Raw genomic sequence first — 57,671 nt, 5'->3', positions numbered from 1 at the left:
CACCAGGCTGGTGGTGACGTTGACGACATGTCCGCTGCCTTGGCGCTCCATTGCGGCGATCACGGCCTGGGTAACGAAGAAGAAACCGGTCAGGTTGGTCGCGACGAGACGGGTGTAGTTCTCCGCCGAGTAATTCGTGAAACGGCTGGCAAGGAAGACGCCGGCGTTGTTTATCAGCGTATCGATCCGTCCGAAGCGCTGGAGTGTTTGCTCAACCACCTTCGGCCCCGTAGCGGGGTCGCCGATATCACCTGATCGCGAGCACGTCCGATCTATCGGAAGGCTTCATAGAGCGCGAGGTGGCAACGACGCGGTAGTTCCGGCCGAGATAGGCCTCAACCAGAGCTGCGCCAATGCCCTGCGACGCGCCGGTGATGACGACCACTTTCTGTTCAGTTTCCATGATAACCTCGATGGTGTCCGGGCACCGACCCGGCTACGCTACACCTGCCCCCGTTTACACATGCGGACAATCGAGGCCTCGAACCATTGGCCAATGGTGTCGCGCACACTTTGGTATCGATGGCTATACCGGGACCCGTCGCACAATATCGATGATCAGCGGAGCCTCCAAAGCGCAGGTCAATAGTTGACGGAGATTGTTGATCATTTGGCGGTACGGGCTCGCCTGCCGATGCTTAAAGCGCAAATGCGCGCGGCGCACCTCGGTCTTAAGTACCGCCGACACCTTGGTGCAATCGAAGGTTTCGCCGGGGTCTGCTGTTGTCTTCTGGCAACGTCGAGAGGGCAAGTCTCGCGGCGGGCGGTTTACCGGAGGATTTGGCCATGCCGACTGGATTTGCGAATCCATCACTCGCATCGTGCCAGCCGGTGGCATTGCATCTGGCTGAAGAGATCAGTCACCGGGTGATCGAGGAATATACTGAAGCGATAGCGATCCTGTCGTCTGCCGCGTCACCAACGGATGTGACGGCCGAGCCGGCGTTGAGGCGCGCGGTGGACCGTCTGCAGGCGATGGCTGAGGCGCATCGATCGCTTCTCGTACCGATCACTGAGGAATACATCGACCTCGGTCATCATGTTGGGAAGCTGTGTTCCAGCCTGTGCGCGCGTCCCTGAGCGAGCAAGGCATTCAACTGACCGTTGCTACGGATGAAATCCAGCTCGACGCCGCGCGATGCTGGCGCGTCGGTCTGATCGTCTCCGAACTGGTCCGGAACGCGGCACGTCATAGTCTAAAGCATCGCCGAGGTTCTATCCGCGTCACACTGAACAGGAGTGGCAGCAGCGTCTCGTGTGTCGTCTGCGACGACGGATGCCCGGCCTCTGATCTGTCCGAGGGTCGTGGGCGGCGGTTGATACGCGGGCTGACCGCAGAACTCGGCGGCACCGTGCAATGGAAATTTACCCAGTGCGGATCGTTTGCGGGTGTGCGCTTCCCGGTGATCACACCTTAGCTCCTGCATCCGGAGTCGCGACTTGCCTCGCCCGACATTTCTTGGACCTATCTGTCGTGTTGGGCTCACGGGCTGGGTAAGAGGCGGCGGCTCTCCTCATCCGGTTTCAGCATCGCATCTGAACGCAAGGACTTCTGGCATGGCTGATCAACTGAACAATCAGGCCGCCGTTCAGCTGCTGGCTGTCGAAGCCAGTAGCCTGCGCGATCAGATGGCCACGATCAAGCAGGCGCTGGCGGGGTCTCCGGTTCGCAAATGGTTGCTGTGCACGTGGGTCGGCATCACGGCCGTCATTATCGCGACATCGATCGGTCAGGTCCTGCTGAACCGCTGGAACCAGCCTTTCTATGACGCGCTGGCGCGCCGCGACATGGCGGGTTTTCTGCATCAGCTCCTCGTCTTTGCGATGATCGCCGGTGGGCTGGTGGTGCTCAACATCGGCCAGACCTGGCTCAAGCAGATGATCCGGCTGAAGCTGCGCGAGGCGCTGACGCTCGACCTTATCGACCAGTGGATGCGGCCGGCGCGTGCCTTCCGGCTGGCCAATGCCGGCGCCATCGGCGTCAATCCCGACCAGCGCATGCAGCAGGATGCGGCGCACCTCTCGGACCTATCGACCGACCTTGGTGTCGGGCTGCTGCAGTCGCTCATACTGCTCGTATCCTTCGTGGTGTGCTCTGGGAACTGTCTTCGGGCTTCGTCTTCCACGTCAACGGCTGGTCGCTGGCCATACCGGGCTACATGGTCTGGGCAGCGTTCCTCTATGCCGGAACCGCCTCCTGGCTGAGCTGGCTGGTCGGGCGGCCGCTGATCAGCCTGAACAGCGACCGCTACACACGGGAAGCGGAGCTGCGCTCCTCGATGGTGCGCGTCAACGAGAACGTCGATGCCATCGCGCTGTACCATGGCGAAGCCGACGCTAGGCGACGGCTCGAACTTGACCTCGGCACGGTGCTAGGCGCCATGCGGCGCATTTTTACTGCCCAGATCAACCTCTCCTGGGTGACCGATACTTATGGCTGGATCACTGTCGTGGCGCCGATCCTGGTCGCCTCGCCAGTCTATTTCTCGGGCGATATCAGCTTTGGCGGGCTGATGATGGCGGTCGGCGCCTTCAACCAGGTTCATTCTTCGTTGCGCTGGTTCATCAACAACATCGGCAGCATCGCCGATTGGCGCGCTACGTTGATGCGTGTCGCCGACTTCCGCATCGCGCTCAATGAAACCGATGTGCTGCACAACACCGAAAAGCGCATCACCTTCGATCAAAACGCCAATGGCAACCTGACGTTCGAGAAGCTTCAAGTGGCCTCGCCGGAGGGCTGCACCAAACTCTCCGATCAGCATGTCGAAATCCACCTCGGCGAACGCGTCATGATCACCGACGAACCGGGTGCCGGCAAGACGCTGTTCTTCCGCGCCATCGCCGGGCTGTGGCCGTGGGGCGGCGGCAAGATCGGCCTGCCTGCCGGAGAAACCCTCATTTTCGTGCCGCGGGTGCCGTATTTGCCGGCCGGCACGCTGCGCGATGTGCTCAATCACGCGAACGGGCATGCGCCGGCGAGTGATGCCGAGATTTCGGCTGTATTGGCCGAGGTTGGTCTTGAACGGCTATCGTCGTCGCTCGAGCGCGTCGGGCGCTGGGACCATGAGCTGGGCGATGACGAACAGCGCTTGCTGGGCGTGGCCAGGCTCGCCTTGCGGCAGCCGAAATGGGTGATCATCGACAAAGCAATGGACGCGTTCGACGGACCCTCTTTGCGGCGCGTGCTGTCGATGCTGGAAAAGCATCTGAAGGGATCCGCGATCATTAACATCGGGCGTGACCAGCACGACGATCAGTTCTTTTCGCGCGGTTTGACGATCGTCAAGGATTCCGGCGCCCCGGCGCTGAAGCCGGTCCGTGTCAGGGCCGGCGCGATCGAGCCGTCGCCGCACGCCGCAAGAGATCGGCCTTATTCAAAACAGGTCCTATTTTTTCCGTGATCGCGGTGAATGGGTCCCCCCCCAAGTGCTCTTCATGGTGCGGCATGCCCGCAAGGGCACCACGCCAGAGCATCTCGAACAAATGTTCGCCCGCCTTCTACGGCAGTAGCCTGACCGCGTGGGCTGGCCTTGCAGTCAGCCGCTCGATCGTCGAGACTCACGGCGGCCGCCTTATGTCAGCGGGAACCAAGGTCCAGGCCTGACCTTCTCTGGCAAGCCTATGTCGGGACAACGCGGTCAGTCGGTTCGGGGGCGGCAGGGAGATCGGGACCGCCCCACAGCACAAGCTGCTGCGCTGCAATCACATCGGGACGAGTTTATGCATCGACTCTGCCGATGCCGGCCGCTGACGGTCCGTTAGCCTGCCCATCTCCAACTCACTTCCGGAAGGTGCCGAAGATGCGGCCGATGACGAGAATTCTGTGCGCGAGTCGTTTCAGGACTGGTTGACATCGTGCCACTTCGAAGTTTTGCCGTTCATCCGCCGAAGTTTTCCTAGGACTCATAATCTCTGAGAAAGCCGGGATGAAGACGATGGCGATCCGCCGGCCCTCAGCTGTGACTCGGTGCCTGTGTGAGCACCTTTGAGCAGGGTTCCATCGGAGCCGCGCGGGCTCATACCGGGGAAGTTCTTTTACAGCAAACGTTCGCAGCGCGAATAGAGGCGGCGCGGCCGCTGCTTGGAGTCCGAAGTCGGTCGGCCAATCGTCGAGCGGTCGGCCCTACCTTGCCAGGCCGACACCATGGTCTTGGCAATACGTTCGTCTAATCGCGGGCAAGAAGCCCGTGCATCATTCTCTGAGGACCGTGCATTCAAACACCGAAGGAGGGTCCAGTGGACGCCAAGACAATCAACTCGCAGATTCGCCTGACACGCCGGACGCCTGCCTATTGGCGAGTGACGTTCGACAACCCGCCGCTCAACGTCATGGGCCCGCAAATGGTTCAAGAATTCACGCATCTGATCGACGCTATCGAGGCCGACGATGACGTTCGGGTCGTGGTGTTCGACAGCAGCGTGGACGGCTACTTCCTTAACCACTCCGATTTCAAGGCGCGGATCGACGACATGCTCGCGCTGCCGCCGGGCCGGACCGGGCTGCCGCCCTGGCCGGATTTCCTCGTGCGGCTGACGCGCGCGTCGGTCGCCTCGATCGCGCTCATCCGCGGTCGTGCTACGGGCAATGGCAGCGAGATCACCCTTTCCTGCGACATGGCTTTCGCAAGCAGGGAAAAGGCCATTATCTCCCAGTGGGAAGTTGGCGTGGGCATGGTCGCCGGCGGTGGACCGATGGCCCGCCTGCCCCACCTCATCGGCCGCAATCGCGCGATGGAGGTGCTATTGAGCTCTGAGGACATCCGCGGCGAACTGGCCGAGGCTTATGGCTACGTGAACAAGGCCCTGCCCGACGCTGAGCTCGACGCCTATGTCGATGCGCTTGCTACGCGTATCTCCAGGTTTGACAAGTGGGCGATCGCGCAGACTAAGCGCCTGGTTAACACCAGCCTGACTCCGGATGTCGAGTTCGGTGCCGGCTGGGAAGCCTGCATAGCATCGCTGGGTCGACCCGCGGCCCAGGAGGGGATCAAAGCGCTGACCGCCAAGGGTTTCCAGGCGCCTGGAGATGTCGAGGACCGGCTGGGCTTTCACCTGGGCGAATTGCCGCCGCGATAGACCGCCGTCGATGGTGACGGCGTCCCTCCAAGAGAAGGAAGAACCCCTATGGATCTGCTCATGAAAGCGAAGGCGCTAGCCGAACGTGTGGAGGCAGAAGCGACAAAGGCCGAGGTTCCCGTCGCAGTATGCATCATCGACGTCCACGGCAATCTGGTGCTCCAGCACCGGATGAACGGCGCGCCTGTCTTCGCGCTCGAGATTTCCGAGCGAAAGGCGTACACCTCGGCCCTCGTGCGCCTGCGCACGGCTGACATCCTGCCGCTCGTGCAGCCGGGGCAATCGCTGTATGCGCTGCCCACGGTGGGCGGCGGACGCTTCTGCCCCATGGGTGGCGGCATCCCCCTGGTCGACGACGACGGCACAGTTTACGCGGGCGTCGGCGTCAGCGGCGGCACGGCCGAAGAGGATGTTGCCATCGTTGAAGCCGCTGTTCGCTGATTGCGCCGCCGGCGAATTCGTCACGTGCCTCCGGTCCCCCCGGGATCGATGGTGTAGTCGTGAAACGGTGCCCGAGGTGCAATCGGCGATGGAATAATGCATCTGCCAACTCGTCCGCCGGGGGCGCACGGTCGAGAATTCATCCGTCGAGATCGAGACGCAATCCGTCACATCGCCGCCGGAGTCGCCGGATTGTTCACCGACGTGTTCATCTCTGCATGACAGCGACGGCCCAGCGCGGACTCAATGACGGCAGCGTAATTGACCCGAACTGCGCAAGCGGTCAGCGACGCCGATTATGTTCAGCTCAACTTTCTGGTGACGGAAGCTTCCTGGCCGTGAACTCTGGTGCGCCCTTAGACCCTGACGAATTGCATATCCGGTGGTCGGAAGAGACCGTTTTTGCGGACGGCGGACGGCTGGCGGGCCGCGTCACGGTCGTAGCGATCTTGGAGACAAAGGTATTGGCGACACCTTGGTCTAGTGGATTTGGGTTCGCAGCACGGCTCTACTTCCTCCGGATATTTTTGGAGAATCCATTATGAAAACTTTTATGAAGACCATTGCGATCGCTGCGGCGTTGAACCTTACGGCGGCGGCTCTGGCCGGGGAGCGAAGGCCGACCATCGTCCTTGTTCACGGCGCCTTCGCAGAGTCCGCTAGTTGGAATGGAGTAGTCGCGGAGCTGACCCGCGACGGGTTCGCGGTCATTGCGGCGGCTAATCCGTTGCGCAGTCTAGGTGGTGATGCGGCCCAGGTGGCAAGTGTGGTTGCTTCCGTAGAAGGGCCGGTGGTCCTCGTCGGCCATTCCTATGGAGGGGCGGTGATCTCCGCAGTGGCGGACGAGCAGAGCAAAGTGAAGGCGCTCGTCTATGTGGCAGGGTTCGCGCCCGATATCGGCGAGAGTAGCCTCGGACTGACCGGCAAGTTTCCGGGAAGCACGCTCGGGCCGACGCTGGCGCCCCCGATCAACCTACCAACTGGCGAGCAGGACCTATATATCCAGCAGGACAAGTTCCCGGAGCAATTTGCAGCCGACGTTCCGACGGCCGACGCACGATTAATGGCTGCGGCGCAGCGACCGGTGACGCAGGCCGCCTTGGCCGATCGGGCGGTTCGCGCGGCCTGGAAGACAATCCCATCTTGGTGGATCTACGGTGCCGCAGACCGCAACATCCCGCCCGCCGCGATGGCGTTCATGGCTGAGCGCGCCCATGCCCGGAAGGTCGTGGTCATCGCGGGAGCCTCACACGTGGTGATGGTCTCCCGTCCCCATGAGGTTGCCGCGCTAATCGAGGATGCGGCGGCCGACGCAAAATAGTGGTGTCCCGCGGGCTGCTTCACTGGCGGGATGAACTCGCATCGGAGCGTCGTCGACTTTGTGTCCTGCATCACCTTGAAGGCGACCCCGATGGAGTATGCCGGGAGCTATGCAAAGAAGTTTACGGATAGCACCAGACGATTTTCGCGGCGCCATCGAGAGCCTGTCAGTGCGGGAATCCCTTCCCCGCCGCATCCGAGTCGCGGCTGGTGGACTATCGGATACACTGGAATTTGCAATGACCGATCCAGACTTCCCTACCATCAAAGCCCACACAATCGTCGGCCGGATCACCAGTCGGTTTGGCGCGCAGTCGACGGCAGCTGACGTGATCCAAGGTATTGACCTCCGGGGCAAGCGCGCAGTTGTGACCGGGGCCTCGTCCGGGATCGGGGTCGAGAGCGCCCGCGCGCTCGCGGGCGCCGGCGCGGAGGTAGCGCTCGCGGTCAGGGATATCGACGCAGGCCAACGGGTCGCGGAAGATATCACGGCGACCACGGGCAACCGCGACGTGCCAGTGGTCGGACTGGATCTCGCCGACCAGATCTCCGTGGCTGCCTTCGTGTCAGGGTGGCGCGGCCCCCTCGACATCTTGGTCAACAACGCCGGCATCATGGCCTCACCCGAGCGGCGGACGCGAGAAGGCTGGGAATTGCAGTTTGCCACCAACCACCTCGGCCACTTCGCCCTAACGACCGGTCTCCACGATTTCTTGCGGAGCACCTCCTGCGCACGTGTGGTGGTGGTTAGTTCGGTGGGCCACATCAACGCCGAGGTAGACTTCGACGACATCAACTTCGAACGGCGCCCCTACGACTCCTGGGCGGCCTACAGCCAATCGAAGACCGCCAACATTCTCTTCGCGGTAGAGGCGGCGCGACGCTGGGCGGCCGACGGCATCACAGTGAACGCCCTCAATCCGGGCCGCATCCTTGGCACCCGCTTGACCCGCTTTATGGACACGCCTACCGCCGGGCCAGTGAGCTTCGAACCGGCTAGCACCGTCGTCTCCTGGAAGAACGTCGAACAGGGCGCCGCCACATCGGTCTTCCTGGCAACCTCGCCGCTCGTCAATGGCGTCTCGGGGCGCTATTTTGAGGACTGCAACGAAGCCGGTCCACACCAGCCGGGGGTTCGCCGTGGTGTCGCCGACTACGCGCTCGATCCGCAGAAGGCGGCTCGCCTCTGGCAGGTTTCGCTCGACATGCTGGCCAGCCGACGTCTGCCCTGATGCAAACGAGCGCTGCCACATGGGCACGGCCCATCGCCTCGCTGGGGATTGTGGCCGGACCTGTCTTGCTGGGTAGGAGAACCGGCTTCATGTGATGCAAACCCGCCGGAAGAGGTGTCTGGTCGTCGCGGCGCGCGCTCGAGCCCTCGCGGGCCCTGTGTCAGCCGCGTGATAGCATCTCGGATCGAGGCTGTTGCCAGGAATACCCGCGATGCGGCTCGTCCCGCCGGCTGGTGGTACGCGAACGCCTGACGGCGGATCGGCTCTTGCCAGTTCGTCACCGGTGAATCCGCCGAGCTACCTGCTGCAGCACCATCTACCGCCGAACGCCGCCAACACGTACGTTCAATAGACCAGTCGCCAAACCTGGCGTTTCCTCGTGCTGCATCGGTGTGGCCTCGGTGGGGTTGCGGACTGCGAGGAGGGTCAAGGTGTCATTGAGAAGCCCAATCAAAGTGGCCGTGCTGGTCGGAAGCCTCCGCAAGGAGGCCTACAGCCGCAAGATCGCCCGAGCGCTGACAGAAGTCGATCACCTTGAATTAAGAGGAGACCGTCACTGAATGGTGTTTGGTGCGCGCCGCTCTTAAAGCGGTTTTTCCCCAATTGGCAGCATCACGGAAAACACGGCGCCATGAGGTTTGTTCGGCGTTGCCCAGAGCCTGCCACCATGCGCGTCCACGATCGAGCGACAGATCGGCAATCCCATCCCCAAACCGTTGGACTTGGTCGTGTAAAACGCTTCAAAGATGCTCTCCGGGTTAGCCTGAGACAGACCCGGGCCCGTATCACTTACCGAGAGAAGGACGCCGCCTGACTCAGCCTTGCTGGTCCTGATCGTCAATTCGCGCAATCCCTGCTCAATCTCGCTCATGGCTTCGATGGCGTTCATGATTAAGTTCAGAATCACCTGTTGCAACTGGACTCTGTCCCCGAAAATATGCGGCAGCCCGTCTGCCAGTTGCATCTTCGCCAAGACGCCTCTCTCTAACATTGGGATACGGGCTAGTGCCGCAATTTCCAAAATTGTCTCGTTGATTTCCAAGTTTTCCTTCCGAGCCGGCGCATTTTTGGAGAAGTGACGAATCCGGCTCACAATATCAGCGGTCCGCTTACCGTCGCTGATAATACGGCCGATCGCGTTCTTGACCCCTTCCAAATTTGGCGGCTGGCGGGCGAGCAAGCGCATCGCGGTTCCGGCATTCATCAGCGTGGCCGCGATAGGTTGATTGACTTCGTGGACAATGGACGCGGCGAGCTGGCCCATCGTTGCTACGCGGTTGGCATGCACCACCTCTGCCTCGGCGCGTTTTCGCTCGGTCAGGTCCACGACGAAGGCCACGCCCTGATGTCGGAGTTCGTCGAAGATCGCCCCACCCACAAGCACGGGCACGAGCTTGTTGTCACTCCGAAGAAGGTCCTTTTCATAAGGCCTGTAAGTGCCAGTAGAAGCCATATCCGCCAAGGCTCGCTCGTCTGCCCCTCTCCATTCGGCAGGCGTCAAGGAGGTCCAGCGGAGGAGGCCCGAAGTAACATCTTCGCGGGTATATCCCACGATATTGAGAAAGGCCTCGTTGGCCTCCATGATGCGACCGCCAAGATCGGAGATACATATCCCGATGATATTGGAGTCGACGAGACGTCGAACCTTCGCCTCCCGTTCTTGGAGATCGCTATAGAGACGTGTGTTCTCGAGCGAGATCGCTGCTTGCGCCGCCAGGAGTTCCAAGACAGTGATTCGAGCCGGTGTGAACGCGTGTGAAGTCAGCGCATTTTCGAGGAGGAGAATTCCGGTCAACTCTCCTTGTTTGATCAGCGGAACGCAGAGGATCGACTTCAATTGTCGGTGGCGCAAATAGTCATCAACAGAGAACAGGTTAGGTTTGGAAGCATCATCGAGAATCACGCTTTCCCGTGTACGGATGACGTAGCGGACGAGGGATTCTGGACATGTGATCGGGGTGATCGGCTCTTGACGCATCGTGACTTCGATCTGATCTCCGGTCGCTCGCGCCTCCGCCTGAATCAGATATTCATTCCCTGTCGGCAGAATCAAAAGGCCGCGATCCGCGCCTGCGTTCTCGATCAAGGTCCTCATCAGTCGCTCGATCAATTTGGGCAATTCGATCTCGCTGGACAGAGCCTGTGAGGCTAGTATGACACTCGCTGCGTCCAGATGTTGAATCGGGGGGCCAACGATTGCGGCACCACGTTCTCCTTCCGGAGCGGCCAAGTGCGGATAAAGCCGATCGAGCTGCCGCGCCTTGCCGTGGGCGCCCCAGCGGAGATAACAGCCCCGGGCCTTGCGCAGGTGGGCATTGGCCGATGTCTCGGAGCCGCGCGCGTTGTAAAACCTGGCGGCCAACTCACAGGCCAGGCCCTCGTTCTGCACGAAACTTTGGTCGCGAGCCAAACCAATTGCCTGCTCGTAAAGCCGCATGGCGTCGGCGTCCCGTCCTTCGATACGGGCGATCTCAGCAGCCAGCAGTGCATGCTTGTCACCGAAGGTGGGTGGGTAGTTTTCCGCCCATTCTCTCAATTGTTCCAGGTGCAGCGCCAGAAGATCATGCCATGCTCGCTTCTCGCCGGCCGAAGCGTTCTCATAGAGTGTGGCCATGGTCAGCGCGGCGTAATAGAAGTAGTCGAGCTGCTGGAAATGAACGGGTGCGGCCCAAAGCATTTCTTTCGCCGTCTCGGCTGACGCTAGAGCCTCGACGTAGTCGCCCGACAGGAAACGGGCTTGTAACTTGAGTATCCAGTATAGGCAGGCCGCCGTCGCCGTCCCGTCAGTCGTGATTTGCGCTTCGAAGTCTGCTTCGTCAAACGTCGCATCACTGAAAGTGGAGAAGGTTAACGTACGATCCTGCATGGTCGCAATGAAGCGTTGCTGGGCCATGATAACGGTGGCCACGTCATCGAACCGAGCTTTGCGGACAAAGTTCAGGCCCATTTCCGATTCGCGCCACACCGCGTCGAGCGGATCGTTCCGCATCAGAAACTCGGTGATGGACTTGTCTATGCAGTAGCAGGCGACGGTCAGATCACCGGTGTCAGTTGCTATGCGAAAGGCCGTTTGCAGAAAATTTATCGAGCTTGCAATCGGTTGCGTCCAGACAGCCACTACTCCTTTCGCGTGGTAGGCCTTCCCACGGTACGCGACGAAGCTGTGCTTATCGACAATGTCGCAAGCGAGCTCGGCGAATCGATAACCGTCGCTATAGCGGCGAAAAACTGGTCCGAGGATTTGGCCGAGATCGGCATACCCATGGGCGGATGCGCCGCTTGTTCCGTGCTGCATGGCCATCTTGCCTATCCGGCACGCGAGCAGGCACCATAAATTGAAGTCAGTATGGTGAGCCGGCGAGAGGAGCACTGACAGCACGTCCATCGCGGCCAGCATTTCCGGATCCTTCATCATGGGCAGATCGATCAAGCTTTCGATCGGGCGTCCGCTGAGGACCTGCCAGACCGTCTCGTATTCGGCCTGGACCTGCGCCCAGCTTGGGTGCGCCGGCATTTCAATGCCGAATAGCCCCAGGCACGAGAGTGCGCTGTCGACGGCTTGGGCGTTTTCCGATTTCAGAGTATGGAGCAGGACCTTCAGACGGTAGGTGGCCGCCAGATCGACTTTCGACGCGGCGCATTGCAGCAAATCCATTATTAATTGCTCGGCTTCTTCGAAATTGCCGGTTAAAAAGTCGCACTCCGCACGTTCGGACCAGAGGCCGAACGTTAACTCGTACTGACTGTCCCAGCTTCTTTCGTCGAGCATGGCCATTCCGGCCGCTAGATACACGCATGCAGACACATAGGCAGCCGACGCTTTGGCCTTTCTGCCGGCGCGCAGGTTGAGCGCCGCCAGCTGGGCTTTCTCCGGCAGTTCAGTCAGCAGCCCAGCGCCCCCATTGAGCTGGCCGACGACATTGAACAGATGCTCGGCGAGCTGGTCACCTGTCATGTTCGCCAGCAGCTTGCGGCCGATGAGGAGGTGGGTGTCAATTCGGTGCTCGTCGGGAATGAGCGAATAGACCGCCTGTTGAATTCGATCATGTAGAAACCTGTATGCGCCATCCAGCTGATCGATGAGACCAGCGTAGACGGCCTCCCGCAGCGTCGCGTGCATTGCTTCCTCTGTTTCATCGTGTACCAGAGTCAGTGTGGCGATTCCGGCGACGTGGCCAAGACAGGCGAGCTGTTTCAGCACTTCCAGGGTGGGCGGAGAAAGCCGCTTCAGCTTTTCCACCATGAGATCCACCACATTGTCGGTATAACCCTTCGCGTGGATGCGATCGATTTCCCATTGCCAAGCATGCCCGACGTGGTCGAACACCAGCAATCCCTCGTCGGCCAACTCCGTCAAGAATTGGATTGCAAAGAATGGATTTCCGCCGGTCTTCTCGTGAACCAGCTGCGCCAAAGGCCGCGCGCGCTCGATGTCACACTGCATGGCACTTGCGGTAAGCTGACTGACATCGTCGAGCCCAAGGGGAGCCAACATTATCTCCCCCACCCTTGCATCCGCGTTTTTGATTGTATCCAGCATTCGCAAAAGCAGGTGAGCCGGACCGACCTCGTCGTTCCGATAGGCGCCTACCAGCAGAAGGTGGCGCACTTCCGAGTGCGTGATTAAATGTTCGATGACGTCGAGCGTGGCTGCGTCCAGCCATTGCAGATCATCGAGGAACAGGGCGAGGGGATGATCCGGCCTCGCGAACGCTGCAAGGAAGCGGCAGAACACCACCTTAAATCGGTTTTGCGCTTCTTGAGGTGGCAGATCGGAAACGGCCGGTTGCTTCCCGATGATGAACCCCACTTCGGGAACGAGGTTGACGATCAGCTGTCCGTGCAAGCCGACCGCCTCTGCCAACACATCCCGCCATTGCTCCACTTCCGCTTCGCTCTTGACGAGAATCTGACGGACCAGAATCTGGAAAGCCTGAGCCAGGGTTGAGTATGGGATGTCGCGCTTGTACTGGTCGAACTTGCCTGCAGCGAAAAGTCCGCGTGACGGGACCAGGACCTTATGCAATTCGCTCACCAACGAGGATTTGCCGACGCCGGAATAGCCGGATATCAGTACGAGTTCTGAGGTGCCTTCGGCCACGACCCGGTCAAAGGACGCGTGCAGGGAGTCGATCTCGCGTTCGCGCCCATAGAGCTGCTCTGGGATCAGCAGTTGGTCCGATGTGTCGTGCGCGGCCAGCGGGAATGGCTCGAGGCGACCATGCAGCTGCCATTCCACCAGACATCGACGCAGGTCTGCCTCGACACCCCCGGCAGTCTGATAGCGTTCCTCCGCCGTCTTCAGCAGAAGCTTCATCACGATTGACGACAGCACCTGAGGAATTTCCCTTACCCGCTCAGTGGGCGAGTCAGCGCGCCTCGCAATGTGGCAGTGAATCCACTCCATCGGATCAGAAGCGGTGAACGGGAGACTGCTGGTCAAGACTTCGTACAGCGTGACACCCAGAGAATAGAGATCACTCCGAGAATCGATAGAACGGTTCATCCGCCCGGTCTGTTCGGGAGCCATGTACGGGAGTGACCCGGCGATAAATTCGGGCGCCTCAGGCGACTGACGCTGGCGGGGAAGGCGGGACGCGACCCCAAAGCCGGTAAGCCAAACGTGACCGAAGTCGTCGACAAGTGTGTTCGCCGGCTTAATGTCCTTATGGATGAGGCCTCGCCGGTGGACTTGACCCAGCGCCGCTGCCAAACCAATGGCTGTACGCAAAAAGCGGAGCAGATCGATCGGGTGTCCCTTGTTCTGCTCAACTGCCCGATCCAAGGGTTCACCACCTGGATCCTCAAGAATGAGGAACATTCGCCCTTGCTGACGAGTCATCGCGATGGGCCGAGCCGCCCACGCTGCATCAAGTTCGCTCGCCAACGAGTATTCGTGTTCGAGCCGCCGCAGACTCTGAAGTGACGGCTGCTCAGCAGCGACCGCCACCGCTAAGATCGGTATCTGATTGCCGTGCTCTCTGCCGCGGTAGAGCGTGAACTCCGCCCCTTCGCGAAGAGGCTCCAATGCGTACTCGGAATCCTCAGCCATCAAGATTCTTGCTGGTAGGAGAATGAGCCCGTGCTCGGAGAGAGAAATTGACCCGCGAAAATCCGCAAATCAAGTGCAGCCCACCGTCAATCTAATCGGCGCCAACCTTGAGTGGCTTCCTACAGAGACGAGCTTCCACCCGGCCTTGGCCGTTTCAGGAGACAATGACCGCCTTTGAAGTGGGCTTTCCCTTCATCAAGAGCCTCATATCTGCGATCCACGCTGAGTTAGCGTGTCAACAGTGACGATAATCTAGTCACGCAGATGTGAACAGCTGTCCGAAGGTATTGGAGACACCTAGGTGCAATCGGTCGACCGTGCGGCCTCGAAATTGGCGTCGCATGCCCGGAGACATGCGGCGTTCACCAGATAGGAAAACCGCAGTGGCGAAACGTGTCCAAATTGATGGCGCGGTAACCATGCCACGATCTGCCAAGAAAGCCGGCTAGGCGGGTCGTCGTTCGGATTACAAGAGCACCTGGTAGGGTTTCGAAGCTGCGGCCCACCCGGGAAGGTTATGCCAACGACGCGGTCCGCGCCGCTGCCATCCCCGCCCGACAAAACGAGTTTGAGTCGGTGCCGGGCTGAACAGTCGATGCGGATCGATGCCCCCTGACCGTCGGTCAGCGGGCTGTCCCACGCGAGCCCTTGCCGCTCATTTAGAGGAGTTACGCGATCCCCGAAGGCGGGACCTGCCGGTGCTGCGTGCGGACACTCGTCGGCCCTGCCCCGCTTTTCCGCTCAGACGCGGCAAATTTCATAGAGAAACCAGCTGCGCCGTTCGCTTTCGTCGATCCACACTTCGACCAGGCTCGCAGTGGCAATGTCCGAATAGCTATCGCACAGCTCATGGATGCGACGCAGTTCAGCCACCAATTGCTTGTTGTCGCCGTGAAGCTCGGCGAGCATATCCTGCGGGGCGACATAGTCGGCATTGTTGTCAAGGATGCGTTGGCGTCCCGCAATATCGGAGATTGAACGGATCGTGGTTCCGCCGATCTTGCGCGCGCGCTCGGCGATCGCGTCGGTCATAGCAAAGATCTGGTCCGCATGCTCGTCGAGCAAAAGGTGATAATCCCGGAAACTTGGACCGCTCATGTGCCAGTGGAAGTTCTTGGTCTTGAGATACAGGGCGAACACATCAGCAAGAAGACCGGCGAGGCCAGCGGCGATGTCGCGGGTCGCGTCGGAGCCCAGATCTGTCGGAGTGCGAAGGAAGCGATCCGGACGGGTTGTCTTGCTCAATTGTTGCGTCATGGTCTCGGTCCCTCTACATGCCGCACGGGCGTTTTCTCAGCGTTTTAATTTACGAAATGCCGCGTTATGATCCAATCAGACGAAGGTATAGATGCGCTGGCGGAGCCTCGATGATTGCATCCAATCAGGCCCCACGAGCGAGCAGCAGTCACCCGGTCTTAACGGCGATTAGACCCCAAACATCCTTTGGCAACCTGCCCAGGTCGCCGTCGTATTTTTGAGAATTTCATCCTCTGGCGCCCCATCGTGCGCATCGCTGTCTGCATCGAAGATGCGGGCTCCATGATCTCGATTTCAGGCAGCCTGCCGGCAGCAGGGAGCCGGTCATGGGCAGAATGATTGTCTAACGGCTTCGCTCCGGACCGAGCCAGCTGCCGCGAAGCTGTTGACACTGGATCCAAAGCTGATAGTGATACGTATCAGTAATACGTATCACCGGATAACCGATGGCAAGCGGCAGAGCGACGCAGAAGGATGTGGCCAGGGCGGCGGGGGTCTCGCAGGCCGCCGTTTCCATGGTGCTGGGGGGCGGCAGCGCTCCTTCGATCCCGGCGGAGACCTGGGCACGCATCACCAAGACTGCCAAGGAACTGGGCTACGTTCCCAACCGCTTTGCGCAGGCGTTGAAGACCAGCCGTTCGATGACCATCGCCTGTATCGTACCGGACATCACCAATCCTTTTTATCCATCGCTGATCCGCGGCATCCAATCGGTGACGGACGGCCTGAGTTACGACGTTATCGCAGTCAACACCGATGGCACACCGGAACGCGAGCGGCACTTCCTCGATTGGGCCCGTCAGGGTCGCGTCGATGGTGTGATCGGTGTCTTCTTCACTTTGCGTGCCAGCGATTTCAGCCCCTTGGTCGAAGCAGGGGTTCCGGTGGTCCGCATCGAGTCTTCCAAGAAGCGCGGCGGCGAGATCGTCGTCGACGACATCTATGTCGACAGCTGGGCCGCGGCGCTTGCGGTCACGGAGCATCTGATCGGCCAGGGCCACAAGCGTATCGCCATGGTAGCCGGCCGCGGTGGACCCCAAGCCACTCGCATCGATGGCTATCGCTCGGCCCTCGCCAGGGCAGGATATCCGGACCATGTGATCATTGACGAGGAATTCTCGGAGATCGGCGGCACACGCGCCGCTGAAGCGATACTTGCGAGCACGTTTCAGCCCACCGCGATATTCGCCGCCAATGACCTTATGGCCGTCGGCGTCATGCAGGCGCTGCGCGAGCGCGCCATCGAGATACCCAGAGAGATCGCCGTCGTCGGCTTCGATGATATTCCTGCAGCGAAGCTGGTCACGCCGCCGCTGACCACCGTTGCACAGTTTCAATGGCAAATGGGCGCGCGCGCGGCACAGACGCTAATGGAGCGGCTTCGCGGCACGAAGACCGGTGCGGGGACTGCGCTGGAAATGCCCTTCGAACTTATCCAACGAGGCTCGACACGAGCTATCTAGACACTGGCCGTCTGACAAACTGGGAGGAAAACCATGCAACGCCGTACAATTCTGAAAGCCGGACTTGGTCTGGCAAGCCTGCCGCTCCTGCCGCGCGTCGCCTATTCGGCCGACCAAAATCCCGTGACGTTCTGGTATGAATCGGCATCGCCGGAAAATCAGGACAATCTCAAGACTCTGCTTGTGGACCCATTCAACGCGGCCCATCCGGAAGAGCTCCTGAGCATCGACTTCCGCGGCTCCGATCTCGACAAGCAGCTTCGTGTCGCCATGCTCTCGGGCACCGGACCCGACGTCGTCTTCACCGCGGGCCCAAGTTATGTCGCCGCCATGGCGCAGGCTGGACAACTCCTGTCACTCGACGACTATGCCAAGAAATACGGCTGGAACGAACGGCTGCTGCCTCTGTTCCTCGATCTCGGCCGCTACGAGGGCAAGCTCTACGCGCTCGCCAAGACCTACGAGACGCTGGGGCTGTTCTACAACAAAACGCTGTTCGCGAAGAACAACTGGAAAGCACCTACGACGATTGCAGAACTTGAAGCCCTCGCCGATGAAATGAAGGGCAAGGGCCTCGTGCCGTTCGGCGCCGGCAATGCCGATTGGCGTCCGGCGAACGAATGGCATGTATCGATTGCCATCAACTCGATCGCTGGGCCGGAAACCGTCCACAAGGCATTGACCGGAGCCATTCAATGGACGGATCCGGCCTTCGTCGCGGCAATCGACAAGCTGGCCGAGTGGTGGGACAAGGGCTATTATGGCGATAACTACTTCTCGCTGACCTCCGAACAGGCCTTTGCGCAGATTGCCACCGGCCAGGCAGGCATGGCGCCTACGGGCACCTGGAGCTTCACCAACGTCAAGCCCTATTTCCCTGACAACAATGCCGAACCGGGTTTTGTCGGCTTTCCCAGCGCGTCCGGCGATCCCATCTTTCCGCTCGGCATCGGCTCGACGCTTTCGATCAATGCCAAGTCGGAAAATCCGGACGGTGCGGCCGCTGTACTCGACTACATGTTCCAGGACGACTTCTACATCAAGATGAACTCGGTCTGGCAAGGCGAATGGAACCTGCCGCTTGCGGATCTCTCCAAGGTGAAGCTGTCAGACAAGGTGCTGCCGCTCTATACGGAAGCCATGAAGAAGCTGTCCGCCGCCGTCGGTGCGGGCAAATATGGCTATACGACGTGGACTTTCCTGCCGCCCGCGACCGACACCTATCTGGTCAGCGGCATGGAAGAGGTTTGGCTCAAGAAAGCCTCATCCGCCGATTTTCTCAAGAAACTCGACGATACGTTCAAGCAGGAAAAGGACGCGGGCAAGGTGCCTGCAATTCCGGCCCGCGCCTGACACACCGCTGAGGGCGGCGCGGCATGCGTCGCCCTCCCCCGGAGGAATTCCATGCATCGGCTCTACATTGTCCCGACGATGATCATCAATGTCGTGATCGTGCTGGTTCCGGCACTTTTGACAGTCGCTCTCGCCTTCTGCAATTGGGATGGCATCTCGGCGCCGACTTTTGCAGGCCTCGACAATTTCCGGGCCTTGGCTGCGGATCGTGTCTTCTGGTCGGCGCTCGGCAACAACATCGTCTGGACGGCCGTCTTCCTCACCGTGCCGATCGTCATGGGCCTCGCTGCCGCATCGATGCTGCTGATCGTGCGCCGCGGCAGCAACGTCTTCCAGATCGTCTATTTCCTTCCTGTGGTCATCGCCACCGCCATCACCGCGCGCGTCTGGCAAGGCATGATCTATAGCCCAGTTACCGGGGTCTTCGGCGTCCTCAAGAGATATGGCATGCCGGTCCCCAATCCGCTGACGCAACCGCCGCTGGCGCTGTTCGGCGTCGCGACGGTCGATCTCTGGCACTGGTGGGGCTTTCTTTGTGTCATCTTCTTCGCCGCGCTCCGCCAGGTGCCGCAGGAGCAGATCGAGGCCGCACGGCTCGAGGGCGCCACCTATTTCCAGATGATGCGCTACGTGCTGCTGCCCGGCATTCGGCCGACGATAACGCTCATGATGATCATGACGGTGATCTGGTCGTTCCTCGCCTTCGACTTCGTCTACATCATGACCCAGGGCGGCCCGGCATTTTCGAGCGAGCTCCTGTCCACCCTCGCCTACCGCAGGGCCTTCTACGACCTGAATGTCGGGCAGGCCGCAGCCGCAGCGCTTGTCATCAGTCTGTTCGGGCTGGTTGGCACCTTCTTCTACGTCCGTATCCAGACGCGGGAGGGAGAGCAATGAGGCTTGTCGAAAGCCGCCTGACGCTGACGGTTTCCTATGCGCTTCTTGGCCTGCTCGCCTTCATCGCTCTGTTCCCGATCGCGCTTCTGGTGCTCAATTCCCTGAAGCCGGCTGCTCAGATCGTGGAGAACCCGCTCGGTCTGCCGGACCCGATCCGCTGGGAGAATTTCGTCAATGCATGGAACCACGCGAAGTTTTCGAAGACCTTCGTGAACTCCCTTGTCGTCAGCGGCACGACGATCGTCTTGGTCTGCTCGACCTCGTCGCTAACCGCCTATGTTCTGGCTCGACGCAAGCTCAAGTCGTGGAAGATCTTCACCTTCTACCTGCTGGCGACGACGACGGCGCCCATCCAGCTCTACATCTTTCCGCTCTATTTCGGCTTCGCCAAGCTTGGCCTGATCAACAATATTTTCGGCGTCGCGCTGATCTATACCGCACTCTATAGCCCCTTCGCGGTGATGCTGCTGAGGACCTACTTCATCGCCGTTCCAAAGGAACTCGAGGAAGCCGCGATCGTCGATGGCGCCACCTCGTGGCAGGTTTTCTCGCGGGTAATGCTGCCGATCGTCTCGCCCGGCATCCTCACGGTGGCGCTCATCATCGGCCTCAATTCGTGGAACGAGTTCTTGATAGCGACGACCTTCCTGCAGAAGCAGGAAAACGTCACCGCTGTCATCGCCTTTTATCTGCTCTCCGGCCAATACAGTTCCGACTGGGGCGAGATCATGGCCGCTGCCCTCATCATCGTCGTACCCGTCGTCCTGCTCTTCGTCTTCATGCAGAAGCGCTTCATCGAGGGCATGGCCGGCGGCTCGGTGAAGGGCTGATCCCGTTTCGAATTGTGGAGTGAACGATGCAGTTTCCCAACGACTATCTCGAACGCGTCTATGCCGGCGTCCTCGGCAAGCTGGTGGGGGTCTATCTCGGCCGCCCTTTCGAGGGCTGGACGTACCAGAAGATAATGGCAGAGCTAGGCCCGATTGAATACTACGTGCATGAGCGCCTGAACCAGCCGCTCGTCGTCACGGACGACGATGTCGCGGGCACCTTCACATTCATTCGCGCGCTGGAAGACTATGGTATCAAGGCAAGCCTTTCGGCCGAGGAAATCGGCAAGGCCTGGCTCAACTACATCGTCGAAGAACGCGCGATCCTGTGGTGGGGCGGCAACGGCAATTCCACCGAACATACCGCCTGGCTGAATCTCAGGAAGGGTGTGCCCGCCCCGCAGTCCGGCTCGATTGAAACCAACGGTCAGGCCGTTGCCGAGCAGATCGGCGCGCAGATATTCATCGACGGCTGGGCCATGGTCGCGCCGCGCCAGCCCGAACTTGCCGCAAGGCTCGCCGAACAGGCCGGCAAGGTCAGCCATGATGGCGAATCCGTTTACGCCGCCATGCTCTGGGCAGCTATGGAGGCCGAGGCCTTCGGCTCCTCGGACATCGACCATCTGATCGATACCGGCCTGAGCCAGATACCCCAGGACTGCCTGATCGCCAAGCTGATCGGAGATATCCGGGCCTGGCACAAGGCGCATCCGGATTGGCGCGACACCCGTGAGAAGATCGAGCATCACTATGGCTACGACAAATATCCCGGCAATTGTCATGTCGTGCCGAACCACGCGCTGATGATCATGGCCGTGCTCTACGCGCCGCAGGATTTCCAGAAGGCACAGATGATCGTCAACACGTCGGGCTGGGATACTGATTGCAATGCCGGCAATGTCGGTTGCTTGCTCGGCATCATGAACGGGCTCGAAGGGCTGGAAGAGGGCCCCGACTGGCGCGGGCCGATCGCCGACCGCATGCTGATCTCGTCCGCCGACGGCGGCAACTCAATCAACGACGCGGTCCGCCAGGCCTATTTCCTCACCAATCTGGGCCTGCAGTTGGGCGGCAGGCGAAAGCTCGACGCTCCGAAGGCTGGCGCGCAGTTCCATTTCTCGCTGTCCGGCAGCCAGCAGGGCTTCAGGCCGCAGACCGGTCTTGCCGTCAGCCACGCGGTGCGCGTCGGCAACGCGGAGTTCGAGGGCAGCCGTGCTCTCACAATCGACTATGACGCGTTGGGGCCCACGCAGGTCGCGGTGGTGACCAGTCCGACCTTCTCGCCGCGCGAAATGCTTAACATGCGTACCTACGACCTGATGGCGACGCCGCTCGTCTATTCCGGTCAAGTCGTGCGCGGTCGCATCATTGCCGATCAAAAGAACCGCGGTGCCGTCGCGGTAGGACTGCGGGCGCGCGTCTACGACGAGCACGACGAATTGCGCAATGTCGACGGCTCCCCGGAGATCATCGAGCCGGGCAAGGAGGCCGTTCTCGAATGGGTTCTCCCGGATACCGGCGGCCAGCCTATCGCCGAGCTCGGCCTGTCGATTTCCAGCACCGGCAAGCGCGCGGATGGTCGCTTGCTTGTCGACTTTGTCAGGTGGGATGGTACGCCTGAACTGACGCTGAAACGCCCGGCTGGTGACGGCGATTTCTGGCGGATGTCCTGGGTCAACGGCGCAGATTTCTTCTCCAAGCGTTATCCCGCCGCATTCCGGATCTCGCAGAACAACGGCGAAGGCATCATCATTCATGGCACGCGCCAGTGGGCCGATTACCAGGCGTCGGGCGATGTGGTGATGCATCTCGGCAATTATGGCGGTCTGGCAATCCGGGCGCAGGGTCTACGCCGCTATTATGGCGCCCGCGTCACCCGCGACGGCAAGATGCAGATCGTTCGCGTCCGCGACGAGGACACCGAGGTGCTCGCTGAAACCAGCTTCAACACCGTATTCGAGAAGCCTATATCGATGAAAGTGGCGGCCAAGGGCGATCGCATTACCTTCGACGCCGACGGCAGTTCGCTGTTTGCGGAAGACAGAAGTCCGCACGCTTTGCACGACGGCGGCATCGGCTTGCTCGTACATGAAGGCGCCTTATCGTGCAATGAAATCCGAGTCGGAGCGGCCTGATGGCGAACGTTGCGATCGATAAAGCGCGCAAGGCATATGGTTCGGTCGAGGTGCTTCATGGCGTCTCTGTCGACATCCACGACGGCGAGTTCATGGTGCTCGTCGGCCCGTCCGGTTGCGGTAAATCGACGCTTCTGCGGATGATCGCGGGTCTGGAAAACATCCCCGGCGGAACGATCGGCATCGGCGGGCAGGTCGTCAATGATCTGCCTCCGAAGCAACGCGACATCTCCATGGTGTTCCAGAATTACGCGCTCTATCCGCATATGACAGTGGCGGAGAACATGGCGTTTTCGCTGACGCTGGCCGGCGCACCAAAAGATGTGAAGCAGAAGCGCGTAGCGGAAGCTGCTGAGATACTGGGACTGACGCCGCTTCTCGATCGCTATCCGCGCCAGCTGTCGGGCGGCCAGCGCCAGCGCGTGGCCATGGGTCGATCAATCGTTCGCAAACCGCAGGTCTTCCTGTTCGACGAGCCGCTCTCCAATCTCGATGCAAAGCTGCGCGTCGCCATGCGCGCCGAAATCAAGAGCCTGCACCGCAGGCTTGCCACGACCATTGTCTACGTGACCCATGACCAAGTCGAAGCCATGACCATGGCTGATCGGATTGTGGTGATGAATGGAGGCCGTATCGAACAGATCGGCCGGCCGCTCGATCTCTATGACGACCCGCAGAGCATGTTCGTTGCCGAATTCATCGGCTCACCGTCCATGAACCTGCTGAAAGGCCACTTCGGAAGCGCCAACGGCCGGCCCGTTTTCATGGCCGATGGAGGCGCCATACTGCCGCTGCCCGACAGCGTTTCAAGGCCATCCGGCACGGAAGCGGTTTACGGTATCAGACCGGAATGTTTCACTATCGCACCGCCAGGTTCGGGTATCCCGGCCCAGGTCATTGTCGTTGAGCCACTCGGCCCGGAAACGCACGTGACCGCGAGCGTCGGAGGACAGACCGTGGTGACTATGTTTCACGAGCGGATCAACGTGCAACCCGACGAAACGATCTGGCTGCGGTTGCAGGCCAATCGCGTCTGCTTGTTCGACACCACCGGACGACGATTGCAGTCTGCTATCGCCCCGCTTGCCCGCCTAGAGGCGCGGGAAGTAATGAGCCGGTCATAGCCAATATGATGGTTTTAACGGTTAGCCACGCAATTAGCACGTTTGCGGCAGCAAAAAATGGAAGAGCCAAGGCGGTCGCCAAACCTGTGTCGCCACGGATGGCGAGTTTTTCAATCGTTGTTGCCAACGCGGTGGCGCCGAAGCTTACGCTCCAAAGACCGGCAGAAAAACGGCGGACAATCCGCGGGAGAACGCCGCCGACGATAACTGCCTGCAGCATTGCGTAGCCGATAAGACAGTGGACAAATACGTCTCCTGGGGTACCTGACAAGTTAGTATACGCGAGCGAGCAGACCGCCGGAGGGGCGAGCTGGACCCCCAGGGTCGACCGAATCTGTTCTTGAAGCGGCTCGCCAAAATAGAGCCGATAGAACAACACGGAATCGATTGTGAGCCACGAAAACAGGCCCGCACCCAACGCTAGTTGCGCCCATTCAGAATGTCCAAATGTCGATAGGCCAATGCTGAGGACGAACGACCCGGCGGCAACAGGCAGGTACAAGGCTGGCGTCGCGTCAGACAGAGCGATTGCCGATTTCCAAATCAATTGCGAATGCCAAAGACCAAATCCGACCGCCACTGCCCCGCCGATGCACAGGAGTATGGTCGAGGTCGCCGCGCTGAACGGCAATATACTCACTGCGGTTAGCATCATCCCGATTCCCGATAGACCAGGAAAGCAGTTCTGAACGGGATCCGCGAGTTCTGCTCGCACCGCGACCGGCGCGAACCACAACTTCAATCCATAGAACGTCAAGAGGGCTGCCCATAGGCACGTTGCCACTATGACCACCGCCAGAACAATTCCGTCGGGAACTGTCCACAGTTGATGCGCAACCTGCCACATGACGGCGAAAGAACTTGTCCCAAGGCCGATGGCAAAAAATGAGGCCGGAAACCGAGCTATTAAAGATCGCTCTGTCTGCGGAGGGATCATCGCCTCGCGCTCCGCTGCCACCGCTCCTTCGGAGCGCACCCCACTCAGTTGGGCGACGCCGTCTGATTCGGATCGCGCCTTCACAGTTGCACCTCACATCCTAGCGTCGAAGCCATCGAGCTTTGCCAACAAACGACCAACTGAATGGGCGACCGGTCACACGCCTTCTACCTTCACGCCCCTAATGCATCGCGGGCAATTTCAACGTCACTGTCGTGCCTGACCCAAGCGTACTCTTAAGATCGATACTCCCTCCGGAATCTTGGACGAAACGTTTCACCATCGGCAATCCAACGCCACCGAGGCCTTCGCCTTTCGTCGTGAAGAAGAGATCAAATGCCCGCATCATGGTGTCGCTGGTCATTCCAATACCGCGGTCTTCAACACGAATGTCCACCTGGCTGGAGTTCTCCGATTCTGAGGCGCTAACTGAAATCAAACCACCGTCAGGCATTGCATCGCGCGCGTTGAACAGAAGGTTGAGGACCGCATTTTGCAATCCAACCCGATCGCACCGTACCAAAGGTAGGTCGGAGGCGACCCAAATCTCGAGATGGACGTTTGCGTCCCAAGCGCTGCGAATAACGGAATGTAGGTCCGCCAAGCAAACCCCCACGTTCGCATACGCAATTTCCCCTTGGATTTCTCCGGCTGTCCTGATGGTCTGCCTAACAAGGCAACCCGCTCGTTCCAAAGCGGTTTTGGCGCCACCAATTACAAACCCCACGCCCGGAGTCGTTGCGATATTCGGGTCGCGGCCCAGGTGATTCAACGCGGATAGGGCGACCTGAATGAGATTCCCTAGGTCATGGACGATACCGGCTCTCGACATCTGCGAGGCTAAACGTCCCTGAACAACATCTCCCCGCACGGTAAACACATTTTGATCTGCGTCTGGATCTGACATTCCATTCCTCCGCACGCTCAGTCGCCACGGCTTGCCTTCTGAAGGCCTGCCTGCAACATCACCAAGAACAATCCAACCGAATGGCGAAAACACCGCGGGTCCGGACTCAAAGAACGCCCGTGCACAATCCGAGGCCGACGGCCATACAAGTCGCGCCAACAAGACGATTGACCGGACCCGGCGCCAAGCGTTGCAAAGTAAGTGCCAAACCGATGCCGACGGCATGCAACGTGGCGGTGGCGAGCGCAAAACCCGCGACGTACTCCAGCCCGTTCACCGTATGGGCGACCTCGGCTCCATGAGCATGTCCATGCAGTAGCCCAAAAAGGCCGATGATCGCGGCGCCAACCCATAAAGGCGGGTTCACCGCCAACCCCACCATGAGCCCCAGCACGACGACTGAGGCCAGAATGCCGGGTTCGACAAAGGGCAAAGCGATCTGTACCAGGCCGAGCACGCCGCCGATCAGCATAACTGCGACAAAAGTCAGCGGCCACGCCCAGAGCGCGCGGTTACCCTTGACGGCGGCCCACACGCCAACTGCCACCATAGCGGCAATATGATCGAGGCCACCTAGCGGATGAGCGACGCCGGCCGCGAAGGAAGCGGCCGAACCGATACCCGAATGCGCCGAGGCCGGCATCACAAAGGCTGCGGTTAGAGCTATGCAGGTTCGGATCAATCGCATCGTACTCTCCTTTTAAGACAAATAGTCCCGTGTCTGCCCGCAAAAGGAGCAGGTCTGCGCCGATGTGAGATGGGATGCGATCAACCGTAGGCGCCATGCGGCGGCCCTAGGTAGGGGAACTCGGCAAGCAGATCGCTATGCGCCCCAACTCCGTCCCCCGCCAACTTGCCGTTCGTAAGGACGGCCATGAAAGCGTCCGCCGTATCGTCCGTCAGTGTCCTGCCATTTTCCGGAAAGGACGCAGGCCGGCTCGAGTCATAGGGCATGATATCCGGCAACAATGTCCTTGCCACACGCTCGGCTTCATCCGGTAGATATCCACCAGTGTGCTCAAGCGCGTGTGCGAACAGACAAACCGGGCGTCATCTGCAGGTTCGCCGGCGAGATAAGCCTCTTGCTGCTCACCGGGCAGGAATACTGCCTGCTGGGGGCGCGCACCCCGTTCGACTTGCACCCAACCCTCACTTTGCTTGTCCAGCGTGCGTGCCCACAGACCAACCGGTTTGGTCCCCAACGCGGAGTTGGGCACTTCCAGAACGATGCTGCAGACGTTTTTGTCACAGAAGAAATCAGCACCAGTGAAATGCAGATCATTTATGGCACCCAAGGTATCAAAGAAAAATGCTTCGCTTCGCCAACCCGCGAAAAAACGATAGTCGCCGGCCTCGGCCACTTGCGCATCCCTGCCCGTCGACACCGGAGCCTCCAGAAAGACAACCTCTCCACCGTCGTCTGTCCCAGCGGCTAGTATGCCCTCAACCCGCCGTACCGTGGCAGTCTGCATCGCTCCTGGTAAAGCTGAAACGCGGACTCGATACGCGATATCGGCGACCGCATCGCCATTGGTGTCAATTTTGATCTCATAAAGGCCGTCAGGCGAGAACGGTTCGTTAGTGGTAGGCTCCGGATGGATTACCGTAGAGGACGGATGCACATTCATGATCAGGATCGACTTCCCCGCGTCCCCCGGTTTCGGAAAGGCATACAGATCGGTGAGATCCAGCCGCGCGTCTGCCTGCGGGAAGCCGAAGTTGGGACCTGAATAATGATGTGACATCGTCATAGGCTCCTCTGCATCAAATTCGCGACACAAGGTCCAAAATCAGCATGACACGCGTCAGAACAGCCTTCACCAAAAAGCAAGAGCCCACACGCATATCTATCAAATAGACCTCAGTTCGCAAGTATTGCCAGCAGGCAGAAAAAGAATATATGGCACGATGGTATTATCGATACTTTGGTGTCACTCGTCTCGATGGCCCCTGCAATGCTATTCTCTGCTGGTGGGTCGGAATGTCAGAATCCCTGGTTGAGGGGTCGCTGCGTGAACTCGCTGGCATTGGCTGGCTGAAAGGACCGAGTGATGGCTCGTTTGCTGTCCGTCAATGTGGGCTTGCCGCGTGGCATTCCATGGCGAGGAAAGACCGTCGACACCGCGGTTTGGAAAACGCCAGTTCAAGGCCCACGTCAGGTACGCCGGCTCAACGTCGATGGCGATGGGCAAGGAGACGTGGCGGGGCACGGCGGCGAACAACGGGCGGTATTGGTGTATCAATGGGAATCCTATCGCTTTTGGCAAAGCGAGCTGGGCCGCAATGACTTCACCTACGGGCAGTTTGGCGAGAATTTCACGGTCGATGGCCTGCCGGATCAGGACGTATGCATAGGTGATCGCTACCGGATCGGGAGCGCCTTGTTCGAAGTGACCCAACCCCGCGTCACCTGCTACCGAGTCGGTATTCGCATGAACGAGCCGCGCATGGCCGCGCTGCTGGTTGCACGGGGCAGACCCGGCTTCTATCTGCGCGTGCTGGAAGAAGGTCAAGTCGAGGCTGGAGATGAGATCGTCCAGGTGGGGATAGGCCCTGAGCGCATGACAGTGTCAGAGGTCAATGCGCTGCTATACTTGCCCCGTCACCCTCGCCGCCAGCTTGAACGGGCGCTGCGCATCCCGGCGCTGAGCACTGGCTGGCAAGGATCCTTCCAGGCTCTACTCTTACAAAACAAAAGTGGCGGTGCGACGACCGGAAATGCCGGGCTTGATCCAGCGTCCGGACCGCCTACTGCGTGGGCAGGATTTCGCCCGCTGCGCGTGATGCACAAGATCCGCGAGAGCAGCAGTGTGATGTCGCTGGTGCTGGAAACCGTTGATGACTCTCGCCTCACTGCAGCTCTTCCAGGCCAGTTTGTCGTGCTGCGCCTACAGATGGCGACCGATGCGCCGGCACTGATGCGCAGTTATTCTTTGTCGAGTAAACCTGGTGAGCAATACTACCGAATAAGTGTTAAGCGGGAACTGCATGGTCTGGCGAGTGCCTACATCGACGACAAGGTCGAGATCGGCGACGTGCTGGACGTTAGCGCCCCACGTGGCAGCTTCACGCTTCGGTCCAACGATGGACCAATCGTGCTTCTAAGTGCTGGGGTGGGTGCGACTCCCATCATCGCGATGCTTCATGCATTGGCGGCCGAGAACTCGACCCGGGAAGTGTGGTGGCTCCACGGAGCCCGGTGTGGCCACGAGCACCCTTTTGCCCAAGAGGTCCGAGACTTGCTCAAGGCCCTGCCTCACAGTCACAGCCATGTAAGCTTCAGCTCGCCCGATCGCGAGGATAGGCAAGGTGTCGATTTCGATGCCGCCGGACATTTGGACATCGAGGTGCTCCGAGAACTGGACGTGCCTCGCCATGCCAACTTCTATATCTGCGGGCCGTCGGCCTTTATGGGCGACCTGAGCGCAGGCCTTGCAGCCTGGGGTGTCACCGCGGACCAAATCCACATGGAGCTGTTCGGCCCAAGTCCCGCGATTACCCCGGGCATTGCTACCTCTCCAAGCCGGCCGCCGCATTTACCTGACGAACCTTCCAGTGCGGGACCTCTCGTTTCGTTCGCGCGGAGTGGCTTGAGCGTCCATTGGGGTTCGAGTTTTCAGAGCCTGCTTGAACTTGCTGAAGCGTGCGACGTCCCCACCCGATGGTCGTGCCGCACGGGTGTCTGTCACACTTGCGAGACCGGGCTTGTGACTGGAACGGTCGAGTACCAGCCCGATCCAATCGATCCACCCGCGGCCGGCAACACGTTGATCTGCTGCTCCCGGCCAACGGGTGATGTCGTCCTTGATCTCTGAAGTCGCAAGATATGACGTCATTGCGGCGCATGTGGCAGTCGATTTCAGAGCCGGGCAGTTACGTGGCCGCACCGACTTCGATCACTGCGTCGGCAAATGCCTGCGGCGCTTCCTGAGGGAGATTGTGCCCTATGCCGCCGGTGATCAAACGATGGGAGTATCTCCCTGAGAACATCTTCGCATAAACGCTGGCTTCCAGATGGGGAGCACCATTGGCGTCACCCTCCAGAGTGATCGTGGGGACGGCGATGACCGGCGCCTGCGCAAGCCGCTTCTCCAGGTCCTCATAATGAGGCTCGCCTTCGGCCAGACCGAGACGCCAGCGGTAATTGTGGATGACGATCGCCACATGATCAGAATTGTCAAACGCGGCCGCGCTGCGCTCGAAAGTAGCATCGTCGAAGTTCCAGCGTGGCGAAGCGAGACGCCATATTAGCTTCGCGAAATCGCGAGTATATTTCTCATAACCGGCGCGACCACGATCCGTCGCAAAGTAGTACTGGTACCACCACTGCAATTCCGCGCTCGGCGGCAATGGCTGCCTGCCTGCCTGCTGATTGCCGATTAGATAGCCGCTCACCGAAACCATAGCGTTGCAGCGCTCTGGCCACAGTGCAGCGACTATGTTGGCCGTTCGCGCGCCCCAATCGCACCCAGCGATAGTGGCCCGTTCGATTCTCAGGGCATCCATCAGGGCAATAACGTCCACGGCGACCGCCGACTGCTGGCCGTTGCGCATGGTCTCGTCGGAAAGAAACCGAGTTGTGCCGTAGCCGCGTAGATATGGCACGATCACTCGATAGCCCTTTGAAGCCAACAGGGGCGCTGCGTCAGCGTATGTGTGTATGTCGTACGGCCAGCCATGGAGTAGTACGACGGCCGGGCCGGCGGCAGGGCCCGTCTCGGTGTATCCGATGCTGAGCAATCCGGCATCAATCTGCTTCAACGAACCGAACGACATTTGAGCCGCTTTCGTGACGAGGTTTTTGCCCGGATTGTTCACAGACGAACCCGCCAGTGCAGGCTTGCCTGTCCCCAGTTCGAAGGCAGTCATAGCCGCAAAGGCCGTGCCGAGTAAGCGGCGGCGATTGTGGTCAATTTGTTGTGGCATGCCGTCCATTTTCAAGCCTCCTCAGGGAAATGATTGTCCGTTCTTGCCCCACGTGCAACTCAAATGCGCGGCCGGGTGGGGGGGCGACCCGGCCGCGCTACTGGGCAAAGGCGATGCGGGGAGAATCGCCTCTTTCGCCTCAGATTGTTCGGCGTAGCGGTCTGAACGCCTCCCTGAGCTCAGTAGAGAAGACGTAAGGCTGCTCCCACGCCGCGAAATGGCCGCCTCTATCCACTTCCTTCCAATAAATGAGGTTACCGAAGCTTCTATCGCACCAACTCCGCGGTGCGCGGTAGATCTCGGCCGGATACACGGTGACCGCCACAGGGACTTTCGGGATGTCAAACGCATCAAACGGACCACCGCCTGCTTGCGCGCCTTCCCAATACGACCGCGATGACGAAGCTCCCGAGTTGGTAAACCAGTAGAAAGAGATGGCATCAAGCATCTCGTTGTAGGTGAAGATCCGTTCTGGCTCCCCGTCGCTATCGGTCCACTCCGCGAATTTGTCGTAGAAATACGCTGCCATTGCGACCGGAGAATCGGAGAGGGCATAGCCGATGGTTTGCGGGCTCTGATTCATCATCGCCGCGTAACCGAAACCGTCGCGGTAGAAATGCAGCAGCCGATCATAGGCGCTCTTCTCCCGATCCGATAATTCCACCGGCGCCGGGTCGAGATTACGGAGATGCCGAACAATGCTCGGCGGTACACTCCCAGGCATATTAACATGAATGCCGAGAAGACCTTTCGGAGCCTGAACGGCCAAGAACTGCGAAACGATCGCGCCCCAGCCGCCTCCCTGCGAGACGTACTCGTTGTAATCCAGCCTGATCATTAGCTCATGAAACGCGCCAGCTATCCGCGCCGGACCCCAACCGGTCGCAGTCGGCTTACCCGAGAAACCGTAGCCCGGCATCGTCGGAACGACGAGGTGAAATGCATCTTCTACCCGCCCCCCATGCGCAGTGGGATTGGTCAGCGGGCCTATGACTTTCAAAAGTTCCACAATCGAGCCAGGCCAACCATGCGTCATAAGCAATGGCATCGCCCTCTCGTGTGGTGAGCGAATGTGCGCGAATTGAATATCCAATCCGCCAACACTGGTAATGAACTGCGGCAATTTATTCAGTTTCGTCTCAACCTTGCGCCAGTCATAACGGCTGCCCCAATACTCGACCAGCGTTTGCAGCTTTGCGAGTTGGACGCCCTGGGAGCGATCATTGACGGTCTCCCGTTCCGGCCATCTTACAGCTTTGATACGCCGACGAAGATCTGCAAGCGCCCATGTCGGGACGTGAATACTGAACGGGCGGATGGATTCTTCTCCGGCCGCTGCATGCAAAGCTCTAGGCACCAGGTTGGCAGTTCCAACTGCGGCGGCCGCAACAATGACATCGCGTCGAGTTGGTGATAGCGATATCGCCGACATTGTTTCTTCCTCGCTCAACCCAATCTATTCAAATATAAGTTTGAAGATCCACCTCCAAACTGCATAAATCTATTGCACGATGGTATTGGCAATACTTTCTGGTTGGTGAGGAGCAAGCAAGCGAGGATCATCGATCGTTGCCGGTCTCGGACTGTCAAGGTCTCGCGCGGTATGGGGGTCAACACCTCTCCCGCATCCCTCGCGCGACGTGACCAACTACGCCGCTGCTCACGTCGGCAGCGGCTGCCCGGTCTGTTCCGCTACCATGTACCCGGCGTACCAATCGGGCCAGTTCTCATCCCGTTCTCCGCCCGTCCGCTTCTCATGCTCGCCATGGGCCGCTGCCGCACGCCGGAGCGCGGCCTCGAGCTCGACCGACGTGGCGAACGTCGTGGCCGCGTCTACTCGTCCAGGCAGTCGCGTGGTGATTTCCTGTAGCAGCCACGCGTTGCCATCGGGATCCTTGAACGAGGTAAAGGAGTTGTAGCTGCGCCGCTCCGGATCCCTGCCTTTGATCGCTGGCTGTCCCGGCCCTGTACGGTATGACACTTCGGTCGCGTCGACCCCGTAAGCCACGAGTTCGGCGAACGCTGCTTCAATATCGGATACGACGAGATAGAGTCCCTGTACCGAGCCGGGCACCGCTGACGTGATACCGGTCCCGAAGTGGATCGAACTCGCTGACCCCTGAGGCGTGAACTGGACGACCCGAAATGTGTCACCGACGGCGAAGTCGGCATCGAGCCTCCAACCTAGGCCGCCATAGAAGCGCTTGGCTCGCTCGACATCAGAAACGGGAATGACGACGACCTCGAGCTTCATGTCGATTGCCGGCGTTTCCTGGCGATTGGTTGCGTCTTTGGCGCTCACTACATCATCGCTCATATCAAGCTCCTTCGGTTCGACGGCAAGACCTACCCAACTGCGAACACGAGAGCAGAGCCACGCGGCCCCATCAATTGCTCGATGGTATTGGTCAACGCCGTTCCACTGTTCCCCGTGACTGGATTGAGCCGCCGCCTCACCGCAGGGCACGCGAGTTCGGGTAGAATCCTCGTGGGTCCACGCCTCGAGCGTCCCGGGAAGGGCACCAACGATCCCAGCACTCGCCATCGCGGCAATGAACTCGCGCTCCGCGGGCAATAGCGATCTTGTTGGCACGCCTGCGCCCTCATTCGTTATCAATAGAAACGCTAGGTCTATCGTTTGGGCAAGGTTATTCCATTGCACGTTGGTATCGTCGAACCCTCGCGGAAGCCAAGACCTCCCTCCCCCGATTGCCCTTCCGCATCGCTGCCGGAGTTATGACCACGCAGTCATGAGTCCGCGCGTTGTCTCGTCATCTATCCGAAAGTAAAGGCGTAGGCCCGCACACCAGCGTCGAAGAACTCAACATAGAATGCAGGCCGTGCTCGATTGCCGAACGCTCGCCATATTCCGTAGTCGTTGTCGAGAGCAACCGGGTAGCCGACCGCAAGCAATTCCGATTGCTTGCGCACGTCGACGAAGTTTTTCTCGTAGGCGAATTCGGGCGTATGTACTCCGATGACGAAAGTCCACGATCCCGGTATTTGTCGGCCCAAGCACGGAGATACGGGAGTGCTCTCAAGCTGTTATGCAAGAGTACGTCCAGAAATTCACGAGAACAACCTTGCCCTGTAGATCTTCAGGACGAAGCGGCCGAAGCAATTGGAGAACTGAGCAAGAACGGCCGATCGCACCGAATCCCTTCCGCGGCCTCGGCAAGCGCACCTCGGATCAGCATCTCTCAACCGACCTATGCAAAAGTATCGACGACACCATCGCACAATAGATTCACGCCGACCTACGGATAGATAACAATTCGTCCGGGGAGTTTCGGTCAACGAAAGTGAAGATCAGATCGTCATCACGGTCGTCCGGCGGACGATTGTTTCATTAACGAGAAGGAATTCGTCATGAACATCAAAGCTAAATGTCTCGTCGTAGCATTTGCAGTCTCAGTACTCGGCGGAAGCGCGCTCGCCGGCGCGCTCGACGTTATCGATCCCATCAACAAGCAGACGTTTTACACCGGTTCCATTCACAAATTGAATCACACGAATCCCGTCATGAGAACCAGATTCAAGGTGGCTCTCGCAACTCTGCCACAGGCGAAGCGCAGGGCGATGATGAGAGAATGCCAGGACGCGGCAATGACCAAACCTTACGCTGAGTTCTGTGCGGACCTGAATGCTCTTGCCGGCTCATGATCCTCCAAGCCGGGGTGGTGAAGCCCGTCTGAGCCGAAGAGTGGCGGGCGTAGCGCCCGCCACTGTTGTTTCGAAGCCTCCTACGCCAGGAAATCACGCCCTCCGTCTCTTCTCGCCTAGCCGCCGGGTGCGCCCTTGGGAGGCGGCCAGGCGACATCCATCGGCGTCTTCTGGTGAAGCCGCGCAATCCGACATTGACCGCAATTATTCCCACGCCGGCAAGAATTATCGAGTTCGTGTGAACCGATTCGCGGCAACGACGGATATAATTACGCTCAAGCCCCGGAACATAAAACGCGTCGGGGGGCTATTCGGCCGGCAAGTGTTATGAAAATACCAAAATGGCAGTCGCTATTTGTAATTCGGCAACACTAAGGAAGGGGTTGGCCATGAGCTTCAAGTTCGCCTGTTTCTCCGCGACACTTGCTCTTTCAGTCTTTGGCGGAGTGGCTTTTGCCGACGCACTCGATGTGGTCGACAACATTTGACCGTTCTGCACCGATGCCGGCATGAAAACGCTCAAGCCGAGAGCTGAGTTCAAGACAGCGTTCATGTCAATGCCGCACAAGCGCGAGATGATGATGAGAGAACGCCAGGACGCAGCCACGGGCAAGCCTCACGCCGAATTCTACGCGGACGTGAATGCCCTCGCCGGTTCGTGATTCAGTGAGGCAAATATGACGCGCCCGAGCAAAGCGCTCGCCATCATTCGTGGTGCTGCCTGCCGAAGCAACTTGTATCAGCTTGGTGCCGCCGACCAGTTCTGCCACTCCCCAGCGATTCTGCGACGGTCCGCCCCTGAGACTGATCGGGTCGTTTCATTGTCAGAAAATTACATTCGCCGCGGCAATCGCAATCCACAATCCAAATAGCGGCACCAGAATCCATCGCGCTTGCCTCACACTGCTCTCGGTGGCCCATGAAGCCCCACCTCGTACCTTGCTGGTTGGGAGTTCGATGTCACGTCGTGAAAGATTGGCTATGATTGGCTCAAGCCGGGCAAAATTGTCCGAAAGCTGTTCTGCCCGGTATCCATAGGCCCCGAATGTTGCGGTCATACCGAACCGGTCCGCCGACTTTGTGGTATCAGGGACATGAGTTTCCTCCACGTCCGCGCCATGGGCGGTACGCGATCCTGCAAAACTCGTCATGACGAGAATTTGCCTCCCGTCGATTGAAATACCATTGGCATGCAATTGTCCGCTCCTTGTCGATCCCGCTATATTGGATGGGATGCAGATCTACCAGGAATGGCGGGAAATCTATTGTACGATAGTCTCGGCAATACTTTACGCCATTCAAGGCAGCGAGGTCGCCACGTCATGGATCCAACACGGCATCGGCTGGCTTGGCCGCTCGATCCGGAACTAACGGAGGCAAGGTCGGTAGGATATCTCTGATACCATGGTGTCCGCGATACCTAAGGATAATAACTTGCCGCGGAGTTATGAGCAAAGTCTTCCCGCACGTATTAATCAAAGCAGGAGGTTTGCTGTGCTTGTCTATCGTTCCACCCTTTTGACCGTCGCTGCGAAGATCGGTTCTGTTGCAATCGGTGTTGGACTTGGGTTGGCACCCATCGAAGGGGTCCGCGCCGAGACCCTGCCAGGGCAGCCTGGCGCGCCTTATCAGAGTATGCCGTCGCTCGCGCCGATAGGCACGCGCGTTGACCACTACCTTCCGATTCCCAAGGAAGACGTAACTCCAGCCATCGACCCGAAGAAGGGATACCGGACCCAACAGTTAGGCCGTGGTCTCTATATGGTCACCGACAACGGCTATCAGTCGATGTTCCTGGTATACGAAACAGGCGTCGTCGTGGTCGACGCACCTCCGGGATACTCGGCCCATATACGCCGGGCTATCGCGGAGGTGACCGACCGACCGATCACACATGTCGTCTATAGCCATGCGCACGTAGATCACATTGGCGGCGTAGACGACCTCGGCGGTCATCCAATCATCATCGCCCAAGAAGAGACCTTGCATCTGCTCGAACGGGCGAAGGATCCAAGGCGCCCTGTGCCTACGGTCACGTTCAAGGATCACTATACGCTGAAGGTCGGCAGTCAGATTCTTGACCTGAGTTATCCCGGCAGCAGTCCCCATGAGCCAGGGAACATCTTCATCTATGCTCCCGAACAGAAGGTTCTGATGGTGGTCGATGTGATCTTTCCGGGCTGGATGCCTTGGCGTCGCTTCGCGCTTGCCAAGGACATCCCCGGTTACTTCGACCAGGTGGCGTACATCGACACATTGCAGTTTGAAACGCTCGTCGGAGGCCATGTCAATCGCGTGGGCACTCATTCCGATGTGCGGACGCAGCTCGAATTCATGAATGACCTGAAGGCGGCTGCCGCCGCTGCTCTCAAATTAACTCCCCCGGGAGAGGAAATGGAAGCCGAGGACAAGCCGAACCTCTGGGCTGTCTACGATAACTACATCGACCGCGTCGTTGTGAAATGCGTCAATGCCGTCACGCCCAAATGGCAATCTCGGCTGGCCGGGTATGACGTGTTCATCTGGGACCAGTGCTACGCGATGGAGCAAAGCCTTCGCATCGACTGAAGATCAGGCAACCTGAAGCTCAGACGGGGTGGTCGTTATGTGACGATCCCGCTTGGGGTGCTGCGATGTTTGGTCCCAAAAGATTTGCTGTCAGAGTCGACCAGTCCTGTGCGTCGCCGGCAATCCTCTGACATGGCCAGACAATTCGCAAGATCGAACGGGAGATTGGATAGTGGAGATGCTCCGAGCTGAAGCCTTTGAAGGACCCACCCAATCGGCGTTGAGGAGTGATGACGAATTGCAACCGACAGCGTCTCCGGCATTGGGTCTGATATTTTCGCCACAATCAACGGGAGCAGTAATAAGCCGGGCTCGCAAGATCGGTATCCTAATGGTGGCGACCGTGACGATTTCGCTGTCGGCAGCCTGGGGGTGGCAATGGTATTTTCACGGTCGTTTTGAAGAAACGACCGACAACGCTTATGTCCGTGGTGACATAACGAGCATCGCGCCCAAGCTCTCCGGCTATGTGGTCGAAGTCGCAGTCGGCGACAACGCCGGCGTCAGCAAGGGAAGCTTGCTGTTTCGCATCGACGACAGTGACTACCGGGCGAAACTCGACCAAACGATTGCCACTCTGTCCACGCGACAGGCCGAGATCGCAAACATCGAAGCAACGCAAAAACTGCAAGATGCCTTGATTGAACAGGCAGTGGCGCAGGAGCGCTCGGTCTCGGCGGATTTGCTCCTCGCGAGAGCCAATCTTGACCGCTACACCGCGCTTCGAAAGAGCGGGACGGCCAGCGAACAAAAGCTCCAGGATGCGCAGACCGCGTTCGCAAAAGCCGAGGCTGGGGACAAAGCCGCGGCGGCCAATACTCTGGCGCAAAGGCTGAAGCTTGGCGTGTTCGATGCCCAACTCGCCGGCGCCCAAGCAGCGATGGCCCAGGCCAAGGCGTCTGTCAGCCTGGCGAGGATGGATCTCGCCAATACCGTTATAGAGTCGCCGATCGACGGTGTCATCGGCAACCGGGAAGTTCGCGTCGGTCGGTACGTCACGCCCGGCACCCCGGCGATGGACGTCGTTCCAGTCAAGGATGTATGGGTCGTCGCCAATTTCAAGGAGACCCAGCTCGATCGAGTGGAGGTCGGGCAGCCTGTACAGGTGGTCATCGACGAGTACCCTGATGTTCAGATTGATGGTGTCGTCGATAGCTTCGCCCCGGGCAGTGGGGCTGCCTTCAGCCTGCTGCCACCGGACAATGCGACCGGCAACTTCATCCGCGTCGTCCAGCGCGTTCCAGTCAAGATAAGACTTACGCGCAATCCATTGCCTGGTCGGCTGGTTCCTGGACTCTCAGCCCGCATTGCCGTCCGGGTGGACAAGAAAACGAATCCCGCAACCGCCACTTCCGTCCCACCCGGTGATCTCGCAGAAAATCGAACCGGTATCGCACAATGACCTTTCACGTCGAACCGCTCCCGGTGCTGACCAAGCGGCCCGAGGTGCTCGGCGCCATACTGGTCTTGACCGGAGTTCTACTGACTGCCGTCATGGATTCGATCGCCAGCACGGCGCTCTCTATTGGGCGCCTGGATATGCTGGGCGACATACACGCCACGACGGACGAATTCGCGACTTTCGACATCGCCTTTGTCGCTGCCAAGGTGACCAGCTTTTTGGTCGCGCCTTTGTTTGTCGCAGCGCGAGGGCCAACGCCTTGTTTGCGCGCCGGCGCGGTTGCGCTTCTCTTGGCGTCGGCCGCAATGACATCTTCGGTCGATATCGCCTGGATTGACGCTTGCCGCATCGTTCAAGGTTTCGCCGGCGGGACCGTGCTCGTGGCGGGCCAGACATTGCTGTTCTTTCGCTTCCCGAGCCGTCAGCAACCGATTGTGCAAGCTCTCTTGGCCCTCGGCTCCGTAATGGCCCCAACAACAGTGACACCAGCGCTCCAAGGTTGGCTTGTCGACCACCTGTCGTGGGACTGGATATTCCTGAGCAACGTGCCAGTGGGCATTGTCGCCCTTGTCATGCTCGCGGCGGACCGCGGACGAACGTTCCGCCACGAAATCCGCACCCCCTACATCCAGATCGCGCTGGCTGGAATCGCCGCAGCCTCTTTGACTTACGTGTCGCAGCAAGGCAGCAGGTTCAACTGGTTCGACGACGGGCACATTATCCTTCTCACCGTGACCGGTCTGCTGGCGGTCATCCTCCTGCTGCTGTGGGAGTTCCAATTTGCATCGGATCGTCTGATACTTCCCGCGTCGCCTTTGGGTAATCCCGACTATTGCTTCGCCCTTGTCGTCAGTCTAGTAGCCGGATTTGCCCTGTCCGGCAGCGCTTTTCTCATCCCCGCCTTTGCCTTAAACGTCCTCAACTTCACAGCTACGGATGCTGGGGCTCTTCTTCTGCCGAGTGGGGCAATGTTGGGCTGTGCGCTGCTCGTTGCAGGAATCGGCGTAAAAAAAAGCGGAATAAATCCGCTTGCCCTGGCTCCTGCCGGTGTCGTGTTTTTCGCCTCGGCAATGTGGCTCATGTCGGGTTCGACAAGCGACAGTGGAGCCGTGGATTTGGAGTTTCCGCTGCTGTTGCGCGGCTTTGGACTGGGTTTCCTGTTCGTAGGTTTGACGCTGTTTGCCCTCACGCTGCTTCCTGCCAAAGCGCTGCCCTTCGGCATCGGTCTTTTCGATCTTGGCAAGCAGGTTGGCGGTCTGGCGGGCACGGCTCTCCTGCAAACTTATCTCGACCAACAACTTGCCTATAACAGGACGATACTGGCATCACACCTGGGTGTTGGCGAGGTTGTCCTCGAGGAGCGCCTGAAGGCAGTGGCGGGCCAACTTGAGGCTAGGGGCCTCGACGGTGTTGTTTCTGGCAAAGTCGCGCTATCGGTTTTGCGGCAGGCTGTCGATAGGCAAGCCGTGACCATTTCCTTCAATGAGGCCTTCTTGGCGATTGTGCTGTTGTTCTTGATAGCGGCGCCCTGCTTGATCCTCTGCAAAAGGCTGCTTAGCCTTCTATCAGCAGCCCAGGTAAATATTTCGAGCCAGGCCGCTATCGCTGGCAAACGTCGGTGAACGCTATGCCTCGACGAGGTTTCCTAGAGGCGTGAGATAACCACTTTGCTGGTCGCGACGCGTGCCCGGCTGCGGCTGACCCAGCCAAAAAGAGGAAAGCTAAAATGTCCGGTTTCGTGGTTGGCGTAACGCCGATTGGCGTCCACCTGGCGACAACAAGCGGCCGAATGCCTCGAGGGCAGAGACGTCCGTTCTTGCTGGTCGTGCTCCAATCGAGAACCAGCTCCGTGGACCACAGCACTCAGTCAGCAAAGGAGTTAATCCTCTCAGCTAAGGAACAAACGGACTCCGATCGGCTCAAAGAACAATCGGAGAGCTTTGAAACAGGTTGAGACATCTATCCTCGACACATGGCGGAAGGGCGGAAGTTGAGTCCACCGAACTCAGGACTCGTCCTGCGGCGTTCCCATTGCTGCCTGGGCTTCCTGAGCCTTTGCCGGCCCTCGGAGAACCTTAGCAACCAGCACGGCAATGATCGCGCCGGCGACCGGTCCCACGACATAGACCCAGCACGTGGACAGATCGCCCCTCGCCAAGTCGGGTCCGAAAGCACGGGCAGGGTTCATCGCCGCTCCTTCGTAGGGCCCCCCCAGGGTCCCGAGCGACATCACGTAAGCGCCCACGGCAACTGGGACAAACTGGCCATTAAGCTTCGGGCCGTTTGCCATCGAAATCACCATTAAAACCATGCCAAATGTAAGTATGGTCTCGAAGAACACCGCTTGGATGAGTTGTTCAGGTTGCGGGATAGTGGCTGCGAGATTGCCTTCGATGCCGAAGAATGACCGGGCAAGAAATGACCCAGCCGCGGCGGCAATCAACTGCACAACGACGTAGGCCGCGCACATCGGCCAACCCATATCGCCGCGCAAGGTAAACGCAAACGTCATGACAGGATTAAAGTGCGAACTGATGTCGCCGAGAAAATAGATCGCCACGACCAGCCAGAGCGCAGAAATCGCCGACAGGATGAAGGCAGCGATGATGGGCTCGACCTGTATTCCGCCATACAGTACAAGAATCGCCGCGCCTGCCGACAATACGAAGGTCAATCCTGCCGTACCGATAAACTCAGACAGCAGGCGTCGGAATCGGTGCCTGGGACTTTTCCAGTTGGCGTTGAACCGAGGCTGGCCAATCTGCAACGCGAGTGCCGCTTCGCCGAACACGACAGGGGGGACGCTCATGATACTCCTGGACTCCTAGATTGAAAATGATGGTTGCCTTGCCGAAGCCGGCAACGAATGCTGGCGACTCGCGCAAGGCGAACTGACGCGAATCCTAGACGCAGGTCGCGACGTAAGGTTTGACCATTTTCTCTGGGTCAACCGCGTGGTCGAACACCGCTTCGGAAACCAAGCCAAGCATCAGCGCAGCCGCCCTGAGTGTGATATCGTTGTCCATCGCGTAGTGCGCGATCCTCGAAGCCTGGTCGTAGCCGATAACAGGGGAGAGTGCGGTGACGAGCATCAGGGATTCGCTCACATACTGGGCAATCTTCTTCTTATTGGGCTGCGTACCCTCGACCAAGAACCTGCGGAAATTCGTGCAGCTGTCCGTCGTAATCGTGATCGAATGGGCGATGTTATGGATGATCAGCGGCTTGTAGACGTTCATCTCAAGATAACCGCTAGCCCCTCCGAACCCGACCGCGACGTCATTGGCCATTACTTGTACGGCCACCATGGTGAGCGCTTCGGCCTGGGTGGGATTCACCTTGCCGGGCATGATGGAGGAGCCCGGCTCATTCGCAGGTATTATGAGTTCGGCAAAGCCAGCTCGTGGTCCGCACGACATGAGACGGACGTCGTTGCCGATCTTATACAAAGAGGTTGCCAGCGTGCGCATCGTGCCAGAAAACTGCACGAGCGCATCGTGCGAACCCTGAACGGTGAACTTGTTGGGCGCGGTTACAAACGGAAGCTCGGTTAGCTTGGCGATTTCAGCCGCTGCAGCTTCTGCGAAACCTGGTGTGGAGTTGATTCCCGTGCCTACCGCCGTCCCGCCAAGAGCAAGGCGATAGACCCCGCCAAGGGAAGCCTCAAGCCGATCAAGGTCGTCGGCCAGCATTCCGGCATATCCCGACCATTCCTGACCGAGAGTCAGCGGCGTCGCATCCTGCATGTGGGTGCGGCCGATCTTGACAATATCCTTCCATTCCTCCGACTTGGAAAGAATGGCTTCGTAAAGATGCGTGACCGCCGGGATCAGGCGCCGCTTTGTATTGGTCGATGTCGCGATGTACATCGCGGAGGGAAATGAATCATTCGACGACTGCGCCATATTGACATGGTCATTCGGATGGACTGGCGTCTTGCTCCCAAGGGCCGTCCCGACGAGCTGGCAGCATCGATTGGAAATGACCTCATTGACGTTCATATTGAATTGGGTACCGCTGCCAGTCATCCAGACATGAAGCGGAAACATGTCTTGATGCTGTCCGCCAAGAATCTCGTCACATGCCTGCACGATCAGTCGATGGATCTGATCATTGAGCCGCCCGCCCGCGCGGTTTGCATTGGCAGCAGCTTTCTTCAATACGGCATAAGCCGCGATCATTTCGCGTGGGATCAAATCCTTCCCTATGGAAAAATGATCGAGAGACCTTTGCGTCTGGGCTCCCCAGAGTTTGTCCGCTGGGACATCTACCTCGCCCAGGCTATCGATCTCCTTACGCATTTGGGTCACGGTCGGCCCTCCTCATCACGCATGAGGTTGCTCCATCGAATTCCGGCTTCGAACACTATTCTCGATACCTGGCTGTGTATCGCTCCAGGTTCTTCTCGACGTCGCCGGCCTGCTGCAAACCTTCATCGACAAGGTCCTTCACACGCGCCTGCGCTGCAGGTCGTTGCACAGAAGTGATGAATGCGTCCCAACCCGGCTGCATTTCCGAATCCGGGGGCAAACTAGCCTGATTGATGAGCCTCTTGGCGTCAGCGATCGCCTCCCCATCGAACGAAGCGATGCGCTTCGCCAAGGCGTCGACAAATCCGTCCAATTCTGAGTCGGGCAGCGCTCGGTTCACATAACCGTAGCGTTCGGCAAGTTCGCCATCAAAACCCTCGGCACCTATCAACATCTCAATAGCGCGGCCGCGACCAATTAGACGGGGCAGCCGAGCCATCGGGCCGCCGCCTGGGACGAAACCGGCGCCGACTTCAAATTGCGACAGAACCGCCTTCTCCCGACTTGCAAAACGCATGTCCGCCGCGAGCGCAAGCTCGCTGCCGATGCCACTCGCCCGTCCACGAATTGAAACAATCGTCGCTGCCCTCAGGCGGCTGAGGCGCACCATGACGTCAGGTACGGGATGCATGCCCGTTGGCCCCGGCTTCATCCCGGTGGACTCATTAAGGGGACTCAGCAGATCGTAGTGAGCGATGAAATAGCCTGGCACCGCGCTGTCGAACACTACAACCTTGACCCTCGCATCCGCTTCAATCTGGCCAACAATGTTTGCAAGCTCGCGAACTTCGGACGGACCAACGATATTGAGCGGCGGATTATTGAAAGTGACTTCCCAGTAGGCCTCACTCTTGCGTGTCAGCCGGATCTTCTCCGTCGTTGTACTCCCTTTCGCTGCAACTGCTGCGTTAGCAGCACTGGGCACGTTTGATTCCTCTCCGAAGACGTGCGCAGACCCTTCCAGGACCGCGACAACAGAAAAGAGCAACGCCCACTTTTGAAGTTTGTAATGTTTCATAACCACCTTGACCTCGTTAAACGTTTAAACCCGCACTATCCCCCATGGTTAAATCGCAGTACGCGCGCCGAAAAACCGCCAATCACCGCATTTTTCTCACCATCTTCTAATTGGAATCGTTGTTTGCTTCGTACACAGCAGTAAGTGCGCGAAGATCGCGAGCAGGGCGATAGTACGATGGTGTCGTCAATACCTTGGGATTGATGGGGCTTCGCACCGCGCGATGGCGTTGAATTGAACCGCCCCGGCTTGATCGGAGGCTCCAACTCCTGAGAAGGTGGGGCCATGACAAGCAAGACGACCAACAGTTCTCTGCCGAGGATCACGAAGGCGAGCATGCCTCGCAGTGGCGGCGGTCTCGTCGATCGCCGCCAAGATCGGCTGCACGGCGCAGACGCTGCATGAGTTGGTGAAGAAGGCCGAGCCCGACAGTGGCGTGCGAGCCGGTGTGCCTACGGATGTGGCGACGAAACTCAAGGCTTTGGAACGCGAGAACCGCGAGCGTCGCCAGGGGCAACGAGATCCTTCGCAAGGCTTCCGCGTATTTTGCCCAGGCGGAGCTCGACCGCCGGTTCAAGCCATGATCACGTTCATCGACGATCACCACGAGGCGCTGGCGTCGAGCCGATCTGGAATGCGCTGCCGATCGCCCTCATGCGAAACGGCCTCCGGAAAACCCGGGGCGGTTCAATTCAATACGCCGGGCGCGGGAAGGGCCACTACTAGGCGATGCCGAGCCGGGCCGCCATGTTCACCAGCTCGGCCAGCGATCGGGCCTGCATCTTGCGCATAGCCTGGCCACGATGTGCCTTGACTGTGATTTCGCTGATGCCAAGCTCAAAGCCGACCTGCTTATTCAAGAGACCACGCACGACCAGTGTCATAACCTCTTGCTCGCGTCGGCTGAGCGATGCACAGCGATCCCTAAGGGCGTGCAAATCAGAGTCCAGAGCAAGTGCGGTCTTGCTTTTTTCTAATGCCAGCTTGATCGCACCCAAAAGTTCCTCGTCGTCGAATGGTTTGGTTAGAAACTCGACAGCCCCAGCCTTCATCGCTTTAACCGTCATCGGTACGTCCCCGTAGCCGGTTATGAAGATGATGGGCATGTCGGTACGATCAACGGAAATGAGGCTCTGCAGGTCAAGCCCACTCAGATCAGGAAGGTTCACGTCGAGGATCAGACAGTTCGCAACCAGCGAACGTGACCGATCGAGGAACGCCTTTGCTGAGGCGAACGTCTCTGGTCGCCAGCCGACAGAGCAGATGAGTAGTTCCAACGATTCGCGTACCGAAACGTCGTCGTCTACGATGAATACGACAGGTGTTTCGTCCGACATGGATGATGATCTCGCCGCACCGTCTCGTTGAACCGCTAGATAAGAGTACATCGCAATTATCCTCCTGAGATGGCATTAACAATCCACCAGGTTCAAGGATCACCGAGCGCCGAACCGAGGGCGTCCTGAAGGACCTGATCGCTGAACGGCTTGAACAAACACTCCACTGCACCCCGGTCGATGAGACCCTGCCGAATCGTGCTATCCCTTTGCGCGGTGATATAGACGATCGGAATCATCTTTCTGCGACGCGCCAGCTCGACTTGCAGCTCTGGTCCCGTCATGCCAGGCATGGCAACATCGAGAATGAGGCACTTGGTCTTATCGACGGCATCAGACGCGAGGAACTCCTTCCCTGAAGAGAATGTCTTCACGCTAAAGCCGAACTCCTGCAGCAAATCTGGCAAGGACTCGCGTACCGATTTATCGTCATCGACCACCGACACGAGTGCATGCGTAAGTTTCATCTAACCCCCACTGGTGTTTGAGCATCGCCGATCTCGGAGACCCGTGCTTAGATTCGCATCCTCTGCCGAGCGATACTTGGAGTACTCGGGTACGGAAAACGTAAACGTAGCACCCGGGCCGTCATTCGCTGTCGCCCACAGGCGCCCGCAATGGTTATCGATAATGGAGCGGCTGACGGACAAGCCTATCCCCATGCCTTCGTTCTTGGTTGTGTAGAAAGCCTCGAAGAGCCGCTCCGGACCATCGGCGCCGAACCCCGTGCCTGCATCTTCCACCGAGAGACGCACACCATCATCTTCGTCGTGTTCAGTTCTGATGACCAACCGCCTGGGCCGATCATTGACCCCACTCATCGCATCCGCCGCATTTCGCACCAGGTTCATAATCACTTGTTGAAGTTGGACGTGGTCGCCGGCGACGAGCGGAAGCCCCTCAGAAAGTTGAGGGTGTAGAACCACGCGACCTCTCTGAAGGTCACCCGCCGACAATGCTATTACCTCGCGTGCAGCCTCGTTCAGATCTACCGCCTCGATCGTAGGGGCTCGTTTGCTGAAGAGCCCACGCAATCGCGCGATCACATCGGCGGCAAGGTTGCCGTCGCGTATGGTGCGATGTGCCGTCTCGCGTGCGCCGTCAACATTTGGCGGGTCGGCGGCCAACATCCGAAGGCAGGTACTGGCGTTCGTGATGATGCCCGATAGCGGCTGATTGACTTCATGAGCTATCGAGGCGGTCAGCGCTCCGAGGCTCGAAACCCTGGTGACATGTGCGAGTTCAGTTCGAGCCTTGCCAAGCGCTTCCTCCGCCTGCCGGCGCTCTGTGACGTCCTGAACTGCGGTAAGGCATTCCACCCGGCCATCCTGATGACGGATAACCCGGCCGAATGTGCGTAGATACTTGACCCTGTTATCCAACATTCGTAGCCGAATCTCATAGCCCAGATAGCCCTCACCTGAGCGAACCCGGGCCATTTGCGCAGTTAGGGATGGAATATCGTCGGCGTGGATTCGCTCACGGATCTGCTCAAGCGTCACTGGGGAATTCGGGTCGAATTCAAAGATACGATAAAGTTCTTCGGAAAATGCGATATCGTCTGTGTCCACGCGCCATGAGAAGGCCCCGGTGGAACTCAGACGTTGAGCTTCCGAGAGCAAAGTTTTGGTCTGCCTAAGCGCGGCTTCGACCAGGGAACGCTCGATAGCGATGCTGGCGATCTGTGTGGCGTGCGCGATGAGATCCTGGTGGTGCGGCGATGGGGTCGCTGGCTTTCGTTGAACGATGCAAAAGGTGGCTAGCACCCGCCCTTCTCTGGAACAGACCGGCGTGCTCCAAACCGACCTATATCCGTGCTGCAGAACATGGGCCCGAACAGGCGAGGTATACCAGCGTGGATCTGATTCGATGTCCACCGCGACCACCTGTATGTTTTGAAAAGCCGCTATGCCGCACGGCAACAACTCGCCGCTGACAGGCATCCCCGCAATCGGGTCGCTGTAGGCAGACGGCAGAGAAGGAGCCACGGCATATTCAAATGTGGAGCTGATCCAATCGATCATGTGAACGTCACAAAAGCAATCAGGCGCAGCCCTTTCAATAAATTCGCACAACGCGCTTAGAACGTCGCGGAGCAAACTGCCTGATACGATCATCTCCAGCAGCTGTTTTTCGCCCGCGAGGAAAGCTTCCGCCCGTTTCCGACCCTCAATGTCGTGGCTCATACCGTACCAGCGAATCACTTTACCGGCTTGGTCATGGAGCGGCACGCGACGGGCAATCTGCCAGCGATACGTACCATCGACCGCTCGCACTCGGTACTCAAGTTCGAACGGTTCTCCAGTCGCGAGACATGTGCGCCATTTGCTCTCTTCGAGTTCAATGTCATCCGGGTGGATTGCGCCCCTCCAACCACCATTCGCCACATCCTCAGCAGAGAGCCCCGTGTACTCGCGCCCCCGCTTGTTGATAGAAATTCCTGCTCCATCGGCGCCATACGCGGCAACCAGCGCCGGTATTCCGTCGATGGTCCGTTGTAGCTCGCCCTCAGCTTCGACGGCCTTGTCCCCAGCCCGCTTCCGCTCATCGATGTCAGTGTTCACCCCATACCATTTGACGATGTTTCCAGACTCGTCTCGCAATGGATTAGCGCGCACAAGAAACCACCGATAACTTCCATCAAATCGGCGCAATCTCGCTTCGGTCTCCCCCGCATTACCCGAGGCTATGATTGTCTGCCATGTGGCGATCAGGCCATCCAGGTCGTCAGTATGGACCGCAACCGTCCACCCCCAGCCCCTCGCCTGCTCGCTGGAGAGACCGGTGTAGTCTAGATAGTGCTGACTCACAAACTCAGTCGGGCCGTCAGGCCGAGCTGACCACGCCATCGCAGGAATGCTATCGATGATGAGTTTGAAATTGTGACTTGTCACGAGGGCTTCCTCGCTTTTGCACAATGCTTCTTCTGTTCTGCAACGGTCACGTGAAAGACCCCATCGTCGTCGTTGACGAAAGCACACGCATGACGCTCTTCCCCGAGTTCAGATCCCAACGAAGGAAACGGGTGCGGCGGTTTTCTTCATGACCGTTGTCGCCTACTACCCCCACCGGCACACCATGGCCCCGGACAACACAAACGTCTATTATGCCTTGGTGTTGATTTTTGTTGGCGGTGATCGAAATGCCCGATGGAAAAACCAAACCCCCTCAAGGCAATGAAAGCCATTGTCTGCGATCGACGATCGCCCGGTAAGGGCGACTTTCTGGTCCTCCACCGCTTGTGGCCAAATATCGAAGCTACCTTCAGCCCACAACCTTCTTGATCCAACTCGACAGATGCTGCATCGGCCAAGACGGACGTGTGGGGAGACCCTCCGAGCTGCTGGCTCGAGAATGGCCACTCCTCTTCGACAGTGCCACCGGTTACCTGCCAATAACCTCACCCTCGCTGGTGAGCGGAGCACCCCTCCCACCGCATAAACTCTACCTCGGGACATTAGTGGAAGAGCGGCTGTCCAAGCTGCACCAATGCATTGACACCAACGCAAGGCTTTGGGCCGACTGCGGGCAGCCGGTATTGGATGATAATATCGCCGAGACCATGGTATCGAGCCGGGATTGAGAGACTTGCCTAGTTGCGACCGCCGTTACCATCCAATGGTATTGGAACACTATCGTATAAATAGATTTAAGGCCCCTCCTGCGTTTTGTATCGCTTTCCTGGTCAGATTACCGGCTTGAATTTATGACCTAATCAATGAGGGATAATATGCGGTCCGATATCGTTCCCGGGTCTGTTTTTCCGAACTATGAACTCTCGGATCATGCTGCCACGCGACAAACACTTTCCGAGTTGCAGGGACGAGACCCCCTGGTCCTCGTTCTCGGTAGGGGTGGGTATTGTCCCAGGGACCGCCGGCAGGCTGAAGGGCTTGTCCAGCTACACCGTGAGATGGAAGTTGGTTATTGCCGGCTTGTCACCATTACGACGGACAATCTTCTGGAGACGAACGAGTATCGTTCTGGCGTAGGCGCCCATTGGCCTTTTCTCTCGGACCCGGGGCGCGTTGTGCAGCAGGACCTCGATATCGCCGAGTACACGGATCCCTCCCACAACCCCATGATCCCACACGTTATCGTCATGGAGCCGGGCCTTATCGTCTATAAGGTATACAATGGGTATTGGTTTTTCGGGCGACCCACCGTGGAGGAACTGCGGCAGGACATGCGAGCGGTGACCATGAAATGCCGGCCGGACTGGGACATCACGGCGCCGGAACTCAGGGTTGCGTGGCAGATGGGTCGTAAGGAGCTTTTTTATCCCTATGGAGAGACGCTTGCTCAAACACTTCGGGAACAGGAATGAAGAAGATTGTCGGTGCGCGAACCGGGTTGGCGATGTGACAAGCTTTGGCTGCTGTGCGAGGTTTTTGCCTCAGGGGGCTAAGGAGATTTACAGTGGAAGATCGGGAGATACGAGCGGCTCTGGATCGCATTGGGGCGTCTCCGATGCGAATGATTTCGAGGGGGAGCACCAGATTTATCGGGAGGACGCGGTGCTCGACTATCCGCAATCGGGCGAGCGCGTGCGTGGGCTGCGCAACACTCAGTCGTCTCGTGCCGGGCAGCCAAACCGGAAGCGCTTCACGGTGCGACGGATCATGGGCGCAGGCGACCTCTGGGTCACTGAGTATGCCCTGGCCTATAACGGGCGGCCGTCCTACACAATGAGCATCATGCAGTTCCTCGATGAGGAAGTGGCCCGAGAGGCGCAGTATTCGGCGATCCATTTGAGCCGAGGCGGTCGCGCGCGCAATGGGTCAAGCGTACACCCTGAAACCTGGCCGCGATAAGGGTGGTCCGCCCGCTCGCTCGCGCGGAACTGCCGAATGATACGGCCGCTCTCGCGCGTCATCTCGTTGGGAAGGTGGTGGTGCGTGAATTGCCGGAAGGCGTCGCCAGCGGTCGCATTGTCGAGACCGAGGCCTATGTCGTCGGCGACGCCGCCGGGCATGGCTACCGGGGGATGACCCCGCGCAATCGTTCGCTGTTTCTCGAGCGCGGACACGCGTATGTCTATCTCGCCTACGGTGTCTCGTACATGCTGAATGTCTCGAGCGAGATGCAAGGGATCGGAACCGGCGTGCTGATCAGGGCTTTTGAGCCGCTCGAAGGCGTGGGGATCATGCGGCTCAACCGCGGCATCGAGCGCCTGCGCGACCTGGCGCGAGGACCGGGAAGGCTCTCTGCTGCGCTGCGGATTGATCGTTCGCTCGACGGCCTCGATCTTTGCCGGAAGGGGCCCTCTATGGCTCGGACGCGATGACCACGGCCTGGCATGCGATGACCCCGACGCCGGTGAAATCGGGCAGAGCATCAGGATCGGCATTTCGAAGGATGCGAACCGCCTGCAGCGCTTTTATGTCAGGGAGAGTCCGTTCGTCAGCGGCCCACGAGCGCTCAGGGGATAAGAGACAGCCGCCCCTCCTGCTTCCTGAAAGAAAAGCCGGGTTCGAAACTCCGATGGCCCGAAGGCGATCCCTCTCACTGCATGAAATCCTCGGCGGCATACAATGCTTCAGTGTGACCCCGCCGCGTAGGATCAGTCATCGCGAAGCTCAGGAATGAAGCGCAGAGCGAAATGTCCGCGGCCATTCTCCGCGTCAAAGATCGTGACCGAACCGCGAGACTCGCGAGGGTTTCGGGAGGTGCTGTGGGCAGCGGGTAGAGCACGGTCCGAGGGCGACGTGCGCACCATCCTGAACCCGCTAGTGGAGAACAGCGTTGAGCGCATCAAGCAGCGCAGTATCAGTAAACGGTTTTAGAAGACATTCGGTTGTTCCGCTCTGACGCAGACGGTGACAGATCCGATCATCGCCATGTGCTGTGATAAAAACGATCGGAATCTGCCGACCTTGGAGCGCTAGCTCGCGTTGGAGCTCGATGCCGGACATACCAGGCATTGCGATGTCAAGGACCAAACAATTGGTTTGATCGACCCGTTTAGAAGCCAAGAATTCCTCTGCCGAGGAGAATGCCTCGGCTTCATGGCCAAAGACACCGATTAGATCCGGCAGAGACTCGCGAATGGACTCATCGTCGTCGACAACAGCGATATATGCTCGTCGTATCATTGTGGATTTCCAGTACTATCCGCCGAATTCGGCGGGACGTGCTTAGAATTATCGACTGATGTTCCCGCAATCAGAGAAGGAACGGAGAAGTAGAATGCGGAGCCAAGGCCGTCGTTACGCTCAGCCCAAACACGCCCCTGATGATTCTCGATTATGGTTTTGCTAACCGACAAGCCGATGCCCATTCCGTTGGTTTTGGTCGTATAGAACGAGCCGAAGAGCTTCTCGGCCACAGCGGGATCGAAACCGCTGCCGGCGTCCTTGACCGAAACCCTAACATGGCCCGTTCGTTCCAGCTCAGTTGAGACCAACAATTCTCTCGGCCGATCCATCACTTCATCCATTGCCTCGGCGCCATTCAGTATGAAGTTAAGGACTACTTGCTGTAGCTGGACGCGGTCACCTATTACGTGCGGTAGATTTTGAGCAAAATTGACGCGAAGGCTTACATTGCGTTTGTGTAATTCGTTCGATGACAATGCAACTACCTCTTGTGCGGCGGTATTCAGGTCCACGACCTCAGAAATCGTGGTTCTTTTGGTGAAGAGGGCGCGTAGCCGAGAAATTACCTCCGATGCACGCTGAGCATCTCTGATTGTTCTCGTTGCAGTTTCACGAGCCCCGTCGACATTCGGCGGTTCGGCAGTCAGCATGCGCAGGGCCGTACCGGCGTTCGTCATGATGCCAGCCAAAGGCTGATTTAGCTCGTGGGCAATCGATGCTGTAAGCTGACTCATGGTCATCACCCGCGTCATGTGAGCGAGCGCCGCCTGGGTCTCCCGGAGTTCGTCTTGCGCCTCTTTCCAGTCATGCATGTCGACACATACGCCATGCCACTTGAGGATTCGCCCTTCTTCATCACGCAGCGGTAGACCGGTGGTTAGACACCAGCGAAACGAACGGTCGGCAGCGTGGACGAGGCGCGCTTCGACCTGATAAGGCGTGCCGGTCGCGACACTCGTGGACCACGCGCGCGTAGCTTGAGCGAGATCATCCGGATGAACGAGACTTCTCCAACCGTCGCCCGTGATTTTGCCGGCAGCCACTCCGGTATAGTCGAGCAAACGCGTGTTGCAGTAGTCAATCGCCCCGTCAGGTTTGGCGCTCCATAGCATCTGAGGAATGGTCTCCGTGAGATGACGCAGATTCCATTCGCTGGCGCGCAACTTCTCCTCTGCACGCTTCAATTCCTCGATATCTATCGTAACTCCGAACCACTTGACGGCCCCCGCTTCATCACGAAGCGGATTTGCCCGAAATAAAAACCAACGGTACTCCCCGTCGAAACGACGAAAGCGGGCTTGTACTTCACCAGCACGCCCCGAAACTAACAAGTCCTTCCAGACACCGGCGCTTGCCTCACGATCGTCCTGATGAACCACGGCTGACCAAGGCCAGTCCTGCATCTGGTCCCGCCCAATTCCGAGATATTCGAGATAGCCGCTATTGAGGAAATCGGTGCTACCATCCGCACCAGCCGACCAAACGTAGACCGGAATCGTATCGATGATTTGTGCGAGGGTCCGCTCGCTTGCTGCAATAGCCGATTCGGCCGCCTTTCGATCATGGATATCGATACAACTGCCGTACCATCGCAGGATTCGACCGAAGTCGTCATGGAGCGGCAACGCATTGGTCAAGACCCAGCGATAGCTGCCGTCGGCAGCATGGAACGTTCGCACTTCGACCTGATAGGGCGCCCCATTCTCAATGCAAGCAAGCCAGACTTTCCTGGCCCGTTCGACATCGTCGGCGTGTAGCATTTTGATCCAACCACCGCCGATGATTTCATCGACCGAGAACCCGGTGTAATCCAACAAACGCGCATTGCAGTAGTCAATGGATCCATCCGGCGTAGCGCTCCACAGCATCTGAGGGATGGTTTCGGTTAGCTGGCGAAGGTTCCACTCACCGGCACGCAGCGCTTCCTCGACCTTTTTGCGATCTTCGATGTCGATGTTGACACCAAACCATTTGACGACTCCGCCAGCCTCGTCGTGCAGAGGATTTGTGCGAAACAGAAACCAGCGGTACTCCCCGTCGAAGCGCTTGAGCCTAGCCTCCGCTTCACCTGCCTGACGTGAAGCCAACATCGCATGCCAACTCGCAATCAACCCCTCTAGATCCTCCGGATGAACTGCCTTCACCCAGCCCGCCCCAAGCGCCTCGTCGAGCGTAAGCCCAACGTAGTCGAGGTAGTGCTGGTTGAAGAAATCGGCCGAGCCATCGATCCGGGCCGACCACGCTAGAGCCGGAATCGTGTTTACGAATTGCGCGAGATTACGCTCGTTTGCAGCGAGCGCTCGCTCTGCATGGGCAAAGCGTTTCTGTTCGCTGAGTTGTGAAGCCGCCTGCAAGCCGATCGTCGCCTGGGCGGCCGCGACACTCAGAAGAACTGTCTCGGTCTCGCGCGGGAAATCCTCCCGCCGCGATCCTGTCACCAGCAGCCCGAACTCTCCAAGCACGCCGAGGCGCATAGGCAGGATCGTAAGAACACTGCCGCCAGCCGTAAGTCGTTGCGGCGCCCCGGCGGTCGTCAAGGGTGCGAGCATCGCCCCGAAATCCTCCGCTGTGGCCACGCTTCGCGCCCATTGTGATAGCCGCGTTATCTTGAGTGGCGGGTCGTCGCTCGCATCCTTCAAGTGCAAGTGGGCGAAGTCGAGATCCAGCATGCCGAAAACCAAGTCAAGTAATTGACCGGCGATCAGGGATGGCTCGCGACCAACCCATTTGCTGGGCAGCGCCATAACGCTGCCCAGATCGCTGAGACAGCGCTGAAGCCGTTTATTCTCAGCGAGGAGAACGTCGGTATGCATGATCAGCTTGCAGTTCGTTGCGAGAGCGCTTTGTCAGTTCGGCGTTGAAACAGTCCTTGAAGAGACTCTTGCGTGGTGGCGAACAAAGGATTTTGCTAAAGGATAGCAAACTGACCGACCTATGGGTCGGCGCCGGCAGTTGTGCGAGGGTTTAAGTCGTCAATGCGCTCCACTGATAATTGCATGAAAACGCGATATCCTTGGTCCTGACTATTGAAGAATCACAAACGCCAGGCACTCGATCCAGTTGAACGCCCCGAACCAGCATAGGCTGCGCTGACGTAGCCACCTAACTCCCCAAGCGCGGGACTTTGATGCCCCAATAGCTAACGCTGCCCCCTCCCATTCCGAAAATCCATAGCACCTTGGTATCGGTCTGGGTTTTTTTCCGTCGGTGGTTGGGCAAAGGCTCGATCAAAAGGATGCGGAACATTCGCGTCCTCTCTCCCCTTCTTTAGAGATGATTTCGTTGAGACGCAGCATTTCAACGCTTCACTCGAAGTCATGCAATTGCGAAATATGGCAACCTTCGAAAACCCGGCCGAGGAGGTCAAGCACCTTCAGCGATCGATGGGAGATCTTGTCAACCTCACGGCGCTTCCTGCCATGTGGATCGGTGGCGACTGGCTGCTTGTGACGGAACCCTTGCTGGACGCATTGCTCGGCATGCTCCGTGTCAATTTCGTCTGCGTACTTCTCATGACGGCAGTGGCGGCATCAGCAACCTGGTCAGCCTCGCACATTCGCTGGGCGAGACCCTTCAGCCCGGCGAGACTGGCACGGCGTTGTCCGGGGCGCTCGGAGGGCTTGTTTGCAGTGGCCGACTGCCGGGCGTGTATCGGCGTTGACGACGTCGAGTTCTCGATCGCGACAGTGCCAATCGGGGTGAGAGAGACCTGCAATATCGTCGGGATCACAGCACCGGCTTCTGCCGGCGAAACCGATCGGCTCCTGTTGCGTGTCGCAGCGAACCAGGCAGCGCTGCCATTTCAGGCTCGCCTGCCCGACGCACAGAAGCGCGTCGCCAGCGGTCTTGACGAACACGTCGTCCAGCGGACGGCCGAGCTTGCTCAAGCCAACGAAGCACTGCGGAGGGACAGCGGGCCGCGGGGGCGGTTCGCGACGCTGAGCTTGCTTGGCGGTTCGGTCATCGGCGGCATCCCGCCTCCACTGCGACATGGTCGGCCCGCGGGAGGGTGGAAACCGTCAACCGCCAGATTGTCGAATACACTGGCTGCGAACTGGACGAGACGGAATTCAAACGACCAATGCCACAGGCCTCGGCATCGGGCTCTCCATTAGCCGCTCAATCGCTGAGCACCACAAAAGCACATCTGGGCGAGCCCAAATACCGGCCCGGGAGCTAGCTTCTCATTTGCCATCCCTTACATCTCGAACAAATCCGCAGCAGCTGAAACCGCTGCACACACGCAAAGCGCGGCTACCCAGTCACACCTTGAGGGGCGCCGATGACCAACCGTCCGCTTGTGGCGATCATCGACAATGGCGTCATGAAGCACACGCGACCACTCGCCTTTACGAGCACGGCGGGCCGCCGCGCACACCCCCTTACCTGGGCCGGGGGCCAGATCTGCACTGGAACTGGTCAGGCGCTATGGAACGACCCGAACGCGGCCCGAAGCTCGTTTGCGAAAACCTTCGGCTGTTCCCAGGCCGCGAAATGACCGCCTTTCGGGAGCCGGTTGTAGTAAATCAGCTCGGGATAGGCCTTCTCGGCCCAGCTGCGCGGCGCCGTGTAGATCTCGTCGGGGAATGCACTCACGGCGGTCGGGAGCGGCACGCCTTTCGGCGCGAAGAAGGCCAGTTTGCTTTCCCAGTAGAGGCGCGCCGACGAGACCGCAGTGTTGGTCAGCCAGTAGAGCGCGATGTTGTCGACAATATCTTCCTTGGACAGACCCTCGGACTTTCCGTCGAAGACGCGGGCGATCAGGTCGTAGCTGCGTGCATCGTGGTCGAGCATCCAGGCTGCCAGGCCGACAGGTGAATCCGCCAGCGCGTACAGCGTCTGCGGACGGTTTGCCATCTCCTGGGCGTAGGCCAGCCCATGCCTCCAAAAGAAATCGAGCTGATCCCAGGCATAGCGTTCGTCAGCCGACAGCCCGGACGGCGCGGGGCCGCCCGCCGCCAGCGCACTGGACACCTCATCCGGTAAGGTGGCCGGCATGTTCGTGTGGATGGCGATCAGGCCCGGCGGCGTCTGCAAGGCCATCTGCTCGGTGACGGCATTCCCCCAATCACCGCCCTGCGCCACATACCGCGTGTATCCCAGGCGGGTCATCAGCTCGCCCCAGGCCCGCGCGATCCGGATTGGATCCCAGCCGGCCGCGGTCGGCTTCCCAGAGAAGCCGTGTCCTGGCAGTGACGGGATGACAAGATCAAAGGCGTCGGCGGCGCTCCCCCCGTGGGCCGTCGGATCGGTCAGGGGACCGATGATCTTCAGCTGCTCGATGATCGAGCCGGGCCATCCATGGGTGACGATGGCTGGCAGCGCGTTCGCATGCTTCGAGCGAATATGGATGAAGTGAATATCCAGCCCGTCGATCTCGGTCACGAACTGCGGCAAGCCGTTCAGGTAGGCCTCGCATTTGCGCCAGTCGTATTCGGTCCGCCAATAATGCACGAGCGCCTGCATCGTCGCGAGCCGAACCCCTTGGGTGGCGTCTTTCACCGTCTCGCGTTCGGGCCAGCGCGCCGCTTTGAGACGCCGCTGGAGGTCGTCGAGATCCGCGTCCGCAACGTGGATACGGAACGGACGGATGGCAGCAGATCCGCCGCTCGTCGAAACGGTCTCGGCGAAACCTGCGGAGGTGATCATTGCAATAGCCCCCGCAGCGGATGCTGCGAGGACTTCCCGGCGGGTGGACATCGAAGATATTGGTGACATCTGTACCTCCTCATGACTTGGTCAAAGCTGCTCGCGACGAGCCAGCATCAATCCATGAGGCCAGTAAGTTCCGGTCGGCTCTATTGGACGTTGGTATCGCCGACACCTTGGTATGCCTCCGTTAACTCATCTCCCGGCAGCGCCGAGGTCCGCCACGAGACCTCGGGGCCGTCCTCGTCGGTACAAAGGTATCGGCGATACCTCGGTCCAATGGAGCCGGACTTCAGAGCCAAGGACAATGCATGAATGAACAAGAATGGACTTTTCTCGGTTGTCGGATCCCGCCGCGATGTCTTGTTGGCCGGCCTAAGCGCAGCAGTTGCAGCCGGTCTGCCCGTCACTGGTGCGACTCGGACTACCCGAAGCAAGACCTTCCCACCTCCCAATCAAATAAAGGAACGAAAACGATGAGCACAATCACAACCAAGGACGGTACCGAACTTTATTACAAGGACTGGGGCAAGGGCCGGTTGTGACGTTCTCGCACGGCTGGCCGCTGAATTCCGACGCCTGGGACGGCCAAATGCTGTTCCTCGCGCGAAACGGTTTCCGTGTGGTTGCGCACGACCGACGCAGCCATGGGCGGTCGAGCCAAGCCTCGTCCGGCAACGATATGAACGGCTATGCCGACGATCTCGCAGCCGTGATCGAGGCGCTGGATCTTCAGGACGCCACGCTGGTCGGACATTCGACGGGAGGAGGCGAGGTCGCTCGCTATATCGGACGGCACGGGACCAGGCGGGTCGCCAAGGCTGTTCTTATCGCCGCCGTTCCACCGATCATGCTCAAGACCGAGGCCAATCCGGAGGGACTGCCGATCCAGGTCTTCGACGGCATTCGCGCCGGCCTCGTCAAGGAGCGGTCGCAATACTACAAGGATCTGGCCGTCGCATTTTACGGCGCCAACCGGGAGGGCACCAAAGTCTCGCAGGGCATGCTCGACCAGTTCTGGCTCTGGAGCATGCAGGCCGGCCTGCTCAACGCCTACGAAAGCGTCAAGGCATTCTCCGAGACGGACTTCTCCCAGGATCTGAAAAAATTCGATGTCCCGACGCTGGTTCTGCACGGGGAAGACGATCAGATCGTCCCGGTCGATGATTCGGCGCGGAAGTCGGCGAAGCTGTTCAAGGGCGCGAAGAACATCTACTACCCGGGCGCGCCTCACGGCATTACAGCCACGCACCAGGATCAGATCAACGCCGACCTGCTCGCCTTCATCACAAATCAGGATCGCGCGTCGTCAGCAATTCCGTGGAGGAGCCAATGACCATCTTTGGCAACCTTTCGCGGATCTTGAACCGCGTGTCAGGCGGCGCGCGCGGCCAAACGTTGTGCGCTCGCATAGCCGAGCGGTCGCCTGAATGCTGGTTCTGTCAGCTTATGTCACGGATCGTAGAGCCGAACCATTGCGCCATCGAGCTGGCGCGCTGGCATAGGCGCGGAACATACGTTGCGGCACGGCTGCCGTACGGGTAGCCACGGCCGCCAATGACAACGTATGGAGCCTATGCGGTAACTGGAGCCAGCGAAGTAAACAGCGTCTCGTTGAGCAGTTCATCGCGTAGTCGGCCGTTGAAGCTCTCGATGAAGCCATTATCCGGCAT

40 protein-coding genes, 7 pseudogenes and 1 other annotated feature (1 of these 48 running past the window's edge) are annotated in these 57,671 nt (G+C 59.0%); of the genes and pseudogenes, 25 read left to right on the top strand and 22 right to left on the bottom strand.

The genetic code is table 11. The features are described 5' to 3' along the window. Positions 1 to 403, bottom strand: a pseudogene (locus NKI67_RS23875) (SDR family NAD(P)-dependent oxidoreductase); it reaches 306 nt to the left of the window's first position. Positions 404 to 786: 383 nt separating this feature from the next. On the opposite strand from NKI67_RS23875, the gene NKI67_RS23870 reads away from it, so the two are divergent. From NKI67_RS23870 to NKI67_RS23840, 7 genes and pseudogenes are all read left to right on the top strand, one after another. Continuing rightward, on the top strand, positions 787 to 1,080 hold the full coding sequence (locus tag NKI67_RS23870) for a histidine kinase dimerization/phosphoacceptor domain -containing protein (protein ID WP_352647162.1): 294 nt from the start codon (positions 787 to 789) through the stop codon (positions 1,078 to 1,080). Beyond that, on the top strand, positions 1,053 to 1,418 hold the full coding sequence (locus NKI67_RS23865; protein ID WP_352647160.1) for an ATP-binding protein: 366 nt from the start codon (positions 1,053 to 1,055) through the stop codon (positions 1,416 to 1,418). The genes NKI67_RS23870 and NKI67_RS23865 overlap by 28 nt, the downstream gene beginning before the upstream one ends. 139 nt (positions 1,419 to 1,557) lie before the next feature. Further along, positions 1,558 to 3,404: pseudogene (locus NKI67_RS23860) on the top strand (ABC transporter ATP-binding protein/permease). A gap of 835 nt (positions 3,405 to 4,239) precedes the next feature. After that, positions 4,240 to 5,079 (top strand): enoyl-CoA hydratase/isomerase family protein, encoded by an 840-nt coding sequence (locus tag NKI67_RS23855; RefSeq protein ID WP_352647158.1) that lies wholly within the window; start codon positions 4,240 to 4,242, stop codon positions 5,077 to 5,079. Between the two features lie 48 nt (positions 5,080 to 5,127). Beyond that, positions 5,128 to 5,520 (top strand): GlcG/HbpS family heme-binding protein, encoded by a 393-nt coding sequence (locus NKI67_RS23850; protein WP_352647156.1) that lies wholly within the window; start codon positions 5,128 to 5,130, stop codon positions 5,518 to 5,520. Between the two features lie 541 nt (positions 5,521 to 6,061). Next, the gene (locus NKI67_RS23845) at positions 6,062 to 6,841 is read left to right on the top strand and encodes an alpha/beta fold hydrolase (RefSeq protein WP_352647154.1); all 780 of its coding nucleotides are present in this window, start codon (positions 6,062 to 6,064) and stop codon (positions 6,839 to 6,841) included. A 238-nt stretch (positions 6,842 to 7,079) separates the two neighbouring features. Next, positions 7,080 to 8,072 carry an SDR family NAD(P)-dependent oxidoreductase gene (locus NKI67_RS23840; protein WP_352647152.1) on the top strand — a complete coding sequence of 331 codons (993 nt, stop codon included), beginning with the start codon at positions 7,080 to 7,082 and terminating at the stop codon, positions 8,070 to 8,072. A 583-nt stretch (positions 8,073 to 8,655) separates the two neighbouring features. Here NKI67_RS23840 and NKI67_RS23835 read toward each other — a convergent pair. Both NKI67_RS23835 and NKI67_RS23830 read right to left on the bottom strand, forming a co-directional pair. Beyond that, positions 8,656 to 14,124, bottom strand: a complete 5,469-nt coding sequence (locus tag NKI67_RS23835; RefSeq protein WP_352647150.1) for an AAA family ATPase — start codon at positions 14,122 to 14,124, stop codon at positions 8,656 to 8,658. A 741-nt stretch (positions 14,125 to 14,865) separates the two neighbouring features. After that, positions 14,866 to 15,381, bottom strand: a complete 516-nt coding sequence (locus tag NKI67_RS23830) for a Dps family protein (protein WP_352647147.1) — start codon at positions 15,379 to 15,381, stop codon at positions 14,866 to 14,868. A gap of 446 nt (positions 15,382 to 15,827) precedes the next feature. Between NKI67_RS23830 and NKI67_RS23825 the strand changes: the two genes are divergently transcribed. From NKI67_RS23825 to NKI67_RS23800, 6 genes are read left to right on the top strand one after another with little or no spacing between them, the layout of a single operon-like run. Continuing rightward, positions 15,828 to 16,844, top strand: a complete 1,017-nt coding sequence (locus NKI67_RS23825) for a LacI family DNA-binding transcriptional regulator (protein ID WP_027027099.1) — start codon at positions 15,828 to 15,830, stop codon at positions 16,842 to 16,844. Between the two features lie 33 nt (positions 16,845 to 16,877). Then, on the top strand, positions 16,878 to 18,197 hold the full coding sequence (locus NKI67_RS23820) for an ABC transporter substrate-binding protein (protein WP_352647145.1): 1,320 nt from the start codon (positions 16,878 to 16,880) through the stop codon (positions 18,195 to 18,197). Positions 18,198 to 18,248: 51 nt separating this feature from the next. Beyond that, positions 18,249 to 19,094, top strand: a complete 846-nt coding sequence (locus NKI67_RS23815) for a carbohydrate ABC transporter permease (RefSeq protein ID WP_352647143.1) — start codon at positions 18,249 to 18,251, stop codon at positions 19,092 to 19,094. Next, positions 19,091 to 19,924, top strand: a complete 834-nt coding sequence (locus NKI67_RS23810; protein WP_352647141.1) for a carbohydrate ABC transporter permease — start codon at positions 19,091 to 19,093, stop codon at positions 19,922 to 19,924. The genes NKI67_RS23815 and NKI67_RS23810 overlap by 4 nt, the downstream gene beginning before the upstream one ends. Before the next feature lie 26 nt (positions 19,925 to 19,950). Continuing rightward, complete coding sequence (locus tag NKI67_RS23805; protein ID WP_352647138.1) at positions 19,951 to 22,059, top strand: ADP-ribosylglycohydrolase family protein; 2,109 nt, start codon at positions 19,951 to 19,953, stop codon at positions 22,057 to 22,059. Beyond that, positions 22,059 to 23,183: an ABC transporter ATP-binding protein gene (locus NKI67_RS23800; protein WP_352647136.1), complete on the top strand. Its 1,125-nt coding sequence runs from the start codon at positions 22,059 to 22,061 to the stop codon at positions 23,181 to 23,183. The genes NKI67_RS23805 and NKI67_RS23800 overlap by 1 nt, the downstream gene beginning before the upstream one ends. On the opposite strand, the gene NKI67_RS23795 is transcribed toward NKI67_RS23800, so the two are convergent. From NKI67_RS23795 to NKI67_RS23780, 4 genes are all read right to left on the bottom strand, one after another. Continuing rightward, positions 23,131 to 24,120: an SLAC1 family transporter gene (locus NKI67_RS23795; protein ID WP_352647133.1), complete on the bottom strand. Its 990-nt coding sequence runs from the start codon at positions 24,118 to 24,120 to the stop codon at positions 23,131 to 23,133. The genes NKI67_RS23800 and NKI67_RS23795 overlap by 53 nt on opposite strands. Positions 24,121 to 24,301: 181 nt before the next feature. Next, entirely contained in the window at positions 24,302 to 25,027 is a 726-nt protein-coding gene (locus NKI67_RS23790) for a sensor histidine kinase (RefSeq protein ID WP_352647131.1), read from the bottom strand. A gap of 106 nt (positions 25,028 to 25,133) precedes the next feature. Next, positions 25,134 to 25,670, bottom strand: a complete 537-nt coding sequence (locus NKI67_RS23785) for a HupE/UreJ family protein (RefSeq protein WP_352647129.1) — start codon at positions 25,668 to 25,670, stop codon at positions 25,134 to 25,136. 256 nt (positions 25,671 to 25,926) lie between these two features. After that, a complete protein-coding gene (locus NKI67_RS23780) occupies positions 25,927 to 26,772 on the bottom strand; it encodes a DUF4331 family protein (protein ID WP_352647126.1) in 846 nt (281 codons plus the stop codon). 306 nt (positions 26,773 to 27,078) lie between these two features. Between NKI67_RS23780 and NKI67_RS23775 the strand changes: the two genes are divergently transcribed. Further along, positions 27,079 to 28,842: an MOSC domain-containing protein gene (locus NKI67_RS23775; protein WP_352647124.1), complete on the top strand. Its 1,764-nt coding sequence runs from the start codon at positions 27,079 to 27,081 to the stop codon at positions 28,840 to 28,842. Positions 28,843 to 28,900: 58 nt separating this feature from the next. On the opposite strand, the gene NKI67_RS23770 is transcribed toward NKI67_RS23775, so the two are convergent. The 4 genes and pseudogenes from NKI67_RS23770 to NKI67_RS23755 form a co-directional block, all read right to left on the bottom strand. Beyond that, on the bottom strand, positions 28,901 to 29,953 hold the full coding sequence (locus NKI67_RS23770; RefSeq protein WP_352647238.1) for an alpha/beta fold hydrolase: 1,053 nt from the start codon (positions 29,951 to 29,953) through the stop codon (positions 28,901 to 28,903). A 139-nt stretch (positions 29,954 to 30,092) separates the two neighbouring features. Next, entirely contained in the window at positions 30,093 to 31,385 is a 1,293-nt protein-coding gene (locus tag NKI67_RS23765; RefSeq protein ID WP_352647121.1) for an epoxide hydrolase family protein, read from the bottom strand. A gap of 228 nt (positions 31,386 to 31,613) precedes the next feature. Then, on the bottom strand, positions 31,614 to 32,270 hold the full coding sequence (locus NKI67_RS23760) for a VOC family protein (protein WP_352647119.1): 657 nt from the start codon (positions 32,268 to 32,270) through the stop codon (positions 31,614 to 31,616). Between the two features lie 491 nt (positions 32,271 to 32,761). Next, positions 32,762 to 33,068: pseudogene (locus tag NKI67_RS23755) on the bottom strand (redoxin domain-containing protein); the annotation flags it as partial. 254 nt (positions 33,069 to 33,322) lie between these two features. On the opposite strand from NKI67_RS23755, the gene NKI67_RS23750 reads away from it, so the two are divergent. Then, positions 33,323 to 33,616, top strand: a complete 294-nt coding sequence (locus tag NKI67_RS23750; protein WP_352647117.1) for a hypothetical protein — start codon at positions 33,323 to 33,325, stop codon at positions 33,614 to 33,616. A gap of 509 nt (positions 33,617 to 34,125) precedes the next feature. Beyond that, on the top strand, positions 34,126 to 34,278 hold the full coding sequence (locus tag NKI67_RS23745; RefSeq protein WP_352647115.1) for a hypothetical protein: 153 nt from the start codon (positions 34,126 to 34,128) through the stop codon (positions 34,276 to 34,278). Between the two features lie 162 nt (positions 34,279 to 34,440). On the opposite strand, the gene NKI67_RS23740 is transcribed toward NKI67_RS23745, so the two are convergent. After that, positions 34,441 to 34,812 carry a hypothetical protein gene (locus tag NKI67_RS23740; RefSeq protein ID WP_352647112.1) on the bottom strand — a complete coding sequence of 124 codons (372 nt, stop codon included), beginning with the start codon at positions 34,810 to 34,812 and terminating at the stop codon, positions 34,441 to 34,443. Between the two features lie 298 nt (positions 34,813 to 35,110). Here NKI67_RS23740 and NKI67_RS23735 point away from each other — a divergent pair, with 298 nt between their 5' ends. The 3 genes from NKI67_RS23735 (at position 35,111) to NKI67_RS23725 (ending at position 39,208) form a co-directional block, all read left to right on the top strand. Next, entirely contained in the window at positions 35,111 to 36,184 is a 1,074-nt protein-coding gene (locus NKI67_RS23735; RefSeq protein ID WP_352647110.1) for an MBL fold metallo-hydrolase, read from the top strand. A gap of 178 nt (positions 36,185 to 36,362) precedes the next feature. Next, positions 36,363 to 37,586, top strand: a complete 1,224-nt coding sequence (locus tag NKI67_RS23730; RefSeq protein ID WP_352647236.1) for an HlyD family secretion protein — start codon at positions 36,363 to 36,365, stop codon at positions 37,584 to 37,586. Continuing rightward, positions 37,583 to 39,208: an MFS transporter gene (locus NKI67_RS23725; protein ID WP_352647108.1), complete on the top strand. Its 1,626-nt coding sequence runs from the start codon at positions 37,583 to 37,585 to the stop codon at positions 39,206 to 39,208. The genes NKI67_RS23730 and NKI67_RS23725 overlap by 4 nt, the downstream gene beginning before the upstream one ends. A 383-nt stretch (positions 39,209 to 39,591) precedes the next feature. Here NKI67_RS23725 and NKI67_RS23720 read toward each other — a convergent pair whose 3' ends face one another. The 3 genes from NKI67_RS23720 to NKI67_RS23710 form a co-directional block, all read right to left on the bottom strand. Beyond that, positions 39,592 to 40,395 (bottom strand): MIP/aquaporin family protein, encoded by an 804-nt coding sequence (locus tag NKI67_RS23720; RefSeq protein ID WP_352647106.1) that lies wholly within the window; start codon positions 40,393 to 40,395, stop codon positions 39,592 to 39,594. 94 nt (positions 40,396 to 40,489) lie between these two features. Continuing rightward, positions 40,490 to 41,887, bottom strand: a complete 1,398-nt coding sequence (gene fumC, locus NKI67_RS23715; RefSeq protein ID WP_352647233.1) for a class II fumarate hydratase — start codon at positions 41,885 to 41,887, stop codon at positions 40,490 to 40,492. A 64-nt stretch (positions 41,888 to 41,951) separates the two neighbouring features. After that, on the bottom strand, positions 41,952 to 42,914 hold the full coding sequence (locus tag NKI67_RS23710) for an enoyl-CoA hydratase/isomerase family protein (protein WP_352647103.1): 963 nt from the start codon (positions 42,912 to 42,914) through the stop codon (positions 41,952 to 41,954). 269 nt (positions 42,915 to 43,183) lie between these two features. Here NKI67_RS23710 and NKI67_RS23705 point away from each other — a divergent pair. Beyond that, positions 43,184 to 43,565 (top strand): annotated as a pseudogene (locus NKI67_RS23705) (hypothetical protein); the annotation flags it as partial. Continuing rightward, positions 43,453 to 43,567 (top strand) — a sequence feature (AL1L pseudoknot). It overlaps the preceding pseudogene by 113 nt. Before the next feature lie 69 nt (positions 43,568 to 43,636). Here NKI67_RS23705 and NKI67_RS23700 read toward each other — a convergent pair. The 3 genes from NKI67_RS23700 to NKI67_RS23690 form a co-directional block, all read right to left on the bottom strand. Then, a complete protein-coding gene (locus NKI67_RS23700) occupies positions 43,637 to 44,251 on the bottom strand; it encodes a response regulator transcription factor (protein WP_081689599.1) in 615 nt (204 codons plus the stop codon). Positions 44,252 to 44,343: 92 nt separating this feature from the next. Then, the gene (locus NKI67_RS23695) at positions 44,344 to 44,718 is read right to left on the bottom strand and encodes a response regulator (protein ID WP_352647101.1); all 375 of its coding nucleotides are present in this window, start codon (positions 44,716 to 44,718) and stop codon (positions 44,344 to 44,346) included. Continuing rightward, positions 44,719 to 47,145, bottom strand: a complete 2,427-nt coding sequence (locus NKI67_RS23690; protein ID WP_352647099.1) for a PAS domain-containing protein — start codon at positions 47,143 to 47,145, stop codon at positions 44,719 to 44,721. Between the two features lie 836 nt (positions 47,146 to 47,981). Between NKI67_RS23690 and NKI67_RS23685 the strand changes: the two genes are divergently transcribed. The 3 genes and pseudogenes from NKI67_RS23685 (at position 47,982) to NKI67_RS23675 (ending at position 49,538) form a co-directional block, all read left to right on the top strand. Next, positions 47,982 to 48,578 carry a redoxin domain-containing protein gene (locus NKI67_RS23685; protein WP_352647097.1) on the top strand — a complete coding sequence of 199 codons (597 nt, stop codon included), beginning with the start codon at positions 47,982 to 47,984 and terminating at the stop codon, positions 48,576 to 48,578. A gap of 92 nt (positions 48,579 to 48,670) precedes the next feature. After that, a pseudogene (locus tag NKI67_RS23680) lies at positions 48,671 to 49,049 on the top strand (nuclear transport factor 2 family protein). An 18-nt stretch (positions 49,050 to 49,067) separates the two neighbouring features. After that, positions 49,068 to 49,538 carry a DNA-3-methyladenine glycosylase gene (locus tag NKI67_RS23675; protein WP_352647094.1) on the top strand — a complete coding sequence of 157 codons (471 nt, stop codon included), beginning with the start codon at positions 49,068 to 49,070 and terminating at the stop codon, positions 49,536 to 49,538. 442 nt (positions 49,539 to 49,980) lie between these two features. Here the strand turns inward: NKI67_RS23675 and NKI67_RS23670 are convergent, their stop codons facing one another. Further along, on the bottom strand, positions 49,981 to 50,346 hold the full coding sequence (locus NKI67_RS23670; RefSeq protein WP_027027120.1) for a response regulator transcription factor: 366 nt from the start codon (positions 50,344 to 50,346) through the stop codon (positions 49,981 to 49,983). Continuing rightward, positions 50,343 to 53,162: a PAS domain-containing protein gene (locus NKI67_RS23665; protein ID WP_352647091.1), complete on the bottom strand. Its 2,820-nt coding sequence runs from the start codon at positions 53,160 to 53,162 to the stop codon at positions 50,343 to 50,345. The genes NKI67_RS23670 and NKI67_RS23665 overlap by 4 nt, the downstream gene beginning before the upstream one ends. Before the next feature lie 519 nt (positions 53,163 to 53,681). Between NKI67_RS23665 and NKI67_RS23660 the strand changes: the two genes are divergently transcribed. Continuing rightward, a complete protein-coding gene (locus NKI67_RS23660; RefSeq protein WP_352647088.1) occupies positions 53,682 to 54,464 on the top strand; it encodes a hypothetical protein in 783 nt (260 codons plus the stop codon). 304 nt (positions 54,465 to 54,768) lie between these two features. Here the strand turns inward: NKI67_RS23660 and NKI67_RS23655 are convergent, their stop codons facing one another. Further along, positions 54,769 to 56,067 carry an epoxide hydrolase family protein gene (locus NKI67_RS23655; protein ID WP_352647085.1) on the bottom strand — a complete coding sequence of 433 codons (1,299 nt, stop codon included), beginning with the start codon at positions 56,065 to 56,067 and terminating at the stop codon, positions 54,769 to 54,771. Between the two features lie 246 nt (positions 56,068 to 56,313). Between NKI67_RS23655 and NKI67_RS23650 the strand changes: the two are divergent. Then, a pseudogene (locus tag NKI67_RS23650) lies at positions 56,314 to 57,334 on the top strand (alpha/beta fold hydrolase). 253 nt (positions 57,335 to 57,587) lie between these two features. Here NKI67_RS23650 and NKI67_RS23645 read toward each other — a convergent pair. Beyond that, a pseudogene (locus tag NKI67_RS23645) lies at positions 57,588 to 57,671 on the bottom strand (integrase core domain-containing protein); the annotation flags it as partial.

Source organism: Mesorhizobium sp. M0408 (assembly GCF_040321495.1).
GTDB lineage: Bacteria > Pseudomonadota > Alphaproteobacteria > Rhizobiales > Rhizobiaceae > Mesorhizobium.
This window is presented reverse-complemented; position numbering and strand designations above follow the sequence as displayed.

What these genes read in the sequence shown, in the direction of transcription:
- NKI67_RS23775 (WP_352647124.1), top strand. Translation starts at nt 27,079, where the DNA reads ATGGCTCGTTTGCTGTCCGTCAATGTGGGCTTGCCGCGTGGCATTCCA.
- NKI67_RS23720 (WP_352647106.1), bottom strand. Translation starts at nt 40,395, where the DNA reads ATGAGCGTCCCCCCTGTCGTGTTCGGCGAAGCGGCACTCGCGTTGCAG.
- NKI67_RS23820 (WP_352647145.1), top strand. Translation starts at nt 16,878, where the DNA reads ATGCAACGCCGTACAATTCTGAAAGCCGGACTTGGTCTGGCAAGCCTG.
- fumC (WP_352647233.1), bottom strand. Translation starts at nt 41,887, where the DNA reads ATGCGTAAGGAGATCGATAGCCTGGGCGAGGTAGATGTCCCAGCGGAC.
- NKI67_RS23710 (WP_352647103.1), bottom strand. Translation starts at nt 42,914, where the DNA reads ATGAAACATTACAAACTTCAAAAGTGGGCGTTGCTCTTTTCTGTTGTC.
- NKI67_RS23760 (WP_352647119.1), bottom strand. Translation starts at nt 32,270, where the DNA reads ATGAGCGATGATGTAGTGAGCGCCAAAGACGCAACCAATCGCCAGGAA.
- NKI67_RS23835 (WP_352647150.1), bottom strand. Translation starts at nt 14,124, where the DNA reads ATGGCTGAGGATTCCGAGTACGCATTGGAGCCTCTTCGCGAAGGGGCG.
- NKI67_RS23830 (WP_352647147.1), bottom strand. Translation starts at nt 15,381, where the DNA reads ATGACGCAACAATTGAGCAAGACAACCCGTCCGGATCGCTTCCTTCGC.
- NKI67_RS23685 (WP_352647097.1), top strand. Translation starts at nt 47,982, where the DNA reads ATGCGGTCCGATATCGTTCCCGGGTCTGTTTTTCCGAACTATGAACTC.
- NKI67_RS23700 (WP_081689599.1), bottom strand. Translation starts at nt 44,251, where the DNA reads ATGTCGGACGAAACACCTGTCGTATTCATCGTAGACGACGACGTTTCG.
- NKI67_RS23670 (WP_027027120.1), bottom strand. Translation starts at nt 50,346, where the DNA reads ATGATACGACGAGCATATATCGCTGTTGTCGACGACGATGAGTCCATT.
- NKI67_RS23725 (WP_352647108.1), top strand. Translation starts at nt 37,583, where the DNA reads ATGACCTTTCACGTCGAACCGCTCCCGGTGCTGACCAAGCGGCCCGAG.
- NKI67_RS23840 (WP_352647152.1), top strand. Translation starts at nt 7,080, where the DNA reads ATGACCGATCCAGACTTCCCTACCATCAAAGCCCACACAATCGTCGGC.
- NKI67_RS23655 (WP_352647085.1), bottom strand. Translation starts at nt 56,067, where the DNA reads ATGTCACCAATATCTTCGATGTCCACCCGCCGGGAAGTCCTCGCAGCA.
- NKI67_RS23790 (WP_352647131.1), bottom strand. Translation starts at nt 25,027, where the DNA reads ATGTCAGATCCAGACGCAGATCAAAATGTGTTTACCGTGCGGGGAGAT.
- NKI67_RS23750 (WP_352647117.1), top strand. Translation starts at nt 33,323, where the DNA reads ATGAACATCAAAGCTAAATGTCTCGTCGTAGCATTTGCAGTCTCAGTA.
- NKI67_RS23810 (WP_352647141.1), top strand. Translation starts at nt 19,091, where the DNA reads ATGAGGCTTGTCGAAAGCCGCCTGACGCTGACGGTTTCCTATGCGCTT.
- NKI67_RS23695 (WP_352647101.1), bottom strand. Translation starts at nt 44,718, where the DNA reads ATGAAACTTACGCATGCACTCGTGTCGGTGGTCGATGACGATAAATCG.
- NKI67_RS23850 (WP_352647156.1), top strand. Translation starts at nt 5,128, where the DNA reads ATGGATCTGCTCATGAAAGCGAAGGCGCTAGCCGAACGTGTGGAGGCA.
- NKI67_RS23815 (WP_352647143.1), top strand. Translation starts at nt 18,249, where the DNA reads ATGCATCGGCTCTACATTGTCCCGACGATGATCATCAATGTCGTGATC.
- NKI67_RS23845 (WP_352647154.1), top strand. Translation starts at nt 6,062, where the DNA reads ATGAAAACTTTTATGAAGACCATTGCGATCGCTGCGGCGTTGAACCTT.
- NKI67_RS23870 (WP_352647162.1), top strand. Translation starts at nt 787, where the DNA reads ATGCCGACTGGATTTGCGAATCCATCACTCGCATCGTGCCAGCCGGTG.
- NKI67_RS23730 (WP_352647236.1), top strand. Translation starts at nt 36,363, where the DNA reads ATGCTCCGAGCTGAAGCCTTTGAAGGACCCACCCAATCGGCGTTGAGG.
- NKI67_RS23660 (WP_352647088.1), top strand. Translation starts at nt 53,682, where the DNA reads ATGGCAACCTTCGAAAACCCGGCCGAGGAGGTCAAGCACCTTCAGCGA.
- NKI67_RS23765 (WP_352647121.1), bottom strand. Translation starts at nt 31,385, where the DNA reads ATGTCGGCGATATCGCTATCACCAACTCGACGCGATGTCATTGTTGCG.
- NKI67_RS23795 (WP_352647133.1), bottom strand. Translation starts at nt 24,120, where the DNA reads ATGATCCCTCCGCAGACAGAGCGATCTTTAATAGCTCGGTTTCCGGCC.
- NKI67_RS23780 (WP_352647126.1), bottom strand. Translation starts at nt 26,772, where the DNA reads ATGTCACATCATTATTCAGGTCCCAACTTCGGCTTCCCGCAGGCAGAC.
- NKI67_RS23785 (WP_352647129.1), bottom strand. Translation starts at nt 25,670, where the DNA reads ATGCCGGCCTCGGCGCATTCGGGTATCGGTTCGGCCGCTTCCTTCGCG.
- NKI67_RS23805 (WP_352647138.1), top strand. Translation starts at nt 19,951, where the DNA reads ATGCAGTTTCCCAACGACTATCTCGAACGCGTCTATGCCGGCGTCCTC.
- NKI67_RS23745 (WP_352647115.1), top strand. Translation starts at nt 34,126, where the DNA reads ATGAAAACGCTCAAGCCGAGAGCTGAGTTCAAGACAGCGTTCATGTCA.
- NKI67_RS23770 (WP_352647238.1), bottom strand. Translation starts at nt 29,953, where the DNA reads ATGCCACAACAAATTGACCACAATCGCCGCCGCTTACTCGGCACGGCC.
- NKI67_RS23825 (WP_027027099.1), top strand. Translation starts at nt 15,828, where the DNA reads ATGGCAAGCGGCAGAGCGACGCAGAAGGATGTGGCCAGGGCGGCGGGG.
- NKI67_RS23800 (WP_352647136.1), top strand. Translation starts at nt 22,059, where the DNA reads ATGGCGAACGTTGCGATCGATAAAGCGCGCAAGGCATATGGTTCGGTC.
- NKI67_RS23665 (WP_352647091.1), bottom strand. Translation starts at nt 53,162, where the DNA reads ATGCATACCGACGTTCTCCTCGCTGAGAATAAACGGCTTCAGCGCTGT.